The organism is Methylobacterium sp. J-026 (assembly GCF_022829585.1).
Taxonomy (GTDB): domain Bacteria; phylum Pseudomonadota; class Alphaproteobacteria; order Rhizobiales; family Beijerinckiaceae; genus Methylobacterium.
On record NZ_JAKSYC010000315.1, the window covers coordinates 1 to 42,184 of the forward strand.

Here is a 42,184-nt window from a genome sequence, read left to right on the forward strand (position 1 = left end):
GGCCGTGCTGTTCCTGCGCCTGCGCTCCGGGGTCGACCCGGCCGCCCTGCCCTCCGCGATGATCGGCAGGCCGGTGCCGCGCTTCGACCTGCCCGCCGTGCCGGGGCTCGCCGCTTCGGGCGCGGCGGTACCGGGCCTGTCGAGCGCGGACCTGAAGGGGCAGATCACGGTGGTGAACGTCTTCGCCTCGTGGTGCGCCCCCTGCCAGGTGGAGCACCCGATGCTGATGCGGCTCGCCCGCGAGCCCGGCATCCGCCTCGTCGGCATCGACTACAAGGAGCCGAGCCCGGAGGCCGGACAGCGCTTCCTGGCCCGGCACGGCGTGCCGTTCAGCGCGGTGGGAGCCGATGCCAGCGGGCGCGCGGCGATCGATTTCGGCGTCTACGGCGTGCCCGAAACCTTCATCATCGGGCCGGACGGCGTGATCCGCGACAAGCTGGTGGGGATCCTCACGCCCGAGAATTTCGCCAGCGTGCTCACGCGGATCCGGGCCGCCGGCAAGGTCGCGGCGGCGCAGTAGCGCCTTGAGCGCTCTCCGCCGGATTGGGCACGGGTTCGGCGCGAGAGAGCGCGTCACAACAAAGGCTGAGAACCGGCTGCGATTGCAGAGCGATCGGAACCGGCTCTAAGCGCCCGGCTGCGGATCCTTGCGCTCGTAGCGGGTGAGGAGCGGCGTCTGCGCGAGGGCGAACAGCACGGTGAGCGGCATGATGCCGAACACTTTGAAGTTGACCCAGAAATCCTCGGTCTGGGTACGCCACACGACCTCGTTCAAGGCCGCCAGGACGAAGAAGAACAGGCCCCAGCGGAGGGTGAGTTTCCGCCAGCCCTCCTCGGTGAGGCTGAACATCGAATCGAGCACCACCGACAGGAGCGGCCGTCCGAAGGCGAGGCCGCCGAGCAGCACGGCGCCGAACAGGGCGTTCACGATGGTCGGCTTGACCATGATGAAGGTCTTGTCCTGCAGCGCCACGGTCAGACCGCCGAACACCACCACCACGGCGCCGGACACGAGCGGCATGATCGGCAGGCGCCGCATCAGGACGTAATGGATCGCCAGCGCCACCACCGTCGCCGCGATGAACACGCCGGTGGCCACGAACAGCTTCTGGTCCGGGGCCACGCCGAATTTTTCCGAGTAGGCGTTGCCCAGGAAGAACAGCACCAGGGGCCCGAGCTCCAGCGCCAGCTTCACGAGGGGCGCCAGATGGCGGCGCGGGGGGACGGATTCGATCTGCATGCGCTCTGGTTGGCTCGGATGCGGCGCCCGCGCTAGGCTGCGGCACCGGACTGGATTCGTCGGGGTGTGTGTAACGCGGGGCGCGCGATGTCCATCATCATCGAGAACGCCGAGGTCGAGGCGCTGCTCACCGACCTCGCGGCGGAGACCCGACAGCCGGCGCCGGACCTGCTGCTGGCGTTGCTCAGGCGTGAGCGGAAGCGGCTGAGAGATGACGGGGGACGCCGCATCGCCCAGGGATTGGCGGCCGATGAGGCGATGCGCCGTGGCCTTAACGCCAGTCCGCTCGCGGATCCGCGGCCGATCGATGAGATCCTGGCGTATGACGAGCAGGGTCTCCCGACGTGATCGTCGTCGACTCGTCGGCCTTCATCGCGATCCTGCGTCGGGAACCCGACGCTGAGCAAATCTCCGGCGTATTGGCACTCGCAACAGCTCCCGCGATGGCAGCGGCGACCTATCTGGAATGTGCGATCGTCGCCTCGCGCGTGCCGAGGGGACGCATGGTGCTCGACGACTGGATTGTCGCGCGCGGCATCACGGTACTGCCCGTCGACCACAGACTCGCTCAGATCGCCGCCGACGCCTTTGCCCGTTACGGCAAGGGTCGGCATCCGGCCGGCCTCAACTTCGGCGATTGTTTCGCCTACGCGCTCGCCCGGTCGCTCAACGCGCCGCTCCTGTCCAAGGGCGAGGACTTCGCCCGGACGGACGTGCTGCGGGCGGTTGCCTAATCCTTCTCCAGCCCGGCGATCGCCCGGGCGAAGTCCCGGGCCGCGAACGGCTCCAGATCCTCCACACCCTCGCCGACGCCGATGAAATGCACCGGCAGGCCGAACTTGGCCGCCAGCGCCACCAGGATGCCGCCCCGGGCGGTGCCGTCGAGCTTGGTCATCACCAGCCCCGACACCGGCGCGGCCTGCGAGAACAGCTCCACCTGCGAGAGGGCGTTCTGGCCGACCGTGGCGTCAAGGACGAGGAGCGTCGCGTGCGGGGCGTCGGGATCCTGCTTGCGCAGCACGCGCACGATCTTCTCCAGCTCCGCCATCAGCCCGGCCTTATTCTGGAGCCGGCCGGCGGTGTCGATCAGGAGCACATCGGTTCCGGCGGCGCCCGCCTGCTTGAGGGCGTCGAAGGCGAGCCCGGCGGCGTCAGCGCCCTGAGCGCCGCTCACCACCGGCGTGCCGGTACACGCCCCCCAGACCTTGAGCTGCTCGACCGCCGCCGCCCGGAACGTGTCACCGGCCGCCAGCATCACGGTCCGCCCCTCCGCCCGCAGCTTCGAGGCGAGCTTGCCGAGCGTCGTGGTCTTGCCGGCCCCGTTCACCCCGACCGTGAGGATCACGAACGGTTTTCTCGCCGTGTCGACGGTGAGGGGCACCGCCACCGGCTCCAGCGCCCGCTCGACCTCCGTCGCCAGGATCACCCGCACCTCGTCGGGGGAGATGCCCTTCTCGTAGCGGCCCTTGCCCACCGCCTCCGAGATCCGCATCGCGGTCTCGAGGCCGAAATCGGCCTGGATCAGGGCATCCTCCAGATCCTCGAGGGTCGTGGCGTCGAGCTTGCGCTTGGTGAACAGGCCCGTGACCCGCTCGGAGAGCGCCGAGGAGGTCCGCTTCATCCCGGAGGTGAGCCGGTTCCACCAGCCCTTGGCCTCCGGCTCGCGGTCGGGCCCCGCGCCGGCATCGTGGGCGAGCGCCGCGGCGCTGTCGACGGGCTGGATGTCGGGGGCGGGCTCCACAGCCGGCTCCCGGGCCGCGTCGCCGGTGTCGACCGGGTCGGCCCCGTGCTCGGGGGCGTCGCCGGCCGTACCGGCGGGTGGATGCTCGGGTTCGCCCGCGATCGGCAGCAGATCCGCACCCTCGACCACGTCCGGGAGCGGGGCCGCGTTCTCCTCGTGCGGCATCGGGAGATGCGCGACATCCTCCGCGCCGGTGGCGAAGTCGGGCTGGCCCTCGGAGGGCGAGGCCGCCTCCGCGGGCAGGTCCGCCTCGGGCTTCTCCTCGGCCGCGTCCGGGCCCTTGCGCCCGAACAGGCGTCCGAACCAGCCGGGCTTGTCCTCGCTCGCCATGAAACCTCGTCCTCGCCCCACCTTGCCGACCCGGCGCCGACCCTCTAGCCGATCCGGATGCCCAACGCCTTCGACATAGGCGCCCGCCTCCTCTACCGCGATGCCCTGCTGCTCGTCATCGACAAGCCGGCGGGCCTGCCGGTCCATCCCGGGCCCCGCGGCGGCGAGACGCTGACCGACCATCTCGACGCCCTGCGGTTCGGCCTGCCGCGCCGCCCCGAGGCCGCGCACAGGCTCGACCGGGACACCTCCGGCTGCCTCGCGCTCGGCCGCCACGCCAAGGCGCTGGCCCGGCTCGGCAAGCTCTTTTCCGGCAGCGCCGTCGACAAGACCTATTGGGCGCTCGTCGAGGGCGGCCCGGCGGAAGCGAGCGGCCGCATCGATCTGCCGCTGGCGCGCCGCTCGGACGACCCGCGCTCCTGGTGGATGAAGGCCGACCCGGCGGGCGACCCGGCGCTGACCCATTGGCGCGTCCTCGGGCGCGCCGGGGGACGGACATGGCTGGAGCTGAAGCCGGTCACCGGCCGCACGCACCAGCTCCGGGTCCACTGCGCCGCCTCGGGCTGGCCGATCGTCGGGGATCCGATCTACGGAAGCGGCCCGCGCGGCGGCAGCCTTCACCTGCACGCGCGCACCTTAACGATCCCGCTCTACCCGAAGCGGGACGCGATCACGGTCACCGCGCCGCCGCCGCCGCACATCGCCGCCGCCCTGACGGCGATGGAGCCTCAGGCCGCGATCAACCGCGCGCCGTCGTGAGAAGCGATACCGACATCGTGAAACGTCCCGGGGGGCGTCTCGACCGCGAGGCGCACCGGCGTGAAATCCGCGCTGCGGCCGATGCCGCCGCGTTCGGCCAGGACCGTCACCCGGCGCCCGACCTGCCCATCGAGGTGCCGGCGTAGGGCGTCGGCGCCGGCCGCGCGCAGGCGGCTCGCGCGATCCCGGATCGCGTCCGGCGCCACCGGCGGCATGCGCGCCGCCGGCGTCCCGGGGCGGGGCGAGTACGGGAAGACGTGCAGGTGGGTCAGGCCGCATTCCGCCACGAGGTCGAGGGAGCGGGCGAACTGCGCCTCGGTCTCCGTCGGAAAACCTGTGATCAGGTCGGCACCGAGCACGATATCCGGGCGCAGCCGCCGCACGGTCTCGCAGAACCGGATCGCGTCGGCGCGGCTGTGCCGACGCTTCATGCGTTTGAGGATCAGGTCGTCACCGGCCTGGAGGGACAGGTGCAGATGCGGCATCAGCCGCGCCTCCTCGGCGATCGCGCCGAGCAGGGCGTCGTCCGCCTCCACGGAGTCGATGGAGGAGAGGCGTAGGCGCGGGAGGTCCGGCACGGCCCGCAGGATCTGCCGCGCGAGGCCGCCGAGGGACAGCGGCGCCCCGGGAAGGTCGCGGCCGTAGGCGGTGAGATCGACGCCGGTGAGGACGATTTCGCGGCCGCCCTGCGCCACGATCGTCTCGACCTGGGTAACCACATCGGCCACCGGCACCGAGCGGGACGGGCCACGGCCGAAGGGAATCACACAGAAGGTGCAGCGATGGTCGCAGCCATTCTGCACGGGCACGAAGGCCCGGGTATGCCCGGCCATCGCCGAGATCCGCGTCGGCTCGGCCGCACGCGCCGCCATCACGGCGCCCGGCCCGGTGGCGTCCGTCGACCAGCCCTCCGGCCGGAGCTTCTCGGCATTGCCGACGAGGCGCGCGACCTCGGGCATGGCCGCGTAGGCCGCCGTCTCGACCTCGGCGCCGCAGCCGGTGACCACGATCTCGGTGCCCGGCCGCTCCCGGGCGATCCGGCGGATCGCCTTGCGGGCCTGCCGGCCGGCCTCGGCCGTGACCGCGCAGGTGTTCACCACCACCCGGTCGCGGCCGTCCGCCGCCGCGTGGACCTTCAAAGCCTCGGACTCGACCGTGTTGAGGCGGCACCCGAAGGTGAGGGTCTCGACCGCCATCAGGCCGCGCCGGCGAACAGCTCCGGCGCCAGGGTCCCCTCGGCGACGAGCGCGACCGGGCCGGTCATCAGGACGTGGTCGTCGGCGCGCCATTCCACGAACAGGTCGCCGCCGGGGAGCGTAACGGAGGCCTGCCGGCCGATCATCCTGAGCCGCGAGGCCGCCACGACGGCGGCGCAGGCGGCGGTGCCGCAGGCCAGCGTCAGCCCGGCCCCGCGCTCCCAGACGCGGAGCGTGATCGCCTCGTATCCGGTGACCTGCGCGATCGAGATGTTGGCACGCTCGGGGAAGCGCGGGTGGTTCTCCAGCATCGGGCCGATGCGGGCGAGGTCGTAGGAATCCGGGTCGGCCTCCACGAAGAACACCGCGTGCGGATTGCCCATGTTGACGACGCCCGGCGAGTGCAGGATCGGATCGTCGATCGGGCCAACCTGAAGTTCGATCCGCCGGGTATCGGGGAACGGCTCGGACAGGGGGATCTCGTCCCAGGCGAGCCGCGGCCGGCCCATATCGACCGTGAAGGCGCGCTCGGAGATGCGGCGCACGCCGAGCAGACCCGCGGCGGTCTCAAGGGTCAGCCGGCCGCCCTCGGCGGGGCGGGCCATGGCCGGATCGTCGAGCATCGCGTAGGCGACGCAGCGGGTGCCGTTGCCACAGGCCCCCGATTCCGAGCCGTCGGTGTTGTAGATCCGCACGAAGGCGTCCGTGCCCGGGCTCACGGGATCGTGCAGCACCATGAGCTGATCGAAGCTGGAGCCCGGATCCCGGGCGATCGCCCGCGCCTCCCCGGGACGGACCGACGCGGTGGAGCCACGCAGGTCCAGCACCACGATCGCGTTGCCGGCGCCGTGCATCTTCAGGAAGCGTCTGTGGGCGAGTGCGCTCATGCGGTCCCGCGGGGCGAGGGAGGGGCCGCTATATCGCAAAAGCACCGCTCCGGCGCGAGGGGTCCGGCGGCGTGGCAGATGCGCCGCACCCGCGGCTCTCGTCCGCGGCGCCCTCGCGGGTTTCCCCTTTCGCCACTAGGTTAGCCGGCGGGAGCTCGCGCGATCCTCCGCCGGGCCTCGACCGGAGCGCCCCCGTGATCCGCCTTCGTCCGCTCGTCGCCCTCTCGGCCGCCCTGATGCTCGCCGCCGGCCCGCTCGCCGCACAGCAGGCCGCTCCGCCCCCCTCCACCGCGCCGGCACCGGCCCAGACCAATCCGCTGCCCACGACGACGGCACCGAATCCGGTGCCCGATCCGGGGAAGAGCGCGGCCCCCGCGCCGGAACAATCGGTCGCCCCCCCGCCCGCCGGCCAGGCCGCCGCGGGGACACCTGCCCGGCCGACCCTGGTCGACAAGCCCGGCGATCCCGGCGATGTCGACGAGGTGACCCTGCCCGCCAAGCCGGCCGCGATCCTCTCGGGCAAGACCAAGTGGGAGGAGGCGGTGCCGAGCCTGAAGCAGGCCTTCGCGCGGATCGAGGCGGACCTAGCCAAGCTCGGCGTCGCGCCGGCGGGCCGGCCGCTCGCGGTCTTCACCCGTACGGACGATGACGGCTTCGAGTTCGAGGCGATGATCCCGGTGGCGGCGGCGCCGAACCCGGCGCCCGCGGATTCCGATGGGCTGCGCTTCGGCACGACCCCGTCGGGCAAGGCCCTGCGCTTCGCCCACAAGGGGTCCTACGAGTCGATCGACGGCACCTACGAGACGCTGACCGCCTATCTCGATGCCAAGGACATCGTGGTGCAGGACCGGTTCGTCGAGGAATACGCCACCGACCTCAACGACAGCACCGACGACAACCTCGACGTGAACATCTACGCCCTGGTGAAGTAGGTCTCGGCAGATCTTCCGGCGTGATGGAGCTATCCCGTCGACAAGCGCTGCGGTTAAGAGCGGCCGCGCGCCCTCCCTCCCCGGCCGAGCTACGGACTGCGCAGGTTTCGATCGTAGCCGTGGGCGGAGGGGGAGGGAGATGCACGGCTCACGATCGTCCGATGCCGGAACCGGAGCGGCTTGATCGGACAGATCGCCGCTGCTGCGCCCCGGCAGGAACAGCGGCGTCCGCTCGCGGATTCGCCCTGCATGCCAACCGCCGACCTTAGAACCGAGACCGTCCCGCGTCCGCGCCGCAAGGCGGCCTCCACTGTCGCGGATCCCGCGCTGGCCGAGAAGGCGCTCGTCGTCCACGCGCGGCTCTCCCCGGTCTATGGCTGCCCGATCCCGTACTTCCACAGCCTCGATCCGGTGAGCGAGCTCGTCTCCTCGCTCCTGTCGCACCGGACCCGCAACGCCGAGTCCGGGCGTGCCTTCAAGGCCCTGCGCGCACGGTTTCCGGACTGGGCGGCGCTCATCGACGCCGACGTGCCGGAGATCGAGGCGGCCATCGCGGGCGTGACCTGGCCGGAACTGAAGGCCCCGCGCCTCCGCGACGTACTCCGCGCTCTGCGCGACCGGTGCGGCACCCTCGATCTCGCCTTCCTGGCCGGCATGGATGTGGAAGCCGCGCGGGCGTGGCTGCAGGCGATCCCGGGGGTCGGGCCGAAGACCAGCGCGGCCGTGCTGTCGTTCTCGACCCTGCGGATGCCGGCCCTGCCGGTCGACAGCCACCACCACCGGGTCGCACAGCGCCTCGGGCTGATCGGCCCGCGGGTCGATGTCGGCCCGGCACACGCGATCCTGCGGGCGCAGCTGCCGGCGGCTTGGAGCGCGCAGGATCTCTACGACAATCACGAGATCCTGATGCTGCACGGCCAGCAGGTCTGCCACCACCGCCGGCCGGCCTGCGGGCGCTGCGTCCTGGTCGACCTGTGCCCGAGCGCGCCGGCGATGCGGGAGCCGTGAGCGAGCCCGCGCGCCGTCAGAGCGACTTCAGGTATTCGAGGAGCGCCTTCTTCTCGTCGGCCGAGAGGTCCGTGCCGTACGCGTGCCCGCATCGGCTGTTGCCGGAATTCCGGTCGGTGCAATCCGTCGTCTTCAGCGTGTAGTCGAACAGCGTCTGGTCCTCCGCGAGGCCGACGGCGTCGATGTCGTAGTTCGGCCCGACCTTGAAGGCCTGTCGGCGCTGATCGGGCTTCTTCAGGAGATCCGCGAGCGTCGCCACCGAGCCGTTGTGCAGGTAGGGCGCGGCCGCCCAGATCCCTTCGAGCACCCGTGCCTCGTAGGGGTAGGTCCCGGCCGGAACACCGGGGACACAGCTCCCGTCCCCCGTCGCGGCCTGGGGGAACGCCTCGGCGAGGGGCCGCAGCTTCGGCGGCAAGGCCAGGATGTCGAGGCGTAGGGCGGCCATGCCGGGCATCGGGGGCGGCCCGGCGATCAGGAACGGTGGGAAGCTCTGGATGATCGAACCGGTCACCGCATTGGCCAGGATGCTGAAGCTGCATTCGTTCTCGGCCCGCAGCGGTGTCGACTGGACGACGGGGATCTGGGCGCCGGTCAGGATGCCGCTCTTGGCCCGCCATTGCATGACCCCGTGCTCGCGGGAATCGGTGCCGACATCCTTGACGGGGGTCTTCCAGGTCTCCGCTTCGAGGGGCCAATGGGCGCCCGGCTCCGGCCCGTGGCAACTCTTGCAGCCGCCCTGGGATTCCGGCCGCGCGAAGATCGCCGCGCCCTGCCGAACCAGGGTCATCTGCAGGCTCCAGGGCCAGCGCGGCGGCCCGATCGCCTTGACCGAGTCCTCGAGCAGCCGCAGGCCGTTGAAATTCGCCGAATTGTCGCTGAGGTAGTCGTATCCGGTCAGGATCTTGAACGCGTCCGGACGGGGATGGAACCGACCGAACACGCCGAGCACCTCGCCGAGGTTGCGGGAGAGGGCGAGGGTGTCGTTGCCGTTCGCGGCAAAGCCCGGCCACTGGGTCCGATCCTGGATCGGCGCGTTCCAGAGGAAGGGATAGCGTGCCGGGGCGTCCGCCGCCCGGATGTTGTCCGGGATCATGGTGCCGGGCGGCAGGCCGATGTCGAGCCCCGTGACGCGGTTGAAGATCATCCCGACCGCATCGAGGCGCGACGGCCCCCAGGGCGTCGTCGGCAGCGCCCGCGCCATCAGCGTATGGTAGCGGTCGTACCAGGACCGCGCGACGACGAGGAGGTTCTGGACCGCGCCGGGCTCACCGGCCCCGGCGCCGAGCACCGCCTGCGCGAAGGGCTGGAACGCGGCCTCGCTGGCCACGACCGCGCCCACGGATTCGTCGAGATCGCTCAGGAGCGTCTGAAAGTCGACGATCGCGGGGCCGCCGTCGATCCGGTAGGCCCTGCCGGCGACGGTGATCTCGCGGGTGTGACACGCGGCGCAGCTCATCCCCGCGATCTCGCCCCCGGCGGGTCCGGCGAAGGTGAAGCCGATCGGCAGATCGTCGCGGCTGTCGGGGTTGGGCAGATAGCCGTAGCGCGACAGGCTCCCGGCGAGGAACGGTGTCCCGTCGCGCTGCTTCAGGGCTTTCAGCCACGCGAGCGGCATCAGTTCGGAGCCCTGATCCTGAACGTAGAAGGCCCGGCGCTCCCGGTCGCCCCAGCGGGAGCCCTGATCGACCTGGACCGGGGGCGTGGCCTGCGCCCGAGCCCCCGGAACGGCCAGCATCGTCAGGAACGCCACGGCGGCCCCGCGAAATCTGCGCGCGAATGGCATCGCGTCCCCCAGATATTGTATTCAGATAGAACTAGACAGCGAATCAACTCAACCCGCCAATTCATATCATGTACTCGGATGCCGCACAGCGCATTCCGATGGGGCGCGGCGGTCGTTCCGGAACCGCGGGGCCGTGGGTCGGCGCCCGCCCCCCGGCGCGAGAGCCGGTCACGCGACACTCCTTGACCCGTCCGCATCAGCGGTGCGAGTAACCGCGCGCCCGGCCGGCGCGGAGCCCCGGCATGTCTGCTGCTCAGGATCGGCGCCGATGGCCGCGTTCACCGAATTGGTCTTCTCGGGCGTCCAGCCCACGGGCAACCTGCACCTCGGCAACTATCTCGGGGCGGTGAAGCGCTTCGTGGAGATGCAGGCCCGCGACGCGCAGTGCCTGTACTGCGTGGTCGACCTGCACGCGATCACCGTCTGGCAGGACCCGGAGGCCCTGCGTGGCCAGATCCGCGAGGTGACGGCCGCCTTCCTGGCCGCCGGCATCGATCCCGCGCAATCCATCGTCTTCAACCAGAGCCAGGTGCCGCAGCACGCCGAACTCGCTTGGGTGTTCAACTGCGTCGCCCGCCTCGGCTGGCTGAACCGGATGACCCAGTTCAAGGAGAAGGCCGGCAAGGACCGGGAGAACGCCTCCATCGGCCTCTACGATTATCCGGTGTTGATGGCGGCCGATATCCTGGCCTACCGGGCGACCCATGTCCCCGTGGGCGAGGACCAGAAACAGCACCTGGAACTGACCCGGGACATCGCCCAGAAGTTCAACACCGACTTCGGAAGCTCGATCGCGGCGCACGGCCACGGCGAGACGTTCTTCCCCGTGACCGAACCGCTGATCGGCGGCCCGGCGGCGCGAGTCATGTCGCTGCGGGATGGATCGAAGAAAATGTCGAAGTCGGACCCGTCCGACAATTCCCGGATCAACCTCACCGACGACGCCGATACCATCGCCCAGAAGATCCGCCGGGCGAAGACCGACCCTGAGCCGCTGCCCTCCGAGATCGCCGGGCTGAAGGACCGGCCGGAGGCAGACAACCTCGTGGGGATCTACGCGGCTTTGGCCGGGATCACCCGCGAGGACGTGCTGCGCGACTTCGGCGGGGCGCAGTTCTCGGCCTTCAAGCCGGCGCTCGCCGACCTCGCGGTGACGAGCCTCGGGCCGATCGCCGGGGAGATGCGCCGTCTCACCGCCGATCCGGGCCATATCGACGCCGTGCTGGCCGACGGGGCGGGGCGGGCCGAGACGATCGCGGCCCAGACGCTGGATGCGGTCAAGGACATCGTCGGCTTCGTGCGCCGGGGTCCCAGCCTTCAGACTGTGCGATGACCGTCCGGGCGCTGGTCTTCGACGTCTTCGGGACGCTGGTCGACTGGCGCTCCGGCGTCGCCCGCGAGGCCGCGCGGCTGCTGGCGCCCTTCGCGCCGAGCCTCGATGCCGGGGCCTTCGCGGATGCCTGGCGGGCCCGCTACAACCCCTCGATGGAGACCGTGCGTTCCGGCGTGCGGCCCTTCGTCGATCTCGACACGCTCCAGGCGGAATCGCTGCCCGACGTGCTGGCCCAATTCGGTATCGCGGGCGTCCCGGAGGACCTGCGGCGGGAGCTGGTCCAGGCCTGGCACCGGCTCGACGCCTGGCCCGAAGTGCCGGAGGCCATGCGCCGGCTGCGCGAAAAACACCTCCTGGCGCCGAACTCGAACGGCCACGTCCGGCTGATGGCCGATCTCGCCCGGCGCAACGGCCTGCTCTTCGACGCGATCCTGGGCGCCGGCTATTCCCGCGACTACAAGCCCAAGCCCGCGCTCTACCACGATGCGGTGGCGGCGTTCGGCTTCGCCCCGGGGGAGACCGTGATGGTCGCCGCCCATTCGAACGACCTCACGGCGGCGGCGAGCCATGGCCTGTCCACCGCCCATATCGCCCGGCCGCACGAGCACGGGCCGGGCGGCGGCGAGGCGGGGCCTGCAGTCCCGGTCACCTACGCGGCCCGGGACCTGGCGGATCTGGCCGACCAGCTCGGCTGCTGAGAACCGGGGATGGGCGATCGCGATGGCTGATTGGAACCCCGCCCTCTACACCCGCTTCGAGGACGAGCGCACCCGCCCGGCGGCCGAACTCCTGGCCCGGATCCCGCTCACTGCCCCGCGCCTCGCCTACGACCTCGGCTGCGGGCCGGGCAATTCCACGGCGCTGATCGCGGCGCGCTTCCCAGAGGCCGAGGTGATCGGCCTCGACACCTCGCCGGCCATGCTGGAGAGCGCCCGGACCCGCCTGCCCGGCCTCGCCTTCGCGTTGGCCGACGCCGCGACCTGGGCGCCCGAGCGCGCGCCGGATCTGATCTACGCCAACGCGGTGCTGCAATGGCTGCCCGACCATCCGGCGCTGCTGCCCCGGCTGTTCGGCCTCCTGGCCCCAGGTGGCGTGCTGGCCGTGCAGATGCCCGACAACCTCGCCGAACCGTCGCACCGCCTGATGCGCGAGACCGCGTCGGCCGGCCCCTGGGCCGGGGCGATCGGCGATCCGGCGGTCGCCGGGCGGCTCGGCCGGATGCTGGAGCCGGCCGGCTATTACGATCTGTTGGCGCCGCTGGCCGCCGCGGTGGATGTTTGGCGCACCGCCTATCACCACCCGATGGCGGATGCCGCCGCCATCGTGGACTGGGTGAGCGCCACCGGGCTGCGCCCGTTCCTCGACCCGCTGGACCCGGACCAGACGGCCGGGTTCCTGGCCGCCTACGAGGCCGCGATCGACGCCGGCTACCCGCCCCGCGGCGACGGGCGGCGCCTGCTCGCCTTCCCGCGGGTGTTCATCGTGGCGAAGGCCCCGTAGGCGAGCGGCTCAGGCCTCGCCGCGGGCGACCAGGGCCTCGTATTCGGACACTTCCAGCTTGCCCTCCTTGGCGACCCGGGCCTTGTCGGCGTCGCTGATCACGTCGCCGGCGAGGTCGAGGCGCTTCCAGGCGGCGAGCGGGGTCTCGCGGCCGGGAGTCGGGACGTACTTGTTCTGCGCGAGCTTCTGGTACTTGTGGATGTAGCGCGGGCAGTTGACCCAGATCTTCGTCACCGCGACCTTCACCAGGTACTTGGCCTCGGTGTATTCGGCCATCAGGGCGTCGTCGCGCAGCAGCGTCGCGTGGCCCTGGACGCGGATCCGGTGCGGGGTCTCAAAATCGATGAACAGCAGGCCGACCTTGGCCTGCCCCTCGATGTTGCCCATCGAGTAGAACATGCCGTTGCCGTCGAAGCCCGGGAACACGAGGGTGTTCTCGTCGAGCACCTTCACGAAGCCCTGCGGGCCGCCCTTGTAGGAGACGGTCGGCATCCCGTCGGGATCGACCGTGGACAGGAAGAACATGTCCCGGGAGCCGATGAACGCGCCCTCATCCGGCTGAATGCGCTCGTGGACCCAGTCCTCGTCCAGGCGCACCGCGAGCTTGGTCGTGCCGAACTCCTCCTGCAGCGCCCGGTGCGCGTCGGAATAGAGCGATGCCATGCGTGTCCTCTCCGCTTGCCGGTCCTCGTACAGGGGGGACCGCTGTGGGGCTTATGGCCGAAAAATGTGGTCGCGGGCAACCTCCTAGTCGATTTACGAGCTTCTACGCGAGACTTTAAAGTCCATTGACGGACAGAAATAGCTGCTTCGTCGATCAAAAGTCCTATTTAAGTTTTAGCACATCCCTCGGCTTTTCGGCCGAACGGTTGGGACAAACGCAAGCGAGAAAACCGCTTCCGTGACCCGAGATCGCAGAAATGCTAGTGACGCCGTTCGATCAGCTTCCTTGGCAGGCGGTAGCAGACGATGGCCGACGAGATCGATGATGCGTTTGCGTTGCCTTTTCCAATTGAACTCATCATCCAGGAAACCCCACGCTCACTTCAATCCAAAAACGCGAAAGCGAAAGAAGATTGGAAAGCGATGGTAAGACAGGTGGCGAAGAATTTTATCGATACACACCGTGAGTTCACGTTGCTCGACGATCGACCGCTCGCGGCGAAGATTTTGTATTTTGCGCCAGCTCCTATGGAAGGCGACATCGATAATATCGTCAAGCTGATCCTCGATGGCATGCTGAAGACTGTTTATCTAGATGATCAGGTTATCGAGCGCATTACAGCTCAGAAGATTGAGCCCGGCATCGTCGTTGAATTTGCTTCTATAACTGATACGCTGGAGCAAGCGGCCGGAACCGAGCCTCCAGTGGTCTACATCAGAGTTGATGACGATCTGAGCTGGAGGGAAGTGGCATGACACATACGCCTTCCGCATCCGAAGAATATGCCGCCCAAATCAATGCGCTTATGGGACGATTGCACAAAGAGTCAGAACGACGAGGCTACAAATTCTATGTACAGCCATCACCAGAAGTACTGCCCGAATTCCTGAAGGGCTACCGTCCCGATGCAATAAGCATTGGGCCGGACGGAGGAACCGTCATCGAAATCAAGTCGCGCCGAGACAACCCACAACGAGAGAGCTTGACCAAGATAGGGAATTTGGTCGAAGGCCAGAAGGGCTGGGAGTTCCGAGTTTTTTACGTATCACCGCCCGCAGATGGCAGGCCGGATTTATCTGCTCCTACGGAGAACGAACTGGCGTCCGGTATAGCGGAAGCCCGGAAGTTGCTCGAAAGCGGTCATGAACGAGCGGCGCTCCTGATCGCTTGGTCGCTTCTGGAAGCGATTGCGCGTTTCGTAACCCCGGCAGAAGAGAGGTCCAAGGCGCGACCGTTGTCCCCAATGCAAGCCGTTCAGACACTCGCGGAGCTAGGGTATGTGGCAGAAGTCGATGCTCGGAGGCTTCGAAAATTGACGAGCCTCAGAAACGCTGTTGCCCATGGCGGCCTGGGAACTCCCGTGCCGACCGAAATCGTCACTCAACTGATCCATGATTTAGAAGAGATAGCGCACAGCCTCAAAGAGACCGCATAAATTAGCAGAAAAATTCCGCCTTGCAGAAATCGAACCTTGGTTTTCGATCGAACGCAGGCTTTGAAACTCACGGGCCCGCCAGAGCGTGACGATGCTTGAGGCCCGAATAGTGTCGAGCGCGGTCGGAACCAGACGTCAGATACCAGTCCCTGGAACGCGAAGAGCCGGCGACGCCCTTGCGCGGCCGGCCCCTCACTCCCCGCGGCCGAGCGAAGCCCGGCCGCGCGACCCGAAAAGAAATCAGTTGCGGGTCTTGTCGACCAGCGCCTTCTCGGAGATCCACGGCATCATGCCGCGGAGCTTGGCGCCGACCTCCTCGATCGGGTGAGCGGCGAGCTTGGCGCGGGTCGCCTTGAACGAGGTCTGGTTGACCTTGTTCTCCAGCATCCAGTTGCGGGTGAAGGTGCCCGACTGGATGTCGGTGAGCACGCGCTTCATCTCGGCCTTGGTCTCGGGCGTGACGATGCGCGGGCCGGTGACGTACTCGCCGTACTCGGCCGTGTTGGAGATCGAGTAGTTCATGTTGGCGATGCCGCCCTCGTAGATGAGGTCGACGATCAGCTTCACCTCGTGCAGGCACTCGAAATAGGCCATCTCGGGGGCATAGCCCGCCTCGACCAGGGTCTCGAAGCCGGCCTTGATCAGCTCGACCAAGCCGCCGCACAGAACGGCCTGCTCACCGAACAGGTCGGTCTCGCACTCTTCCTTGAAGGTGGTCTCGATGATGCCGGCGCGGCCGCCGCCATTGGCCGAGGCGTAGGACAGGCCGAGATCGTGAGCGTTGCCCGACGCGTCCTGCGCGATGGCGATCAGGGTCGGCACGCCGCCGCCGCGCAGGTACTCGGAGCGCACCGTGTGGCCGGGGCCCTTCGGGGCGACCATCAGGACGTCGAGATCCTTGCGCGGCTCGATCAGGTTGAAGTGGACGTTGAGGCCGTGGGCGAACAGGAGGGCGGCGCCCTGCTTCATGTTGCCTTCGAGGGACTCCCGGTAGATGTCGCCCTGGAGCTCGTCGGGGGTGAGCATCATCACCACGTCGGCCCACTTGGCGGCCTCGGCGACCGAGAGGACCTTGAAGCCCTCGTGCTCCGCCTTCTTGGCGGTGGCGGAGCCCTCGCGGAGCGCGATGACGATGTCCTTCACGCCGGAATCGCGCAGGTTGAGCGCGTGGGCATGGCCCTGGCTGCCGTAGCCGACGATGGCGACCTTCTTGCCCTTGATCAGGTTCAGGTCGGCGTCGCGATCGTAATAAACCCGCATGTCGGTTTCCTCTTCAGGTTAGGGTTTCGCCTGGCCGTACAGGGCCAGGAACTGGTCCACGGCGCGCCCCGCATCGCGCCGGATTTCATCTGCATCGAGGTCGAGGGCCTCGCCGAGCAGGAGTCGGATCTGGATATCCCGGCCGACGAGTCCGAAGAAGGTCCGGAACGCCGCCTCGCTGTCGGCGAAGGCGAGGAGTCCCGCCGCGCGCCCGGCCTCCAGCACCGGCTTGACCCGCTCGCCGATGGCGAAGCGGCCGTTCGCCAGGACGATGCCGCCGAGGTTGCTCTTGTGCGAGCCGGCATGCGCGATGGCGATCCGGTTCAGCGCGACCGACGTCGGACCGGAGATGACCTCCAGCCAGGTCACGGCGAAATCCTGCAGGCGCTCGCGCAGGGTCGCCCCGTCGAGCACCTGCGCGGCGTCATAGCCGGCATGGACCCGGGAGGCCTGCCAGCGCACCGTCGCGGTGAGCAAGCCGTCGCGGTCGCCGAACCACTTGTAGAGCGTCTCCTTCGAGCAGCTCGCCCGGCGCGCGACCGCGTCCATGGTGAGCTGATCGCCATCCGCGACCATCAAGCCGAGCACGGCATCCAGCACCGCCTGCTGGCGGGCCGAGGGCGCTTCCTGCTCTGCTGTGGCGCTGGTCTGCATCGTCTCGGGATAGCGTACCGTACCGTACGGTACGCTCAGTAAGCCGATTCGGCGGTCGTGGCAAGGGGGCCGCAACCGGGCGACTTCAGCGCGGAAGCGGCAGCCCTTCGCGGGCGAACACGGCCTGGACGGCGGGACGCTCGGCGACCCGGCGGGCATGGGCGGTCCAGGCCGGGAAGCGGCCGGCCATATCGAAGCGGAGGGTCGGACCGTTGGCCCAGAACCAGAACACCATCAGGTAGGCGTCGACGACGCTGAAACGGCCGCTCACCGCCCAGCCGCCGTGCGACAGGCGCACCTCGGTCATGGTGGCGAGATCGGCGTAGGTATCGGCGGCCTTGGCCTTGATGCCCTCGAACGCACCCTCGTCCTCGGTGTAGCGCTCCGGGCGGCGGACATGGGCGTAGGTCACGTGATGGTTGCAGGCGAGCCAGCCGAGCCACTCGTCCGCGGCGGCCTGCTCGCGCAGGTCCTTGGGCCACAACCCCCTCTCCGGCACGGAGCGGGCGATATGGCGCAGGATCGCGGCGCATTCGGTGAGCACCCACCCGTCCTCGGTGAGCGCCGGTACGCGGCCGCGATCGTTGATGGCGAGATATTCCGGCCGGCGCTGGTCGCCCGCGGCGAGGTCGAGCTTGATGCCCTCGTAGGGCAGCCCGGATTCCTCCAGGACGATGTGGGCGGCCAGCGAGCAGGCGCCGGGGGCGTAGTAGAGGGTGCGGGCGGTCATACGACTTCCATACGCCGACCCCGCCTCAAAGCCCGAGCAATTTCGCGATCTGATGACGAACTTCGGCAACAACAGCGGCAGGTGCGACCCCGAGCCGTCTCAGGATGCGCGCCCGCTGGTCGATGGAGCGGACCTGATCCGTCAACACCGCGCCGCGCACAGCCAGGCCGGCTGGAAGCATGACTTTCGTCGGCCAGGGTTCGATGTTGCTTGTGATCGGAAAGACGATGACCCGGCGTGTCGCGTCGTTCATTAAAGCTTCCGAGACAACCAATCCCGGCCGGCGACCGTCCTGTTCGGTACCACGCACGGGACCGAACTCGACGAGGATCAAATCTCCAGCCTGGAACGACAGGCTAGCGGGGATCGTCATCATCGATGATCTCGGAGCCGACATCAGGCCCCCAATCGACCGTCGGCGGCTCGAAATCCGGACCCAGACGGCGCATCTCGGCAACCATCTCCTCGAGCGTGTAGACCGGCAAGCCATCGACATAGCGACGGCCGGCCCATTGCTGCGGCTCCGGCGCGGCCGGGCGCTTTGAGACGATCTCCACAGTCTCGCCCTCGCGGATGCCGAGTTCCTCGGCCTCCGCGCTGCTCAGCCGGACCGCGAAATCGTCACCCCAGCGAATCACCTTGGCTTCCATCGCTCCGCCTCCTGCGGGGACGGCGCATCCTAGCAGATTCGGGCCGCCGGTTCCTACAGCGGCTCCGCCCCGCGCCCCATCGCGGAGATGCCGGTCCGGCAGATCTCCACCAGCCCGATCACGCTCATCAGCCGCACGAACCGGTCGATCTCCTCTGTGGCGCCGGTGAGTTCGAACACGAAGGAGTTCAGCGTCGCGTCGAGCGTCTTGGCGCCGAAGGCGGCGGCGAGGCGCAGGGCCTCGCTGCGGTGCTCGCCCTCGCCCTTCACCTTCACGAGGCAGATCTCGCGCTCGAGGGCGTTGCCCTGGAGCGTCAGGTCCACCACCCGATGCACCGGCACCAGCCGGTCGAGCTGGGCCTTGATCTGGTCAATCACCGCGTTGGTGCCCGTGGTGACGATGGTGATGCGCGAGATGTGGCGCGCCTCCTCGGTCTCCGAGACCGTCAGGCTCTCGATGTTGTAGCCCCGGCCGGAGAACAGGCCGGAGATGCGGGCGAGCACGCCGGGCTCGTTGTCGACGATCACGGCCAGCGTGTGCCGGTTCACCGGCTCGACGCGGCCGGCGTCGGGATAGTGGGTGTTCATCGCGTTCATGACCGGCTTCGTCCTCGTCGGGGTTTCCGAAGGGCTTGCCCTTCCGCGGGGTGTCGGGGCGGAGCCTGACAGCAGGGCTTAAGCCCTGCACCCGCAAAAGGTCTCGACCTTTTGAAACCAGGATATTCGAGATCAGTCCTGGGATCTCGGCCCGTTACACCAGCATCTTGCCTTCCTCGGAGATCACGTCGCCGAGTTCGACGCCGGTCTCGCCGAGGTAGTCGGACAGGAGCATCTCGTTATGCGCCTTGCCCGACGGGATCATCGGGAAGCAGTTCTCGGTCTTGTCGACGATGCAGTCGAAGATCACCGGACCGTCATGGGCGAGCATCTCGGCGATGGCGCCGTCGAGGTCGCCCGGCTTCTCGCAGCGCATGCCCTTGGCGCCGTAGGCTTCCGCGAGCTTCACGAAGTCCGGCAGGCTCTCCGAGTAGCTCTGCGAGTAGCGCGAGCCGTGCAGCAGCTCCTGCCACTGCCGGACCATGCCCATGTACTCGTTGTTCAGGATGAACACCTTGACCGGCAGGCGGTACTGAACCGCGGTCGACATCTCCTGCATGTTCATCAGGATCGAGGCTTCGCCGGCGATGTCGATCACCAGCCCGTCCGGATGGGCGAGCTGGGTGCCGATCGCCGCCGGCAGGCCGTAACCCATGGTGCCGAGGCCGCCGGAGGTCATCCAGCGGTTCGGCTCGTCGTACTTGAAGTACTGGGCCGCCCACATCTGGTGCTGGCCGACCTCGGTGGTGATGTAGGTCTCGCGGCTCTTGCAGGCCTCGTAGAGGCGCTGGACCGCGTATTGCGGCTTGATGATCGTGCCCGACGGCCAGTAGGCGAGGCAGTCGCGCGCCTTCCAGGCGCCGATCTTCTGGAACCACGGGTCGAGGTTCGACCGCTCGGGCCGCGACGGCAGGGCGCGCCACGCCTCCAGCATGTCGGCGAGCACCGAGCCGCAATCGCCGATGATCCCGATATCGACCTTCACGACCTTGTTGATCGAGGAGGCGTCGACGTCGATGTGGATCTTCTTCGAGAACGGCGAGAACGCGTCGAGCCGGCCGGTGATCCGGTCGTCGAACCGGGCGCCGACGCAGATCATCACGTCGCACTCGTGCATCGCGAGGTTGGCCTCGTAGGTCCCGTGCATGCCGAGCATGCCGAGGAACTTCTCGTCCGTGCCCGGATAGGCGCCCAGCCCCATCAGGGTCGAGGTGATCGGGAAGCCGGTCTCGCGGACGAGCTCGCGCAGCAGGCGCGAGGCCTCGGGACCCGAGTTGATCACGCCGCCGCCGGTGTAGAAGACCGGCCGGCGCGCCGTCGCCATCAGCTCGACGGCCGCGCGGATCCGGTCGGAATCGCCCTTCACGGCCGGGCGGTAGGTCTTGTGGCTCGCGATCTCGGGGCGCTCGTAGAGGCCGGAGGCGAACTGGATGTCCTTGGGCAGGTCGACCACGACCGGGCCGGGCCGGCCGTTCGCCGCGACGTAGAACGCCTCGTGCAGGATGCGCGGCAGGTCGTCGATCGATTTGACCAAGTAATTGTGCTTCGTGCAGTGGCGCGTGATGCCGACCGTGTCGCACTCCTGGAACGCGTCGGTGCCGATCAGGTGCGTCGGCACCTGGCCGGTGATGCAGACCAGCGGGATCGAATCCAGCATGGCGTCGGTCAGGCCGGTGACGATGTTGGTGGCACCGGGGCCCGAGGTGACGAGGACGCAGCCGACCTTGCCGGAGGAGCGTGCATAGCCCTCCGCGGCGTGGACCGCACCCTGCTCGTGGCGGACGAGGATGTGCTTGACGGCGTTCTGGTGGAACAGCGCGTCGTAGATCGGAAGTACGGCGCCGCCCGGATACCCGAACAGCGTATCGACACCCTGATCCTGGAAGGCCCGGATGACCATCTCGGCCCCGGTCATGACCTCGCCGCCCATGCTCGTCTCCTCGCGCTCAGCGGGGCCACGGCGATCCTCCGGACCGCTGCCCTGCCCCGTCCTCTCTCGTCGCACCCTCGTCCCGCGGGGCGGTCTCCGCCTCGCCCGAAAGTGCCGATCGCCTCGAATATCCGTCCCGTCCCGCCGGCCCTGACGCAGGCAACAAAAAAGGGCCCCGAGGGACCCTGCATGCGCCACCGTCCGGATTGCGACCCTCGTTTAGGGCCGCCCCGTCGGTGACGCTGGCGCTACAATAAGGACCGTGGACATCGGATATCCGAACCTGCTCCGCGACGGCCGCGTGACCCGGAACGGGTCATGGTTGGCACGCGGAGTGTCGGGCCTCTTAGCCGAGTGCGCGGAGCCGGTCAACGCATCCGTGCATCCGTTTGCGCCGGTTTGGGGGTGAGGCTGCGCCTTCAGTTCAGCGGCGGCGGGTATCGGCGGACCCAGTTGCTCGCGGCATCGTAGGCGGCGCCGAGTTGCAGGCAGGCCAGCTCGCCGTGGTTGCGGCCGACGATCTGGATGCCGGTGGGCAATCCGGCCGCGCCGAACCCGGCCGGGACGTCCAGCGCCGGCAGGCCCGCCATGGTCACGGGGATCACCGTCTGCATCCAGCGATGGTAAGTGTCCATCGCCCGCCCGCCGACGGTCTCGGGCCAGCGCAGGGCCTTGTCGAAGGGGAAGACCTGCGTCGTCGGCATCACGAGGTAGTCGTAGGCCTCCATGAAGCGGCGCAGGGTCTCGTACCAGCGCGTACGCCCTTCGAGGGCCGCGATGATCCGGTCGGCCCCGAGGGCGAGACCCCGTTCCACCTCCCAGGCCGCCTCCGGCTTGAGCAGCGCCCGATGCCGGGGCTCGTCGTAGAACGGGCGGAGCGCCGCCGCGACGGTGAGCGCCCGCAGCACCAGCCAGTCCTGCCAGAGCTGCTCCATGTCGAAGCGCGGCACCGCCTCCTCGACGGTGCAGCCGATCTCGACGAAGGTGGTCAGCGCGGAGCGCCCAAGCTCCAAGACGCCGGGATCGAACGGGATCTGGCCGCCGCAATCGCCGAGCCACGCGATCCGGGTGCCGCGGAAGTCGCGGGCGAGCGGGTTCGCGAAGGCGGACGGGTCCTGGCGGATGGAATTCGGGCCGCGCGGATCGTAGCCCGCCTGGACCGAGAGCATCAGGCCGATATCGGCCGGCGTGCGGCCGATCGCTCCGAGCACGCCGAGAGCCGGGCTGAACACATCCTTGGCCTCGGCGGGAATGCGGCCCCAGCTCGGGCGCAGGCCGTAGCAATTGTTGAAGGCCGGCGGGTTGCGCAGTGACCCGGCATGGTCGCTGCCGTCGGCGACCGGCTGCATCCGCAGGGCCACCGCCACCGCGGCGCCGCCGCTCGACCCGCCCGCGCTCTTGGTCGGATCGTAGGCGTTGGCGGTGGTGCCGTAGACCGGGTTGAAGCTGTGCGAGCCGAGGCCGAATTCGGGCACGTTGGTCTTGCCGATGAAGAGCGCCCCGGCGGCACGCAGGCGGGCCACCATGATCGAATCCGTCTCCGCGATCCGGTCGGCGAAGATCGGCGAGCCCTGCGTGAAGCGCAGGCCGCGCACCGGGTCGAGATCCTTCACGGCCAGCGGAAAGCCGTGCAGCGGGCCGACGGCCTCGCCGCGGGCCAGGGTGGCGTCCGCGGCCTCGGCCTCCTTCAGGAGCGCCGCGTCGTCCCGCAGGGCCACGATGGCGTTCACCTGCGGGTTGAGCCGGTGGATCCGCTCCAGATAGGCGCGCATCACCTCGGCGCAGGAGACGACCCGGCCGCGGATGGCGGCGGAGAGGTCCACGGCACCCATGGCGGTGATGCCGTCCGGTCGCCTATCCTGCATCGTACGCCGTCTCCAAATCAGTGCGAGCGGTGGCCGCGTCAAAGGCGTTCGCAAGCCCTCTGCCGCCACTTAGGTTACGGATCGCCGCTGAGGAGCGCGCACGACATGCCGCCCGTGTCCAACGCCCGATCTGCACGCGCGAAGTTACGCAATGACCGTGCGCGGCTCCGCGCTCAGGGATTGCAACCCGTTCAGCTCTTGATGCCTGCCGTGCAGGCACCCGCATTCGAGGCCGAGGCGCATCGCCAATCCCGCGCCGTCGCTGAGTGCGGGGGCGCAACGGAGGATCAGGCTTTCATCGATGCCGTGTCCGTTTGGAATACCGCCTGAGGCAGCACCATCGTCATTGCGAGCGCCGACGGCCCTTTACGACGGAGCGGATCTGCCGAAGTCGGTCGCTCCCGCTACGCCACCGACCAGGGCAGCGTCTCCTCCCCACGGAACACCACCACCGCCGTATCCTCCACCGTGACCGCCTCGGCGATGCGGCTCGCCCGGCGCTCCAGGGTCACGGTCCCGGCATTCGGCTCCAGCCCGTGGAAGCGCGCGCCGTTGAGGGAGGCGAAGGCCTCAAACCGGTCGAGCGCCCCCTCCTCGTCGAACACCTGTACGTAGGTCTGGAGCGCCGACGGACCGCAGAACACGCCGGCGCAGCCGCAGGCCGCCTCCTTGGCGCCGCGGACATGCGGGGCGGTGTCGGTGCCCAGGAAGAAGCAGGCCTCGCCCGAGGTTGCGGCCCTGCGCAGGGCCACGCGGTGCCGCTCGCGCTTGGCCACGGGCAGGCAGTAGAGGTGCGGCCGCAGCCCGCCCTGGAAGATGTGGGTCCGGTTGATCACGAGGTGGTGCGGCGTGATCGTGGCGGCGCACCGGCTCCGGTTCTCCCGGACCACGTCGAGGATCTCCGCCGTGGTGGCGTGCTCCACCGTCACCTTGAGACCCTGATGGCGGGCGAGCAGCGGGATCAGGCTGCCCTCCATGAAGGCGGCCTCCCGGTCGAAGATGTCGATCTCCGGGTCAGTGGCCTCGCCGTGGATCAGCAGCGGCATGCCGATCCGCTCCATCCGTTCGAGCACGGGGGCGATCCCGATCAGGTCGGTGACGCCCGCATGCGAGTTGGTGGTCGCGCCGGCCGGGTACAGCTTGGCGGCGACCCAGACCTTGTCCGTGAAGCCGCGCTCGATCTCGTCCGGGTCGGTGTCGTCCCGCAGGTAGCAGGTCATCAGCGGGGTGAAATCCATGCCCGCGGGCAGCGCCGCCAAGATGCGCTCGCGATAGGCCCGCGCCGCCGCCACCGTTATCACCGGCGGCACGAGGTTCGGCATGATGATGCCCCGGGCGAACTGCGCCGCCGTATAGGGCAGCACCGCCTTCAGCATCGCGCCGTCGCGCAGGTGGATATGCCAGTCGTCGGGACGGCGGATCGTGATCCGGTCGACCGGCTTCGCGGCCTGGTGCTCGACGGGGAACAGGTCGGCGACGCTCATGATCTCACGCCTGCCCGAACGAAGAAATGCCGCCATGGGCCGCCGACCACTCCGCCGGCGCGTTGAGAAAACTTTCGACCTCGGCGAGCGTCTTCGGGTCGAAGGTGCCCATCTCCTTGGCCACCGCCAGCACGTCCCGCCACGTGGTGAGGGCGTGGAGCTTGATGCCGATCTCCTGCATCAGCGCCGCGCTGTCGGGGAAGATGTCGTAGTAGAACAGCACGAAGCAGTGATCGACCTGGGCGCCGGCATCGCGCAGGGCCTTGACGAAATTGACCTTGCTGCGCCCGTCCGTGGCGAGGTCCTCGACCAGCAGCGTGCGCGCGCCCTCGACGACCGCGCCCTCGATCTGGGCGTTGCGGCCGAAGCCCTTAGGCTTCTTGCGGATGTACTGCATCGGCAGCATCATCCGGTCGGCGATCCAGGCGGCGAAGGGGATGCCGGCGGTCTCGCCGCCCGCGATGTGGGTGAGCTGCTCGTAGCCGATCTCGCGCACGATCGTGGCGGTGGCGAAATCCATCAGCGTCGCGCGCAGCCGCGGATACGAGATGATCTTCCGGCTGTCGGTGTAGACCGGGCTCGCCCAGCCGGAGGTGAACTTGAACGGCTCGTCCTTGTAGAAGAGCACCGCACCGATCTCGAGGAACATCTTGGCCGCCTCGCGGGCGATGACGGCCCGGTCGAGGGGCAGGAAGGGGCTGGTCATGCGGCGTGCGCGCTCCGCTTGGGCGCTCCCCGGGGCTGGAAGACCAGTCCGGCCGGGGAGAACGCGTTCGATAAGGGCCTGACCGCCCTCCTCCGCCCTGTCTCCGCCAGCGTCAACCCTGCGCGGCGCGCTATCCGCGCTTCACGCGGTCTTGTCGGCCCGCAGATGCGCGAGGTGCCGGATGGCGAGCGCGTAGCCATGCGTCCCGAAGCCGGCCAGCACGGCTGTCGCGGCGAGCGAGACATAGGAGTGATGGCGGAAGGCCTCGCGCCGGTGGACGTTGGAGATGTGGCACTCGATCACCGGCACCTCGCAGGCATTGAGCGCGTCGAGGATTGCCACGGAGGTGTGGGTGTAGGCGCCCGCGTTGATGACGATCCCGGCCGACCCGATGCGGAATTCGTGGATCGCGTCGATCAGCACGTGCTCGGCGTTGCTCTGCCGGCATTCCGCGCTGAGGCCGTGGGCGGCGGCGGCCTCGCGGCACAGGGCCTCGACGTCGGCCAGCGTCGCGCGCCCGTAGATCTCCGGCTGACGCTGGCCGAGCAGGTTCAGGTTCGGCCCGTTCAGGACCAGGATCGTGTCGTTCATCGGGGGCCTCGCGTTCCGAGAGGTGCGGCAAGCGCCGGCAAGACACAAGTCCGGCCTGTCATCCGGCCGAAGTTGTCCCGCGCCCGGCCCCGACGCCCGCTCCGGGCGGTTCAGATCCGCGGCGCCCGGCGCTATCCCAAGCCCGAACGAGACGAGAGACCAGGGAGGACACGCGGATGACAGGATCCCGGAGCGAGGCGCCCGTGGTGATCGCGGTGGCGATCACCGGCTCGGTGCCGCGCAAGACGGACAACCCGGCCGTGCCGGTCACCGTCGCGGAACAGATCGAATCGACCCATCAGGCGTTCGAGGCCGGCGCCACGCTCTGCCACATCCACGTGCGCAACGACGACGAATCCCCCTCCTCCGACCCGGAGAAATTCGCCGCCGTGCAGGAGGGGCTGCGCAGGCACTGCCCGGACATGATCGTCCAGTTCTCCACCGGCGGGCGCGGGCGCGATCCGGCTTCGCGCGGCCTCTCGCTCGCGCATCGGCCCGACATGGCCTCCCTGTCGACCGGCTCGGTGAACTTCCCGACCATCGTGTACGAGAATTCCGCGAGCCTCGTCGCCGACCTCGCCGGGCAGATGAAGCGGTACGGCGTCCGCCCCGAGATCGAGATCTTCGACCTCTCGCACCTGCACGGGGCGAAGCGGCTGGTCGAGGCCGGCCTGATCGATGCGCGCCCGCACGTGCAATTCGTCCTGGGCGTCCAGAACGCGATGCCGGCCGAGGCGCATCTCCTCGACATCCTGCTCGCCGAGACGCGCCGGATCCTGCCGGAGGCGACCTGGACGGCCGCCGGGATCGGCCGCACCCAAGCCGTGGTGATGGACTGGGCGCTGGCCCGCGGCGCGGACGCGGTGCGCACCGGGCTTGAGGACAACGTCCGGGTGACGAAGGACCGGCTGGCGGCGAGCAACGCCGAGCTGGTGGGCCTGGCGTCCGAGGCCATCGCCCGCCACGGCCGCCGGGTGGCGACGCCGGCCGAGGCCCGGGCCGCCCTCGGACTCGCCTGAGGCCACCTTCTCACGGGCCGGCCGGCGTGCTAACGAACCGCCCGCGCGGGTGTAGCTCAATGGTAGAGCAGCAGCCTTCCAAGCTGAATACCCGGGTTCGATTCCCGGTACCCGCTCCATCCCCTTTCCCTGACGGCCGAACCGCCCGGCATCCTCTCGGGACGCACCGCCATGAAGGTATCCGCCGACCTGTGCATCGTGCCGATGGGCGTGGGCCCGTCGGTCTCGCCCTACGTGCGTGAGATCAAGGCGATCATCGAGGCGAGCGGCCTCGTCGCCACGATGCACCCCAACGGCACCAACATCGAGGGCGAGCTTGCCGAGATCTGCGCGCTGGCGGAGCGCTGCGAGGCGAAACTCGCCGCGATGGGCGTCCAGCGCACCTTCTTCACGCTGATCTTCTCGTCCCGCCGGGACAAGGACCAATCCATGGCCGACAAGCTCGCGGCCGTCTCCTGACGCGGCCACCGCGTTTCATCCGGCCGGCATCGTCGCGCGGCCCGGCCGGACGGGGCGCCGGCCGCCGCGGCGACGCACCCCCGATCTGATCGGCGCCTCGCGCGTTCCCCTTATCCGGTCGTAGACGTGCCGGCAGGAGAACGGCATGAGCGATCAGGAAACCGGCGACGTGCGGATCGAACCCTATGACGGCCCGGCCGGCGGCTGGGGTTCCGCCCGTTCCCTGGTCGAGATCCTCACCCGCGAGGGCGTGCCGGTCACCGGCTCGGCGATGCTGCTGAAGCAGAACAAGCCGGACGGGTTCATGTGCACGTCCTGCGCCTGGGCGAAGCCCGCCAAGCCGCTCGCCTTCGAGTATTGCGAGAACGGCGCCAAGGCGACCGCCTGGGAGCAGACCCGGCGGCGGGCCACCCCGGACTTCTTCGCCGAACATACCGTCACCGAACTGCTCGGCTGGAGCGACTACGCCCTGGAGGAGCAGGGCCGCCTGACCCATCCCATGCGCTACGATCCGGAGACCGATCGCTACCGGCCCGTCCCGTGGTCGGAGGCCCTCGGCGAGATCGGCCGGGAGCTGAAGGCCCTGCGCCAGGAGGATCCGAAGTCGGTGGTGTTCTACGCCTCCGGCCGGGCCTCCCTGGAGACCAGCTACATGTGGGCGCTGATGGCGCGCCTCTACGGCAACAACAACCTGCCGGATTCCTCGAACATGTGCCACGAGCCGACCTCGGTGGCGCTGCCGCAATCGATCGGCGCGCCGGTGGGCACGGTCCTGCTGGAGGATTTCGAGACCACCGACCTGATCTTCTTCTTCGGTCAGAATGTCGGCTCCAATGCGCCGCGGATGCTCCATCCGCTGCAGGAGGCCCGGCGCCGGGGCGCGCAGGTCATCACCTTCAACCCGCTGCGCGAACGCGGGCTGGAACGCTTCACCAACCCGCAATCGCCGGTTGAGATGGTGACGCGCTCCGCCACCAAGATCTCCACGCAGTATCACCAGGTGAAGGCGGGCGGCGATCTCGCGGCGCTCACCGGCCTGTGCAAGACCCTGCTGGCCCTGGACCGGGAGGCCGCCGCGGCCGGCCGCCCGGCCATCCTCGACCACGCCTTCATCGCCGAGCACACCCACGGCTTCGACGATTTCGTGGCCTTCTGCGACGGGCAGGACTGGACGGCGATCGAGCGGCGCTCCGGCCTCACTCGCACCGCCCTCGAAGCCGCGGCGGCGGCCTATGCCCGTGCCAAGGCCGTGATCGGCATCTACGGGATGGGGCTGACCCAGCACCGCAAGGGCACCGAGACCGTGCGGATGCTGGTCAACCTGCTGCTGCTGCGCGGCAATATCGGCAAGCCCGGCGCCGGGATCTGCCCGGTGCGGGGCCATTCGAACGTCCAGGGCCAGCGCACCGTCGGCATCACCGAGAAGCCGGAGCTGGCTCCCCTCGACAAGCTGAAGGAACTCTACGATTTCGAGCCGCCGCGGGAGAAGGGGCTCAATACGGTCGAGACCTGCGAGGGCGTGCTCGACGGCAGCGTGAAGGCCTTCGTCAGCCTCGGCGGCAATTTCCTGCGCGCGATCCCCGATACCGGGCGGATGGAGCCGGCCTGGCGGCGGCAGCGCCTGACCGTGCAGATCTCGACCAAGCTCAACCGCTCGCATCTCGTGAACGGCGCCGTGGCCTACATCCTGCCCTGCCTCGGTCGGATCGAGATCGACCAGCAGGCCAGCGGTCCCCAGGCGGTCTCGATGGAGGATTCCACCGCGCGCTTCCACGGATCCCGGGGCGTGGCCGAACCGGTCGGCCCGGAGGTGCGCTCCGAGCCCTGGATCGTGGCGGAGATCGCCAAGGCGACCCTCCCCGTGAACCCGCGGATCGACTGGACGTCCTGGGTCGCCGATTACGGCCGCGTGCGCGAGGCCATCGAGGCGACCTACCCGAAGGTGTTCCACGACCTGAACGGGCAGATGTTCCGGCCCGGCGGCCTGACCAAGCCCCTCGGTGCCCGCGACCGCAAATGGGAGACCGAAACGGGCAAGGCGAATTTCGCGGTGCCCGCCGGCCTCGAGGCCGATCCGGACCTGCCGGCCCGGGGGCCGAACGTGCTCGACCTCATCACCCTCCGGTCCAACGACCAGTTCAACACCACGGTCTATGGCTATGACGACCGTTTCCGCGGCGTGAAGGGCACCCGTTCGGTGCTGTTCATGAACCGCCGGGACATCGCCCGGCTCGGCCTCACCGATGGCGGCGGTGTCGATGTCGAGACGGAGGCCGGCGATCAGGTGACGCGCCGCGTGGGCGGGCTCCGGGTGATCGCCTACGACATCCCCGAGGGGAATTGCGGCGGCTACTATCCGGAGTTGAACGTCCTGCTGCCGCTCTGGCACTACGACGAGCAGTCCAAGACACCGGCCGCCAAGGCGATCACCGTTCGGGTGAACGCCGCGGCCCGGACGGCCTGAGCGGGCCATCCGACGTCGTCCCGGGTCAGACACCGGGGCGACACCTGCGACGATAGCCGGGCCAATGCTCTGGCGTGATGCCCTGCGCTCCGGCAAGGAACGGCGATGGATCAGCCGACACCACCGGACGCGCAGGCAGACAAGCGGCTGTGCAACCTTATGGACCGGATCGCGGCGGGCGCGCCCGTCCGTGAGCCGGGCCTCGACCTCTCGCATCTGCGCGCCGGGACCCTCGCGCCGCACGCGGGGGATCCGGAATCCGGCGGTCTCCCCCTCGCTGATGCGGATCTGTCCAAGGCCCGCATGGAGGAGGCGGATCTCTCGGGGGCGAACCTGCGCGGGGCCAACCTCACGGGCGTCGTCGGCCGCTCGACCCGGTTCGCGGGGGCGATCCTGGAGGCGGCGGACCTGTCGGACGCCGATCTGTCGGGGGCGGATTTCACCGGCATCGTCGCCGGACAGGTGAAGTTCGCCGGCGCCATGCTGGAGGATGCCCGCTTCGGGAAGGCCGCGATGCGCTTCGCCAACCTGTCCGGGGCGCTCCTCGACGGGACGGACTTCGCAGAAGCCGACCTCTGGGGGGCGGATTTCACCGGGGCGGATGCCGACGACACCGTGTTCCGGGACGCGCGCCTCGACGAGGCCAAGCTCGCCGACGCGAACCTGACCCACGCGGATTTCGCCGGAGCCAGCCTCGCGAAGGCGACGCTGGCGGGCTCGCGCCTGCGCGGGGCGAACTTCACCGGGGCGAAGCTCGATGGGGCGGATCTCTCAGGCGCCGACCTGTCGGACACCGACCTCGTGCGGCTGAACCTCGCCACATGCAGCCTGCGGCATGCCCGCTTCTCCGGCGCGTGGCTCAATGGAACGCGGATGAGCGTCGAGCAGCTCGGCGGCGCCGTGGGCGAGGAGGTCGTGGGCGCCTACGAGGCCGCGCAGACGAGCTACCTCGCCCTGGAGCAGAACTGGAAGAGCATCGGCAGCCACGACGCGGCGAGCTGGGCCTACAAGCGCGGCCGCCGGATGGGCCGGTTCCACGCCGGCCGGCAGGCCCGCGACGCCTGGAACGGGCGCGACTGGGCCGCGGTCCTGCGGCACGGCTACCGCTGGAGCGCGGATCGGTTCGTCGAGTGGCTGTGCGATTACGGTGAGAGCCTCTCGCGCATCGCCCGGGCCTTCGCGCTGCTGATCGTGGTGTTCGGCGGCCTCTACGGGCTGACCGGCGGCCTGATCATCCTGGAGGGGCCGGAGGCGGGGCCGACCTACAATCCCCTCGATCTCCTGAGCTACAGCGCCCTCAACATGATGACCGCGAACCCGCCGGAGATCGGCCTCAAGCCCACCGGCCGCGTCACCAACCTGCTGGTCGGCCTCGAAGGCGCGGTCGGCATCATCCTGATGGGGCTCTACGGGTTCGTCCTGGGCAACCGCCTGCGCCGGTGAGGGCCGGCCCTCACTCGTTGTCGCTGAGCCGCTCGATCACGAGGCTGAGATCCTTGCGCAAGGCCCGGATCTCGGGCTCGCTGAGTTCGAGCTGGCACATGACGCTCTGGCGGACCGAGACGGCCTCGGCGCGCAGCGCGGCGCCCGTCGGCGTCAGCGCGATCTCGACCTCGCGCTCGTCCGACTGGCGGCGGGTGCGCAGCAGGAACCCCGCGCTCTCCAGGCGCTTCAGCACGGGCGTGAGCGTGCCGGAATCGAGGCGCAGCCGCCGGCCGATCTCCGAGACGGTGACGCCGTCCTGCTCCCAGAGCACCAGAAGCACGAGATATTGTGGATAGGTGAGACCGAGCCGCTCCAGGAGCGGCCGGTAGGATTTCGTCATCCGGTGCGCGGCCGCGTAGAGCGCGTAGCATAGCTGATTGTCGAGGAGGAGCGGGTCCGTCTCGCGCTCAACCTCCGCCGTGTCGGCAGTGTACACCATGTCGTTCGCCTATCGCGGTCCAGGCACCGCCATTCTCGACCGCGACCGCGGGCATCCCGTTATACCACAACCCATGAAGCCGGCGCACGAGCTTCAATCGCGCAATTCATTTCCCGACCAATCCTCTGCGGTTCGTGACCCCGCCGTGGGCGGCACGACCGACGCCAAGCTGGCGAGGAGACCGGCTTCGTCTTCCAGCGTGCGCAGGTCGAGGAGGATCGCGTCGTCGCTGATGCGGCCGATCACCGGTATGGGCAAGGCGCGCAGGCGCTCCGCGAGGCGCTTGCACCGCCCCCCGGCGCCCCGGCGCGCGGCCCCATCGGCCGGAACCGGGGTCAAGACCAGGGCGGCGCTGGGCAGCGTCTCCACCGGCAGCGCCCCGGACCCGATCTGGCTGATGCAGTCCATGACCGAGACATGCGCCCAGCCGGCAACGCGCTCGGCCACCGCGGGGGCGAGGCGCTCGGCCTGCGCGGTGATCCCCGCGCGATCCCGGGTGAGCAGCCGCAGGGTCGGCAATTCCTCGGCCAGCCGCTCGGGGTGGAGATAGAGCCGCAGCACGGCTTCGAGGGCCGCGTAGGTCATCTTGTCGACCCGCAATGCCCGCTTCAGCGGATTCTTGCGCACGCGGGCGATCAGGTCCTTCCGGCCAGCCACGATGCCGCACTGGACCGCGCCCAGGAGCTTGTCGCCGCTGAAGGTCACGAGGTCGGCCCGCTCGAGGGCTCCCCGGACGGTGGGCTCAGGCGGCAGGCCATAGGCGGCGAGATCGACGAGGCTGCCGCTGCCCAGATCTTCGGCCAGCGGCACGCCGCGCGCGCGGCAGAGGCCGTGCAGGTCGGCCGGGTCGGCGGCGGCGGTGAAGCCCGCGATGGCGTAGTTGCTCGGATGCACCTTCATCACGAGGCCGGTGCGCGGGCCGATCGCCTCGGCGTAATCGCGCAGATGGGTGCGGTTGGTGGTCCCGACCTCGTGCAGGCGGCAGCCGGCCCGCACCATCACGTCCGGGACCCGGAACGAGCCGCCGATCTCCACGAGCTCGCCGCGGGAGACCACGACCTCCTTGCGCATGGCGAGGGCGTTCAGCACCAGCAAAACCGCCGCCGCGTTGTTGTTGACGACAACCGCGGCCTCGGCGCCGGTCAGGCGGCAGATCAGACCCTCGACATGGTCGTCCCGCTCGCCCCGGGCGCCGGTCCCGAGATCGAATTCGAGGTTGCTCGCCTGCACCATCACGGCGGCCACCGCCTCGGCGGCCGAGCGCGGCAGCAGCGCGCGCCCCAGGTTGGTGTGCAAAACCGTGCCGGTCAGGTTGAAGACCGGCCGCAGGGAGGGGCGGCGCTCGGCGGCGAGCCGCCCGGTCGCTTCCGCCCGGATCGCCGCCTCGTCCGGCACGGGGCCGCCTTCGGTCCGGATGCGGGCGAGCACGGCGCGGATCGCCTCGGTGAGGGCTGTGCGCCCGTAGACCGCGAGATCCTCCGGCGCGGCGCCGCCGAGGAGACGTTCGACCGCCGGGATCCGGCGCGGGTTCTGCGTCGCGTCGGCGGTGGCCGGACGGATCTGGGGGGAGGAGCTTTTGGCGGATGACGGCATCGTGCGACCAGAGATAACGATCCGCCTGCTTCAGGCCAGCCCGATACGCCGCGGATAATACGCGCAGGTTGTTCCATTCCCGGGCCGACGGTAAGGGCAGATCCAGAAAACGGCGGGCGACCGCATTCAGCACCCTTGCGGGGTGGCCCGGACCGGGCAATCACGCCGTCTTGCACACCTCCAGCGGGAGACGCCGCCATGTCCCGATCTTCTGCCCCGATCCACCCGATGATCCTGTGCGGCGGGACGGGGACGCGGCTGTGGCCGGCCTCGCGGGAGAGCATGCCCAAGCAGTTCGCCCGGCTGGTGGATGCGCAAGCCTCGACCTTCCAGGCGACCCTGGCGCGGGTGTCGGACGCGGCGGTGTTCGCCCGGCCGACGGTGATCGCCTCGGCCGAGGCCCGTTTCATCGTCGCCGAGCAGCGCGACCAGCTCGGGCTCTCCGCCGACATCCTGCTCGAGCCGCAGGGGCGCGATAGCGCCGCCGCCGTGGCGGTGGCCGCGCTCCACGCCGGGGCGCGCGACCCGCAGGCCGTGGTCCTGATCATGGCCGCCGACCACGTCGTGCCCGACACCGCCGCCTTCGTCGAGGCGGTCGCCCGCGCCGCCGCCGGGGCCCGGGCCGGCTACACCATGACGCTCGGCATCGAGCCCGACCGGCCGGCCACCGATTACGGCTACATCCGCCGCGGCGAGCCGATCCCCGAGGCCCCGGGCGCGGCCCGGGTCGCCCGCTTCGTCGAGAAGCCCGACCGGTCCGGCGCCGAGGCGCTGATCACGGAGGGCGCCCTGTGGAACTCGGGCTACTTCCTGTTCCGCGCCGACCTGATGCTGGCCGAGCTCGAGGCGTTCGCCCCCGAGGTGCTGGCGGCCGCCCGCGCGGCCCTGGAGGCGGCGGTGACCGACCTCGACTTCGTGCGGCTCGATGCCGAGGCCTTCGCGAAGGCGCCCAAGATCTCGATCGACTACGCGGTGATGGAGCGGACCGCCCGGGCCGGGGTGCTGCCGGTGTCGTTCCCGTGGTCGGATGTCGGCACCTGGGACGCGGTCTGGCAGGTGCTGGAGCACGACGATGCCGGCAACGCCGTGCGCGGCCGGGTCTCGCTGATCGGGACGCGGAACAGCCTCGTGCACAGCGAGGGCGGCGGGCTGACCGCGGTGGTCGGCCTGGAGGACGTGGTGGTGGTGTCCACCCCCGACGCGGTACTGGTGGCGTCCAAGGCGCATTCGGGCCAGGTCAAGGAGCTGGTCAACGCGCTGCGGGCGGCCGGCGAACCGGAGGCGGACGCGCATCTGCGGATGTACCGGCCCTGGGGCTGGTACCAGCGGATCGACATCGGCGAGCGGTTCCAGGTGAAGCGGATCCAGGTGGTGCCGGGGGGGCGTCTGTCGCTGCAGAAGCACTTCCACCGGGCCGAGCATTGGGTGGTGGTGCGCGGCACCGCCGAGGTGACGATCGACGATCGGGTGGTTCTGGTCCACGAGAACGAGGCGATCTACCTGCCGATCGGCTCGATGCATCGCCTGGCCAACCCGGGCAAGATCCCCCTGGAGCTGATCGAGGTCCAGGTCGGCTCCTATACCGGCGAGGACGACATCATCCGCGTCGAGGATATCTACGGGCGCTAGGGCGCCCTCCGCCGGAGTGGACACCGGCGCTCAGCGCCGGCACGGGGCCGCCCCTGCGACGCGATCCCCCCGGGCGTGCCCGGAACATGCCGCGCCCCCGATCGATAGCCGAATGCATGACCGCCGTCGGCGGCGGACGCGCATCGAGGCATCGGGGAAGACTCATGAAGCATAAGCCGCTTCGCGAGCAGGTCGTCGTAATCACCGGCGCGTCGTCGGGCATCGGCCTGGCCACCGCCCGCATGGCCGCCGAGCGCGGGGCACGCGTCGTCCTGGCGGCGCGCAGCGGCGACGCCCTGGCGCGCATCCAGGCCGAGATCGAAGGCGTCGGCGGCAAGGCGATCCACGTTGTTGCCGATGTCGGCACCCGCACGGATGTGCAGGCGGTTGCCGACCGGGCCGAGGCGACCTTCGGCGGTTTCGACACCTGGGTGAACGTGGCCGGCGCCTCGATCTACGGCCGGCTGCGCGAGATCAGCGATGCGAATCACGAGCGCCTGATCCGGACCAACTTCTGGGGAACGGTGTTCGGATCCCTGGTGGCGACGGAGCATCTGCGTCAGCATGGCGGCGCGCTCATCAACGTCGGCAGCATCGCGTCGGACCTGGCCTTCCCGTACCAGGGCATGTACGCGGCCTCGAAGCACGCCGTGAAGGGCTTCACCGACGCCCTGCGCATGGAGCTGATCTACGAGAACGCGCCGGTCTCGGTCACGCTGATCAAGCCGGCCTCGATCGATACGCCCCTGCCCCAGCGGGCGCGCAACTACATGGACCGGGAGCCGAGCCTGCCGCCGCCGATCTACCCGCCCGAGGAGGTCGCGAACGCCATCCTGCATGCGGCCGTGCGCCCGAAGCGCGACATCGTCGTGGGGGGCGCCGGCAAGGCCTTCACGGCGGGCAAGGCGCTCGCCCCCGGCGCATACGATCACCTCTCCGCCGCGATCGTCGCCCTGCAGAAGCGCGGCACCCCACCGCGCAATTCGGACGGCGCCCTGCATGCGCCGGTGCCGGCCGGGATCACACGCGGCGACCCGCCGGTCCCCGTCATGCGGACCAGCGCGTACACGCGGGCGAGCCTGCACCCGATGGCCGCGGCGGCGGGACTCCTGGGCTTCGGCGCGGTCACCGCGCTGGCGATCGCCGGCGGCGCCGCCAGTCGTCGACGGCGCGGATAAATACCGGCCGCACCCGATCGACCGCCGGGCATCGATGCGGGACGGTCCCGGGTATGCGAGCCGTTCCGCCGCCGCGCGTCCAGCCGTCATAAGACACATGGAGGAGGAGATGGCTCAGGCAGCGGTCTAGAAGACGTCACGTGACGATTTTGCCGGTCGCCTCGTCAGGCGGCCAGCCTACGTCACCCACCATTTGGCGCGAAATGACAGACGATCTGATTCACCGCACGATCAGCCGCCGTCGGATCCACGCTTTTGAACGAGCGGACTTACAGCCCTGATCGGAATGTTATCGGGAACTGTAAAAGCTTTCTCTTTAGATCCTGAAAGCGCCCGAAACGCCAAATTTCGGTCGCGCCGGAGGGGCGAGCGCTCCAGATATCCCGCCACAATCCGCTCCTTATGGTCACAATCACCGTCATCACAGCAATCGCGAATTCTGCGATTACGCGGCTGATGGCCATACCCATCGCACCATTGCCCGGCGTCAAAACCAACGCACAGACGAGATTGACGGCACCGCCAATGATCGCGATCGACGTTACGAAAAAATCCTTCCTTGCCGGAAGAAGCAGAAGCATGCTCAGGCAATAGCTGATGGTCCCCAGCGGAAGCGTCAATCCGAGCACGGAAAATATGCGCCCTGCTTCGCCATAGCTATGTCCCAGAAAAATATTCATGATGAGCGGCCCTAGAAACAGGACCGTGATGGAGGCCAGAAACGAACCGACCGTGAGCAGAAATGTCGTGCGCTTGAGCAAGGCGTACGCTTGATCCGGATTGCTCCGGAGTTCCCGCGTCATATGCGGCAACAGCAAAGTCGAGAGGGGATTCAGGAGTTGCAAACCCGCATTGATCAGCTTGTCGGCCGGCCCGAAGAAGCCGACCTGATCGGGGGTCGACAGCCACCCGAGCACCAGGCCTGACGCGGCCGTATAGGCTGCGACCGCACCGGTGAGGACGAAGATGGCGCCGCCGCCGCGAAGTGCGCCTATCGCAGACGCCCAGGACGCGATTCTTACTTTAACATCACGAGCCAACATAACGCCGGTGATACACAGAGTTAACAGCGACGCTAAAACGTAGAACAGAATGACATAGATATAAGCGTCCTCATTCTTGACGAAACTTACGATGAGTATAATGTTCAATATTTGCGCCACCAACTCGATTTTGACCACCAGCGCCATTCGTCCGCGAGCCCGAAAATACCACAGCAGGTTCGTTCCCTGGAGGAGGCCATAGACGATCGATAATCCACCGACCATTGGTGCATTGCGCAGCACCGGCGAGCTGAATATCGTAAATAAACCAAAGGCGATCGCCGGAACCATGAGGATCAGCTTGGCCGTCAAGATTGACGATACGACTTCGTCAATCTTAGACACATCGTGCGCGGCAAGATCGCGGGTCCCGGACACGTTAAAACCGAATTCGACAATCAAACTGACGAGCGTCGCCATTGAAAGTCCTACGAGCACGATGCCGTAGCGCTCCGCCCCGAGCTGCCGCGCGAGCAGGGGAATAATGATTAGCGGAAATACATATCGAGATATATGAGCAAAATAGAGAAGCGCACCGTCAGTAAAAAGCTTACGCTCGCGCATTACCTGTCCCCATTCGTATCGTCCTGTCGATAACCCTGCGCATCATTCATCTCGTGCTCAAATCGGAATTGATCTCGTGGCGATATGCAATACGAGACCCACTTCCCATATCCCAGCTCAAATTTGGCTCGACATCTTATCGTTAGATAAATGTTTTATTTGAGGCGCATATCAGCGCTAGTATCCACGGTCGATCATGGGCGAACGGGTTATCGACCGTAGCCATTAGAGGCGCGCCGGAGACCATTCACCTGCAGCGTCGCAGGTCCCCGCCAAGACGATGGGCCGCCAAAAGCTGAATTCAAAGGTATTTCTTTTTGACATACCTTGTCATCGCCCTTGTAAACGCCTGCTTGCCAGATCAAGGGACTATTTGCACCCCCCTCGGCATAATTCAAAGTAGTTTTGCCTTAAAGAACTGTGCCGATGTCGATATTTAAAACCGTGAGAACCCACGCAGGATGTTCTAAACTTCGCCGACCTCTAGAGACAAATCCGCAACTTCCATCCAATGCCTGCTTCACTTCTGCTCCTGAATCCAAATCAGGGGCGACATGCACTTAATTATACCAAATGACAAATTTGCGAATACCCGAATAAAATGAATTAAAAATCTTCGCGACGGAATTTATTTTATACCGCCCGGACCTTGTTCTTGATCTTTGAAAACAAAGCTATGCTACCGATACGCAGCGTCCAATAATAAACCCGCAGAAATCGGATCAGCAGTACGGAACGCGGAAAGCTTTTCGTTTGATACAGTGCCTTCTGAAGATTGCATTGATTCTTAAACCAACGCATCACACTTCGCTCTTGAATGCTGCCGCTATGTCCGCGATACAGCACCAACTCCTTTTCGATGCCATAGCCCGGAACGACTTTTAAAAAGCGCGCAAAAAATTCATAATCTTCGCCTTCGCGCAGCTTGGGCGACTCGTTAAATAATTTCATATCATCCAGCCGCTTGCGCCTGATCATAATTGTCGACGGGTAGATATTGTTGCCCAACGACATCAAAAACCAAAACAGCGATATCTTTTTGCGATACCCAATCGACGGCTGTTCAATCTTCTTGCCCTCCGCGTCGATCACCCCCGCCGCCGTGAAGCAAAAGTCTATCCCGCGTCGTTCCATAAACTCGACCTGGGTCATCAATTTTTCCGGCAGCCACAGATCATCATCGTCACATAACGCTATAAATTCACCTCTCGCACGCCGCATGCCAAAATTTCGCACGACCGATGGCCGCCCGGCAAACTCGCAAGGCACATATGTGACGCGAGAATCTTGCAGCGCCTGGATGCAATCTTGGGCATCTTGTTGATGGCCGTCAGCAACGACAATCAGTTCAAAATTTTGGTACGTTTGTGCCCGGATCGCCTCGACTGTTAATTTAAGAAACGGCACGCGCTTCCAAGTTGGTATGACGATCGATACAAGCGGGAGGTCGGCGCTACAATTAACGTGGTTCATCAAATTAAACCGAAGAGCTGCTAAAGATTTCCAGATCGATTAGTTGATTTGGCGACGTTTCGCAACCATGCAAGAAAACATCTCGGATGATAACCGGATCGCGCACTGCTTAGACGGCTTTGAGAAGAGGTGCGATCGAGACTGTGTGTTCTTGCATCAAGACATTCTTACGCCCAGTGTTTCGCCGGCAGAGGGCATCCGGTGCATGCCTCGGGGGAACGCTGGGGTCGATCCCGGACCGGTCCAGATCCTCGGCCCAAGTCTTTGCGCTAGGCCCCCAATCCAGGCGTCAGAGCGGAGTTTTGCGACACCTGGCCTCGAGATGCGCGGTCGGGCTGTAGACCATGACGGCAATCACGAGATGTGACTTCGGGGTATCCAGATTTGAAAAGGCTGAAGTTCTCGATGGGCGTGTCCTCGATGGTCCTGTCCGTACGACTGCATATCCCATCGGATCAAGACCATAAGGGACTGAGCGAGCGATGCTCGCTGCGGCCGCAATCGGCGTTGGATGGCTCGAAACACCGGGGGCTAGCTGGTATTGCAGCCGGCTCGACGGGAGTAACGTGTGACCGTCGCGTCTGTGCTGCTAACGGTGTCCGATCGGCACGCACGAGAGCGACCTACATATCGGCAGGGGACGGGCCCATAACAATAACAACACCCGAACCCGAGAAAACGAGACGTGCCTGACGTAGGAAGCTCGGCGGAATTGTAATATCGATTTTTTTGGCAATATCCCCCGCAGTCGCGGGTTCCGGCAATTCACTCCAAATGACGTGATCAATCCACAACATGGATTGGCAGCGTCCGCTGCGTGATAGGTCTAGTTTCGATCCGCTCGGCAATACTTTTAGCGGGAAACCGAAGCGTTGAGCTTCTTGTTGGTAGGCCCAATCAATGACTCGGTCTAAGTTCGGGACAAAATAAGAAGCCTTGTATTCGACGGCTAAGATCTCGGACGAGCCACATTCATTGAACTGCGATCGAATGAAGGATGCGGCACCATCCCAACCTTGGTCGAGGCCGTGTGAAATTACAGTGACACTATAAACCAGCGCTCCGTTCAGCAAAAAAATATTAAATATCCGGCGGTGGCGGCAAACGGTATCCGCAATAACGGCGGCGACGATCGCGACAGTCGTAACGGCAATGGACGACAGATAACGTGCAACAAATATCTGGGGGCGATAGACGTTTATGAGTAACAGGATCAGTGAAGCAAGGGCAAGCCCGGATATCATCGCAATAATAAATATTTCACGATCGGCGTTTGCACCGAAATGACCAAATTCGATTTCGTTGCGGCTAAGTGAGGATCTTTTATGTCCGCGAATACTAAAATACTTCGATGTAGACATGATCAAAATTACGATAACGACAAGATTGAAGCAAAAACTTTTGCCAATTAACCCAATCAGTATTTTAACAGCGGTAGGAAGACTAACGATCAGCCAGAATGTTCCTGATATCCGTTCGAGAAACGAATTCTGTGCGATGAACCAAACGAGGAGTGGCGCAGACGCAAAAACACCTGCCGTTAATAGGAGTTGAAACCAATTTCTTTGCCGCCGGACCAACATACCGAGGCCTGCCGTCGCCACAATGCTCGTTGCCACGACCGCCGTAACGTAATGTATATTTAGGCAAAGGAGTATTAGAATGCACACAGAAACAGCAAGAACCCGGTGATCCCGTATCCGTCCGACTTTCTCCATCATCAAAATAGAATGCAAACAGACGATCAGACTTATTACGCAGCATATTTGGGTGAAATACGATCTAATCTCGGTTATGTTGTATGCGACGACTGGTGATGTAATCGCCAAAAACGTGAAAACGGTCGTGAAATTTTTGCTCCAAGGGTATTTTCTGCAAATTGCAATGACGAACAAGGCGGCTATACATAGTGGAATTAGATTTACGAGGCGACGGGTTAATACCGAGTCACCAATCAGCGGCTGGGCGAGCCAATTCAAGGCGACAAAAAGAGGTGGGTGAACGTCAATCAGCCAGCGATCTCTCACCGTTGCCGCCAAGGGTAGATCGTGTTTTGAAAGCCATAGCGTCCAGAATTCATCCAGCCATGGGCCGCGCTGCCAAGCGGCCCATATCGTCAGACTTACAATAAGGAAGAATATTAAGCCATTCTGTACAGTGATAAGCCGAAAAGGCCGCTCTTGGCTGTCATCTTGCAGCCAGATCTGTAAATTCGATGGCCTCAGGGCCAATCGTTTAATCGTCATTTATAGATCTTCCGGGCTGGCAAGTCTCTGATCCTTCTGCCTGCGTTCACATGTGGGCGCTTCGGTTCATGAGCGCGAATCCCTTGATGTGAAAACTCAATACCGACCACTTGAGGTGATGTTGGGACCGTTTTACATTACGGCTTGTAGCAAGGTTCATACCATTTCCCGCTCTGAAATAATCAATTCTGCTTCGGACCTCGATGGCTCAGGGGAAAATCCCTCCGAATCATCAGACGCAAGATGAAAGTCGGCCAATGCTTGGATCAGCAGCAAAGGAAAGGTTGAGATTTCGATGCGCTCGATCAGTCGGCGCCAAGGGCCCGGCCGATTTATCTACACTGTTCGGAAGAAGTTGCTTCTAGACAATGCAGGAACTGTGTGCTGCCAGGGACTGCGAATAACGATCGAGAGCGCTCCCTCAACTGACCGGCCGAGCATGGGGTCGTATCGTGCTTCACCGGACCCATTTTGAGCGACGAATTGTCGTTACGAGAATAAACTTGGGCGTCACTCACTATGATGACCGCGTCGAGGGTGTATTCTCTGAATAAAGCGAACGACTGGCGAACAGGAAATATCGTGGATATGGTCCGAGACTATCGTTTATCGCAACCGCGTTTGAAGACCCCATCCAAAGTACGATCTTACACCCCAAATGGGCGCGTAGACATCGGCTTCGTTGGAGATGCGACACGCACTCCTTCAGCGCATCCTGCCCGTACGGAGTGATCCATCAACCGCCGGATGGTGCAGCTGTATGAATGGAGCAACGGCGGCACCTAATCCGGAATGGTACCCGTTTGCCGACCGACCCCGATCCACCGGCCGCGATCGATGTCAGTTCCTGATGCGCTGATCGATCGGCCTCCCCGTTAGGAACGCCAGGAGTCATTCACATCGAACCGCGGCGCGCGTGCCTCAGCGGCTGCCGCGCTGGGCCAGCACCGCCGGGACGGTGCGCAGCATGATCGCCAGGTCCCGGCGCAGGCTCCAGCGGCTGGCGTAGTCCAGGTCGAGCGCAACGCGCTCGGCATAGCTCGTGTCCGAACGCCCTGACACCTGCCACAGTCCGGTCACCCCGGGCGGGACGGCAAAGCAGGTCGGAAACGCCCGGCCGTAGCGGGCGACCTCGGCCGGCACGATCGGGCGCGGACCGACCAGGCTCATCTCGCCCCCGGGTTCAGCGTGATCGAGGAGGCCTGAGCGGCCGGTTCAGCCGCCCAGGAGTCAGCCGGCCAGAAGTTCAGCTGGCCAAGAGTTCAGCTGGCCAAGAGTTCAGCCGCCCAGAGCCGCGAGGCCGTGGGACAGGTCGGCC

40 protein-coding genes, 1 tRNA gene and 1 pseudogene are annotated in these 42,184 nt (G+C 66.9%); 19 read left to right on the forward strand and 23 right to left on the reverse strand.

Features of this window, described 5'->3' with window-relative positions; genetic code table 11:
- Positions 1-520: DsbE family thiol:disulfide interchange protein (locus MKK69_RS27040; protein ID WP_243973131.1), on the forward strand; the 520-nt coding region annotated here is incomplete at its 5' end.
- A 105-nt stretch (positions 521-625) separates the two neighbouring features.
- On the opposite strand, the gene MKK69_RS27045 is transcribed toward MKK69_RS27040, so the two are convergent.
- Complete coding sequence (locus MKK69_RS27045) at positions 626-1,240, reverse strand: septation protein A (RefSeq protein WP_243973133.1); 615 nt, start codon at positions 1,238-1,240, stop codon at positions 626-628.
- Between the two features lie 87 nt (positions 1,241-1,327).
- Between MKK69_RS27045 and MKK69_RS27050 the strand changes: the two genes are divergently transcribed.
- The gene (locus MKK69_RS27050; RefSeq protein ID WP_243973135.1) at positions 1,328-1,588 is read left to right on the forward strand and encodes a type II toxin-antitoxin system VapB family antitoxin; all 261 of its coding nucleotides are present in this window, start codon (positions 1,328-1,330) and stop codon (positions 1,586-1,588) included.
- Positions 1,585-1,974 carry a type II toxin-antitoxin system VapC family toxin gene (locus MKK69_RS27055; RefSeq protein WP_243973137.1) on the forward strand — a complete coding sequence of 130 codons (390 nt, stop codon included), beginning with the start codon at positions 1,585-1,587 and terminating at the stop codon, positions 1,972-1,974. Before MKK69_RS27050 ends, MKK69_RS27055 begins: the two co-directional genes overlap by 4 nt.
- On the opposite strand, the gene ftsY is transcribed toward MKK69_RS27055, so the two are convergent.
- Positions 1,971-3,311 (reverse strand): signal recognition particle-docking protein FtsY, encoded by a 1,341-nt coding sequence (gene ftsY, locus MKK69_RS27060; RefSeq protein WP_243973145.1) that lies wholly within the window; start codon positions 3,309-3,311, stop codon positions 1,971-1,973. The two genes, MKK69_RS27055 and ftsY, sit on opposite strands and share 4 nt — an antisense overlap.
- 57 nt (positions 3,312-3,368) lie before the next feature.
- On the opposite strand from ftsY, the gene MKK69_RS27065 reads away from it, so the two are divergent.
- Positions 3,369-4,070 carry an RluA family pseudouridine synthase gene (locus MKK69_RS27065; protein ID WP_243973147.1) on the forward strand — a complete coding sequence of 234 codons (702 nt, stop codon included), beginning with the start codon at positions 3,369-3,371 and terminating at the stop codon, positions 4,068-4,070.
- Here the strand turns inward: MKK69_RS27065 and mtaB are convergent.
- Positions 4,040-5,266, reverse strand: coding sequence for a tRNA (N(6)-L-threonylcarbamoyladenosine(37)-C(2))-methylthiotransferase MtaB (gene mtaB / locus MKK69_RS27070; RefSeq protein ID WP_243973149.1), 1,227 nt, complete (start codon positions 5,264-5,266; stop codon positions 4,040-4,042). The two genes, MKK69_RS27065 and mtaB, sit on opposite strands and share 31 nt — an antisense overlap.
- Positions 5,266-6,153, reverse strand: coding sequence for a diaminopimelate epimerase (gene dapF / locus MKK69_RS27075; RefSeq protein WP_243973151.1), 888 nt, complete (start codon positions 6,151-6,153; stop codon positions 5,266-5,268). Before dapF ends, mtaB begins: the two co-directional genes overlap by 1 nt.
- A gap of 194 nt (positions 6,154-6,347) precedes the next feature.
- Between dapF and MKK69_RS27080 the strand changes: the two genes are divergently transcribed.
- Together MKK69_RS27080 and nth are read left to right on the forward strand one after the other, a co-directional pair.
- Positions 6,348-7,085, forward strand: coding sequence for a GyrI-like domain-containing protein (locus MKK69_RS27080; protein ID WP_243973153.1), 738 nt, complete (start codon positions 6,348-6,350; stop codon positions 7,083-7,085).
- Positions 7,086-7,334: 249 nt separating this feature from the next.
- The gene (nth, locus tag MKK69_RS27085; protein ID WP_243973155.1) at positions 7,335-8,093 is read left to right on the forward strand and encodes an endonuclease III domain-containing protein; all 759 of its coding nucleotides are present in this window, start codon (positions 7,335-7,337) and stop codon (positions 8,091-8,093) included.
- 16 nt (positions 8,094-8,109) lie between these two features.
- Here the strand turns inward: nth and MKK69_RS27090 are convergent, their stop codons facing one another.
- Positions 8,110-9,876: a di-heme-cytochrome C peroxidase gene (locus MKK69_RS27090; protein WP_279598648.1), complete on the reverse strand. Its 1,767-nt coding sequence runs from the start codon at positions 9,874-9,876 to the stop codon at positions 8,110-8,112.
- Positions 9,877-10,144: 268 nt separating this feature from the next.
- Here MKK69_RS27090 and trpS point away from each other — a divergent pair, with 268 nt between their 5' ends.
- From trpS to tam, 3 genes are read left to right on the forward strand one after another with little or no spacing between them, the layout of a single operon-like run.
- Positions 10,145-11,209 carry a tryptophan--tRNA ligase gene (trpS, locus tag MKK69_RS27095; protein ID WP_243973156.1) on the forward strand — a complete coding sequence of 355 codons (1,065 nt, stop codon included), beginning with the start codon at positions 10,145-10,147 and terminating at the stop codon, positions 11,207-11,209.
- The gene (locus tag MKK69_RS27100; protein WP_243973158.1) at positions 11,206-11,907 is read left to right on the forward strand and encodes a haloacid dehalogenase type II; all 702 of its coding nucleotides are present in this window, start codon (positions 11,206-11,208) and stop codon (positions 11,905-11,907) included. The genes trpS and MKK69_RS27100 overlap by 4 nt, the downstream gene beginning before the upstream one ends.
- 22 nt (positions 11,908-11,929) lie before the next feature.
- Positions 11,930-12,709, forward strand: coding sequence for a trans-aconitate 2-methyltransferase (gene tam / locus MKK69_RS27105; protein WP_243973160.1), 780 nt, complete (start codon positions 11,930-11,932; stop codon positions 12,707-12,709).
- A 9-nt stretch (positions 12,710-12,718) separates the two neighbouring features.
- Here the strand turns inward: tam and MKK69_RS27110 are convergent, their stop codons facing one another.
- A complete protein-coding gene (locus tag MKK69_RS27110) occupies positions 12,719-13,372 on the reverse strand; it encodes a pyridoxamine 5'-phosphate oxidase family protein (protein WP_243973162.1) in 654 nt (217 codons plus the stop codon).
- A 306-nt stretch (positions 13,373-13,678) separates the two neighbouring features.
- On the opposite strand from MKK69_RS27110, the gene MKK69_RS27115 reads away from it, so the two are divergent.
- On the forward strand, positions 13,679-14,128 hold the full coding sequence (locus tag MKK69_RS27115; RefSeq protein ID WP_243973164.1) for a RusA family crossover junction endodeoxyribonuclease: 450 nt from the start codon (positions 13,679-13,681) through the stop codon (positions 14,126-14,128).
- The gene (locus MKK69_RS27120; protein ID WP_243973166.1) at positions 14,125-14,808 is read left to right on the forward strand and encodes a hypothetical protein; all 684 of its coding nucleotides are present in this window, start codon (positions 14,125-14,127) and stop codon (positions 14,806-14,808) included. Before MKK69_RS27115 ends, MKK69_RS27120 begins: the two co-directional genes overlap by 4 nt.
- Before the next feature lie 240 nt (positions 14,809-15,048).
- Here MKK69_RS27120 and ilvC read toward each other — a convergent pair whose 3' ends face one another.
- The 8 genes from ilvC to MKK69_RS27160 all read right to left on the reverse strand — a co-directional run bounded on the left by ilvC (position 15,049) and on the right by MKK69_RS27160 (position 22,493).
- Positions 15,049-16,068, reverse strand: a complete 1,020-nt coding sequence (gene ilvC, locus MKK69_RS27125) for a ketol-acid reductoisomerase (protein ID WP_243973168.1) — start codon at positions 16,066-16,068, stop codon at positions 15,049-15,051.
- An 18-nt stretch (positions 16,069-16,086) separates the two neighbouring features.
- Positions 16,087-16,722 (reverse strand): TetR/AcrR family transcriptional regulator C-terminal domain-containing protein, encoded by a 636-nt coding sequence (locus tag MKK69_RS27130; RefSeq protein WP_243973170.1) that lies wholly within the window; start codon positions 16,720-16,722, stop codon positions 16,087-16,089.
- Positions 16,723-16,807: 85 nt separating this feature from the next.
- On the reverse strand, positions 16,808-17,452 hold the full coding sequence (locus tag MKK69_RS27135; protein ID WP_243973172.1) for a glutathione S-transferase family protein: 645 nt from the start codon (positions 17,450-17,452) through the stop codon (positions 16,808-16,810).
- A 25-nt stretch (positions 17,453-17,477) separates the two neighbouring features.
- Entirely contained in the window at positions 17,478-17,828 is a 351-nt protein-coding gene (locus MKK69_RS27140) for a type II toxin-antitoxin system PemK/MazF family toxin (protein ID WP_243973174.1), read from the reverse strand.
- Positions 17,809-18,102: a MazF family transcriptional regulator gene (locus MKK69_RS27145; protein ID WP_243973175.1), complete on the reverse strand. Its 294-nt coding sequence runs from the start codon at positions 18,100-18,102 to the stop codon at positions 17,809-17,811. The genes MKK69_RS27140 and MKK69_RS27145 overlap by 20 nt, the downstream gene beginning before the upstream one ends.
- A gap of 53 nt (positions 18,103-18,155) precedes the next feature.
- The gene (gene ilvN, locus MKK69_RS27150) at positions 18,156-18,698 is read right to left on the reverse strand and encodes an acetolactate synthase small subunit (protein WP_243973177.1); all 543 of its coding nucleotides are present in this window, start codon (positions 18,696-18,698) and stop codon (positions 18,156-18,158) included.
- Positions 18,699-18,852: 154 nt separating this feature from the next.
- Positions 18,853-20,628, reverse strand: coding sequence for an acetolactate synthase 3 large subunit (locus MKK69_RS27155; RefSeq protein ID WP_243973179.1), 1,776 nt, complete (start codon positions 20,626-20,628; stop codon positions 18,853-18,855).
- 419 nt (positions 20,629-21,047) lie between these two features.
- Positions 21,048-22,493 carry an amidase gene (locus MKK69_RS27160; RefSeq protein WP_243973181.1) on the reverse strand — a complete coding sequence of 482 codons (1,446 nt, stop codon included), beginning with the start codon at positions 22,491-22,493 and terminating at the stop codon, positions 21,048-21,050.
- A gap of 105 nt (positions 22,494-22,598) precedes the next feature.
- Here MKK69_RS27160 and MKK69_RS27165 point away from each other — a divergent pair, with 105 nt between their 5' ends.
- The gene (locus tag MKK69_RS27165) at positions 22,599-22,823 is read left to right on the forward strand and encodes an antitoxin MazE family protein (protein ID WP_243973183.1); all 225 of its coding nucleotides are present in this window, start codon (positions 22,599-22,601) and stop codon (positions 22,821-22,823) included.
- Positions 22,824-22,897: 74 nt separating this feature from the next.
- On the opposite strand, the gene pyrC is transcribed toward MKK69_RS27165, so the two are convergent.
- The 3 genes from pyrC to aroQ form a co-directional block, all read right to left on the reverse strand.
- Entirely contained in the window at positions 22,898-23,977 is a 1,080-nt protein-coding gene (gene pyrC, locus MKK69_RS27170) for a dihydroorotase (RefSeq protein WP_243973185.1), read from the reverse strand.
- Positions 23,978-23,981: 4 nt separating this feature from the next.
- The gene (locus MKK69_RS27175) at positions 23,982-24,683 is read right to left on the reverse strand and encodes an orotate phosphoribosyltransferase (protein WP_243973187.1); all 702 of its coding nucleotides are present in this window, start codon (positions 24,681-24,683) and stop codon (positions 23,982-23,984) included.
- A gap of 141 nt (positions 24,684-24,824) precedes the next feature.
- Positions 24,825-25,274 (reverse strand): type II 3-dehydroquinate dehydratase, encoded by a 450-nt coding sequence (gene aroQ / locus MKK69_RS27180; RefSeq protein WP_243973189.1) that lies wholly within the window; start codon positions 25,272-25,274, stop codon positions 24,825-24,827.
- 176 nt (positions 25,275-25,450) lie between these two features.
- Between aroQ and MKK69_RS27185 the strand changes: the two genes are divergently transcribed.
- From MKK69_RS27185 to MKK69_RS27205, 5 genes are all read left to right on the forward strand, one after another.
- Positions 25,451-26,293: a 3-keto-5-aminohexanoate cleavage protein gene (locus MKK69_RS27185; protein ID WP_243973192.1), complete on the forward strand. Its 843-nt coding sequence runs from the start codon at positions 25,451-25,453 to the stop codon at positions 26,291-26,293.
- A 45-nt stretch (positions 26,294-26,338) separates the two neighbouring features.
- Positions 26,339-26,412, forward strand: a tRNA-Gly gene (locus MKK69_RS27190).
- Positions 26,413-26,464: 52 nt separating this feature from the next.
- Positions 26,465-26,752 carry an MTH1187 family thiamine-binding protein gene (locus MKK69_RS27195; RefSeq protein WP_243973194.1) on the forward strand — a complete coding sequence of 96 codons (288 nt, stop codon included), beginning with the start codon at positions 26,465-26,467 and terminating at the stop codon, positions 26,750-26,752.
- A 145-nt stretch (positions 26,753-26,897) separates the two neighbouring features.
- On the forward strand, positions 26,898-29,216 hold the full coding sequence (locus MKK69_RS27200) for an FdhF/YdeP family oxidoreductase (RefSeq protein ID WP_243973202.1): 2,319 nt from the start codon (positions 26,898-26,900) through the stop codon (positions 29,214-29,216).
- A gap of 105 nt (positions 29,217-29,321) precedes the next feature.
- On the forward strand, positions 29,322-30,659 hold the full coding sequence (locus MKK69_RS27205) for a pentapeptide repeat-containing protein (protein ID WP_243973204.1): 1,338 nt from the start codon (positions 29,322-29,324) through the stop codon (positions 30,657-30,659).
- Between the two features lie 10 nt (positions 30,660-30,669).
- Here the strand turns inward: MKK69_RS27205 and MKK69_RS27210 are convergent, their stop codons facing one another.
- Together MKK69_RS27210 and selA are read right to left on the reverse strand one after the other, a co-directional pair.
- Complete coding sequence (locus MKK69_RS27210) at positions 30,670-31,140, reverse strand: MarR family winged helix-turn-helix transcriptional regulator (RefSeq protein WP_243973206.1); 471 nt, start codon at positions 31,138-31,140, stop codon at positions 30,670-30,672.
- Between the two features lie 93 nt (positions 31,141-31,233).
- A complete protein-coding gene (gene selA, locus MKK69_RS27215) occupies positions 31,234-32,733 on the reverse strand; it encodes an L-seryl-tRNA(Sec) selenium transferase (RefSeq protein ID WP_243973208.1) in 1,500 nt (499 codons plus the stop codon).
- Between the two features lie 198 nt (positions 32,734-32,931).
- Between selA and MKK69_RS27220 the strand changes: the two genes are divergently transcribed.
- Positions 32,932-34,362: a mannose-1-phosphate guanylyltransferase/mannose-6-phosphate isomerase gene (locus MKK69_RS27220; RefSeq protein WP_243973210.1), complete on the forward strand. Its 1,431-nt coding sequence runs from the start codon at positions 32,932-32,934 to the stop codon at positions 34,360-34,362.
- A 164-nt stretch (positions 34,363-34,526) separates the two neighbouring features.
- Positions 34,527-35,540: an SDR family oxidoreductase gene (locus MKK69_RS27225; protein ID WP_243973212.1), complete on the forward strand. Its 1,014-nt coding sequence runs from the start codon at positions 34,527-34,529 to the stop codon at positions 35,538-35,540.
- A gap of 269 nt (positions 35,541-35,809) precedes the next feature.
- On the opposite strand, the gene MKK69_RS27230 is transcribed toward MKK69_RS27225, so the two are convergent.
- The 4 genes and pseudogenes from MKK69_RS27230 to MKK69_RS27245 all read right to left on the reverse strand — a co-directional run.
- The gene (locus MKK69_RS27230; RefSeq protein WP_243973214.1) at positions 35,810-37,147 is read right to left on the reverse strand and encodes an oligosaccharide flippase family protein; all 1,338 of its coding nucleotides are present in this window, start codon (positions 37,145-37,147) and stop codon (positions 35,810-35,812) included.
- A 633-nt stretch (positions 37,148-37,780) separates the two neighbouring features.
- The gene (locus MKK69_RS27235; RefSeq protein WP_243973216.1) at positions 37,781-38,620 is read right to left on the reverse strand and encodes a glycosyltransferase family 2 protein; all 840 of its coding nucleotides are present in this window, start codon (positions 38,618-38,620) and stop codon (positions 37,781-37,783) included.
- A 623-nt stretch (positions 38,621-39,243) separates the two neighbouring features.
- Positions 39,244-40,866: a hypothetical protein gene (locus MKK69_RS27240; RefSeq protein WP_243973218.1), complete on the reverse strand. Its 1,623-nt coding sequence runs from the start codon at positions 40,864-40,866 to the stop codon at positions 39,244-39,246.
- Between the two features lie 921 nt (positions 40,867-41,787).
- Positions 41,788-42,042 (reverse strand): annotated as a pseudogene (locus MKK69_RS27245) (sugar transferase); the annotation flags it as partial.
- Between the last annotated feature and the right edge of the window lie 142 nt (positions 42,043-42,184).

Excerpts from the sequence above, each read along its gene's own strand:
- MKK69_RS27205 (WP_243973204.1), top strand. The coding sequence starts at position 29,322 with ATGGATCAGCCGACACCACCGGACGCGCAGGCAGACAAGCGGCTGTGC.
- trpS (WP_243973156.1), top strand. The coding sequence starts at position 10,145 with ATGGCCGCGTTCACCGAATTGGTCTTCTCGGGCGTCCAGCCCACGGGC.
- MKK69_RS27115 (WP_243973164.1), top strand. The coding sequence starts at position 13,679 with ATGGCCGACGAGATCGATGATGCGTTTGCGTTGCCTTTTCCAATTGAA.
- MKK69_RS27090 (WP_279598648.1), bottom strand. The coding sequence starts at position 9,876 with ATGCCATTCGCGCGCAGATTTCGCGGGGCCGCCGTGGCGTTCCTGACG.
- MKK69_RS27240 (WP_243973218.1), bottom strand. The coding sequence starts at position 40,866 with ATGACGATTAAACGATTGGCCCTGAGGCCATCGAATTTACAGATCTGG.
- MKK69_RS27235 (WP_243973216.1), bottom strand. The coding sequence starts at position 38,620 with ATGAACCACGTTAATTGTAGCGCCGACCTCCCGCTTGTATCGATCGTC.
- MKK69_RS27140 (WP_243973174.1), bottom strand. The coding sequence starts at position 17,828 with ATGATGACGATCCCCGCTAGCCTGTCGTTCCAGGCTGGAGATTTGATC.
- dapF (WP_243973151.1), bottom strand. The coding sequence starts at position 6,153 with ATGAGCGCACTCGCCCACAGACGCTTCCTGAAGATGCACGGCGCCGGC.
- MKK69_RS27145 (WP_243973175.1), bottom strand. The coding sequence starts at position 18,102 with ATGGAAGCCAAGGTGATTCGCTGGGGTGACGATTTCGCGGTCCGGCTG.
- aroQ (WP_243973189.1), bottom strand. The coding sequence starts at position 25,274 with ATGAACGACACGATCCTGGTCCTGAACGGGCCGAACCTGAACCTGCTC.
- nth (WP_243973155.1), top strand. The coding sequence starts at position 7,335 with ATGCCAACCGCCGACCTTAGAACCGAGACCGTCCCGCGTCCGCGCCGC.
- MKK69_RS27120 (WP_243973166.1), top strand. The coding sequence starts at position 14,125 with ATGACACATACGCCTTCCGCATCCGAAGAATATGCCGCCCAAATCAAT.
- selA (WP_243973208.1), bottom strand. The coding sequence starts at position 32,733 with ATGCCGTCATCCGCCAAAAGCTCCTCCCCCCAGATCCGTCCGGCCACC.
- MKK69_RS27185 (WP_243973192.1), top strand. The coding sequence starts at position 25,451 with ATGACAGGATCCCGGAGCGAGGCGCCCGTGGTGATCGCGGTGGCGATC.
- MKK69_RS27135 (WP_243973172.1), bottom strand. The coding sequence starts at position 17,452 with ATGACCGCCCGCACCCTCTACTACGCCCCCGGCGCCTGCTCGCTGGCC.
- MKK69_RS27195 (WP_243973194.1), top strand. The coding sequence starts at position 26,465 with ATGAAGGTATCCGCCGACCTGTGCATCGTGCCGATGGGCGTGGGCCCG.
- MKK69_RS27200 (WP_243973202.1), top strand. The coding sequence starts at position 26,898 with ATGAGCGATCAGGAAACCGGCGACGTGCGGATCGAACCCTATGACGGC.
- MKK69_RS27210 (WP_243973206.1), bottom strand. The coding sequence starts at position 31,140 with ATGGTGTACACTGCCGACACGGCGGAGGTTGAGCGCGAGACGGACCCG.
- MKK69_RS27220 (WP_243973210.1), top strand. The coding sequence starts at position 32,932 with ATGTCCCGATCTTCTGCCCCGATCCACCCGATGATCCTGTGCGGCGGG.
- MKK69_RS27050 (WP_243973135.1), top strand. The coding sequence starts at position 1,328 with ATGTCCATCATCATCGAGAACGCCGAGGTCGAGGCGCTGCTCACCGAC.
- MKK69_RS27225 (WP_243973212.1), top strand. The coding sequence starts at position 34,527 with ATGAAGCATAAGCCGCTTCGCGAGCAGGTCGTCGTAATCACCGGCGCG.
- MKK69_RS27160 (WP_243973181.1), bottom strand. The coding sequence starts at position 22,493 with ATGCAGGATAGGCGACCGGACGGCATCACCGCCATGGGTGCCGTGGAC.
- MKK69_RS27065 (WP_243973147.1), top strand. The coding sequence starts at position 3,369 with ATGCCCAACGCCTTCGACATAGGCGCCCGCCTCCTCTACCGCGATGCC.
- MKK69_RS27045 (WP_243973133.1), bottom strand. The coding sequence starts at position 1,240 with ATGCAGATCGAATCCGTCCCCCCGCGCCGCCATCTGGCGCCCCTCGTG.
- MKK69_RS27110 (WP_243973162.1), bottom strand. The coding sequence starts at position 13,372 with ATGGCATCGCTCTATTCCGACGCGCACCGGGCGCTGCAGGAGGAGTTC.
- ilvN (WP_243973177.1), bottom strand. The coding sequence starts at position 18,698 with ATGAACGCGATGAACACCCACTATCCCGACGCCGGCCGCGTCGAGCCG.
- mtaB (WP_243973149.1), bottom strand. The coding sequence starts at position 5,266 with ATGGCGGTCGAGACCCTCACCTTCGGGTGCCGCCTCAACACGGTCGAG.
- MKK69_RS27130 (WP_243973170.1), bottom strand. The coding sequence starts at position 16,722 with ATGCAGACCAGCGCCACAGCAGAGCAGGAAGCGCCCTCGGCCCGCCAG.
- MKK69_RS27175 (WP_243973187.1), bottom strand. The coding sequence starts at position 24,683 with ATGACCAGCCCCTTCCTGCCCCTCGACCGGGCCGTCATCGCCCGCGAG.
- MKK69_RS27165 (WP_243973183.1), top strand. The coding sequence starts at position 22,599 with ATGCCGCCCGTGTCCAACGCCCGATCTGCACGCGCGAAGTTACGCAAT.
- MKK69_RS27100 (WP_243973158.1), top strand. The coding sequence starts at position 11,206 with ATGACCGTCCGGGCGCTGGTCTTCGACGTCTTCGGGACGCTGGTCGAC.
- ftsY (WP_243973145.1), bottom strand. The coding sequence starts at position 3,311 with ATGGCGAGCGAGGACAAGCCCGGCTGGTTCGGACGCCTGTTCGGGCGC.
- tam (WP_243973160.1), top strand. The coding sequence starts at position 11,930 with ATGGCTGATTGGAACCCCGCCCTCTACACCCGCTTCGAGGACGAGCGC.
- MKK69_RS27230 (WP_243973214.1), bottom strand. The coding sequence starts at position 37,147 with ATGCGCGAGCGTAAGCTTTTTACTGACGGTGCGCTTCTCTATTTTGCT.
- ilvC (WP_243973168.1), bottom strand. The coding sequence starts at position 16,068 with ATGCGGGTTTATTACGATCGCGACGCCGACCTGAACCTGATCAAGGGC.
- pyrC (WP_243973185.1), bottom strand. The coding sequence starts at position 23,977 with ATGAGCGTCGCCGACCTGTTCCCCGTCGAGCACCAGGCCGCGAAGCCG.
- MKK69_RS27155 (WP_243973179.1), bottom strand. The coding sequence starts at position 20,628 with ATGGGCGGCGAGGTCATGACCGGGGCCGAGATGGTCATCCGGGCCTTC.